The 57,671-nt window shown below is 70.7% G+C and carries 48 protein-coding genes (1 of these 48 running past the window's edge); 27 read left to right on the top strand and 21 right to left on the bottom strand.

All coding sequences use genetic code 11. The features are described 5' to 3' along the window. Window positions 1-36 precede the first annotated feature (36 nt). The 9 genes from R2S09_RS21810 to R2S09_RS21850 all read left to right on the top strand — a co-directional run bounded on the left by R2S09_RS21810 (window position 37) and on the right by R2S09_RS21850 (window position 7,869). Window positions 37-681 carry an HAD family phosphatase gene (locus R2S09_RS21810; protein WP_306190093.1) on the top strand — a complete coding sequence of 215 codons (645 nt, stop codon included), beginning with the start codon at window positions 37-39 and terminating at the stop codon, window positions 679-681. A gap of 93 nt (window positions 682-774) precedes the next feature. Continuing rightward, window positions 775-1,512: a VC0807 family protein gene (locus R2S09_RS21815; protein WP_316742736.1), complete on the top strand. Its 738-nt coding sequence runs from the start codon at window positions 775-777 to the stop codon at window positions 1,510-1,512. A gap of 74 nt (window positions 1,513-1,586) precedes the next feature. Continuing rightward, a complete protein-coding gene (locus R2S09_RS21820) occupies window positions 1,587-2,798 on the top strand; it encodes an MFS transporter (RefSeq protein WP_306190091.1) in 1,212 nt (403 codons plus the stop codon). Next, entirely contained in the window at window positions 2,749-3,921 is a 1,173-nt protein-coding gene (locus tag R2S09_RS21825; protein ID WP_306190090.1) for an acetoin utilization protein AcuC, read from the top strand. The genes R2S09_RS21820 and R2S09_RS21825 overlap by 50 nt, the downstream gene beginning before the upstream one ends. A 98-nt stretch (window positions 3,922-4,019) precedes the next feature. Then, a complete protein-coding gene (locus tag R2S09_RS21830) occupies window positions 4,020-4,835 on the top strand; it encodes a phosphatase (protein ID WP_306190089.1) in 816 nt (271 codons plus the stop codon). A 129-nt stretch (window positions 4,836-4,964) separates the two neighbouring features. Continuing rightward, entirely contained in the window at window positions 4,965-5,177 is a 213-nt protein-coding gene (locus R2S09_RS21835; protein ID WP_004984898.1) for a helix-turn-helix domain-containing protein, read from the top strand. Between the two features lie 179 nt (window positions 5,178-5,356). Then, window positions 5,357-5,455, top strand: coding sequence for a 30S ribosomal protein bS22 (locus R2S09_RS21840; RefSeq protein ID WP_003948845.1), 99 nt, complete (start codon window positions 5,357-5,359; stop codon window positions 5,453-5,455). A gap of 219 nt (window positions 5,456-5,674) precedes the next feature. Continuing rightward, window positions 5,675-6,736 carry an NAD-dependent epimerase/dehydratase family protein gene (locus R2S09_RS21845; protein WP_306190099.1) on the top strand — a complete coding sequence of 354 codons (1,062 nt, stop codon included), beginning with the start codon at window positions 5,675-5,677 and terminating at the stop codon, window positions 6,734-6,736. Window positions 6,737-6,750: 14 nt separating this feature from the next. Beyond that, window positions 6,751-7,869 carry a lysophospholipid acyltransferase family protein gene (locus R2S09_RS21850; protein ID WP_316742739.1) on the top strand — a complete coding sequence of 373 codons (1,119 nt, stop codon included), beginning with the start codon at window positions 6,751-6,753 and terminating at the stop codon, window positions 7,867-7,869. Window positions 7,870-7,965: 96 nt separating this feature from the next. Here R2S09_RS21850 and R2S09_RS21855 read toward each other — a convergent pair whose 3' ends face one another. The 3 genes from R2S09_RS21855 to R2S09_RS21865 form a co-directional block, all read right to left on the bottom strand. Further along, the gene (locus R2S09_RS21855; protein WP_316742741.1) at window positions 7,966-9,213 is read right to left on the bottom strand and encodes a DUF5667 domain-containing protein; all 1,248 of its coding nucleotides are present in this window, start codon (window positions 9,211-9,213) and stop codon (window positions 7,966-7,968) included. A 233-nt stretch (window positions 9,214-9,446) separates the two neighbouring features. Then, window positions 9,447-10,220 carry an ECF subfamily RNA polymerase sigma factor, BldN family gene (locus R2S09_RS21860; protein WP_030174146.1) on the bottom strand — a complete coding sequence of 258 codons (774 nt, stop codon included), beginning with the start codon at window positions 10,218-10,220 and terminating at the stop codon, window positions 9,447-9,449. Between the two features lie 399 nt (window positions 10,221-10,619). Beyond that, a complete protein-coding gene (locus R2S09_RS21865) occupies window positions 10,620-11,543 on the bottom strand; it encodes an HAD-IB family hydrolase (RefSeq protein WP_316742743.1) in 924 nt (307 codons plus the stop codon). A 163-nt stretch (window positions 11,544-11,706) separates the two neighbouring features. On the opposite strand from R2S09_RS21865, the gene R2S09_RS21870 reads away from it, so the two are divergent. The 5 genes from R2S09_RS21870 to R2S09_RS21890 all read left to right on the top strand — a co-directional run bounded on the left by R2S09_RS21870 (window position 11,707) and on the right by R2S09_RS21890 (window position 17,516). Then, a complete protein-coding gene (locus R2S09_RS21870) occupies window positions 11,707-12,000 on the top strand; it encodes a glutaredoxin family protein (protein ID WP_316742745.1) in 294 nt (97 codons plus the stop codon). A 308-nt stretch (window positions 12,001-12,308) separates the two neighbouring features. Beyond that, on the top strand, window positions 12,309-13,076 hold the full coding sequence (locus R2S09_RS21875) for a redox-sensing transcriptional repressor Rex (protein ID WP_306190081.1): 768 nt from the start codon (window positions 12,309-12,311) through the stop codon (window positions 13,074-13,076). Further along, complete coding sequence (locus R2S09_RS21880; protein WP_306190080.1) at window positions 13,073-14,854, top strand: glutamyl-tRNA reductase; 1,782 nt, start codon at window positions 13,073-13,075, stop codon at window positions 14,852-14,854. The genes R2S09_RS21875 and R2S09_RS21880 overlap by 4 nt, the downstream gene beginning before the upstream one ends. Continuing rightward, window positions 14,851-15,810, top strand: a complete 960-nt coding sequence (gene hemC, locus R2S09_RS21885; protein ID WP_316742748.1) for a hydroxymethylbilane synthase — start codon at window positions 14,851-14,853, stop codon at window positions 15,808-15,810. The genes R2S09_RS21880 and hemC overlap by 4 nt, the downstream gene beginning before the upstream one ends. Further along, window positions 15,807-17,516 (top strand): uroporphyrinogen-III synthase, encoded by a 1,710-nt coding sequence (locus R2S09_RS21890; RefSeq protein WP_316742750.1) that lies wholly within the window; start codon window positions 15,807-15,809, stop codon window positions 17,514-17,516. The genes hemC and R2S09_RS21890 overlap by 4 nt, the downstream gene beginning before the upstream one ends. 49 nt (window positions 17,517-17,565) lie before the next feature. Here R2S09_RS21890 and R2S09_RS21895 read toward each other — a convergent pair whose 3' ends face one another. Beyond that, window positions 17,566-17,748 (bottom strand): DUF397 domain-containing protein, encoded by a 183-nt coding sequence (locus R2S09_RS21895; protein ID WP_306190077.1) that lies wholly within the window; start codon window positions 17,746-17,748, stop codon window positions 17,566-17,568. Then, window positions 17,745-18,575, bottom strand: a complete 831-nt coding sequence (locus R2S09_RS21900; protein WP_316742751.1) for a helix-turn-helix transcriptional regulator — start codon at window positions 18,573-18,575, stop codon at window positions 17,745-17,747. Before R2S09_RS21900 ends, R2S09_RS21895 begins: the two co-directional genes overlap by 4 nt. A 118-nt stretch (window positions 18,576-18,693) precedes the next feature. Between R2S09_RS21900 and R2S09_RS21905 the strand changes: the two genes are divergently transcribed. Next, window positions 18,694-19,158, top strand: a complete 465-nt coding sequence (locus tag R2S09_RS21905; RefSeq protein WP_399144395.1) for an ATP-binding protein — start codon at window positions 18,694-18,696, stop codon at window positions 19,156-19,158. A gap of 260 nt (window positions 19,159-19,418) precedes the next feature. After that, a complete protein-coding gene (locus tag R2S09_RS21910) occupies window positions 19,419-20,411 on the top strand; it encodes a helix-turn-helix domain-containing protein (RefSeq protein ID WP_316742753.1) in 993 nt (330 codons plus the stop codon). Window position 20,412: 1 nt separating this feature from the next. Here R2S09_RS21910 and R2S09_RS21915 read toward each other — a convergent pair whose 3' ends face one another. After that, complete coding sequence (locus R2S09_RS21915; RefSeq protein WP_306190073.1) at window positions 20,413-21,075, bottom strand: trans-aconitate 2-methyltransferase; 663 nt, start codon at window positions 21,073-21,075, stop codon at window positions 20,413-20,415. A 132-nt stretch (window positions 21,076-21,207) separates the two neighbouring features. Beyond that, entirely contained in the window at window positions 21,208-21,666 is a 459-nt protein-coding gene (locus R2S09_RS21920; protein ID WP_316742754.1) for a hypothetical protein, read from the bottom strand. A 198-nt stretch (window positions 21,667-21,864) separates the two neighbouring features. Between R2S09_RS21920 and R2S09_RS21925 the strand changes: the two genes are divergently transcribed. Beyond that, window positions 21,865-22,740 (top strand): helix-turn-helix transcriptional regulator, encoded by an 876-nt coding sequence (locus R2S09_RS21925; RefSeq protein ID WP_316742755.1) that lies wholly within the window; start codon window positions 21,865-21,867, stop codon window positions 22,738-22,740. Between the two features lie 480 nt (window positions 22,741-23,220). Here R2S09_RS21925 and R2S09_RS21930 read toward each other — a convergent pair whose 3' ends face one another. Further along, window positions 23,221-23,610 carry a VOC family protein gene (locus tag R2S09_RS21930; RefSeq protein ID WP_306190071.1) on the bottom strand — a complete coding sequence of 130 codons (390 nt, stop codon included), beginning with the start codon at window positions 23,608-23,610 and terminating at the stop codon, window positions 23,221-23,223. Between the two features lie 73 nt (window positions 23,611-23,683). Here R2S09_RS21930 and R2S09_RS21935 point away from each other — a divergent pair, with 73 nt between their 5' ends. Together R2S09_RS21935 and hemB are read left to right on the top strand one after the other, a co-directional pair. Continuing rightward, complete coding sequence (locus tag R2S09_RS21935) at window positions 23,684-24,700, top strand: YafY family protein (RefSeq protein WP_306190070.1); 1,017 nt, start codon at window positions 23,684-23,686, stop codon at window positions 24,698-24,700. Window positions 24,701-24,705: 5 nt separating this feature from the next. Beyond that, a complete protein-coding gene (hemB, locus tag R2S09_RS21940; protein ID WP_306190069.1) occupies window positions 24,706-25,698 on the top strand; it encodes a porphobilinogen synthase in 993 nt (330 codons plus the stop codon). Here the strand turns inward: hemB and R2S09_RS21945 are convergent. Both R2S09_RS21945 and R2S09_RS21950 read right to left on the bottom strand, forming a co-directional pair. Beyond that, window positions 25,662-25,889 (bottom strand): hypothetical protein, encoded by a 228-nt coding sequence (locus R2S09_RS21945; RefSeq protein ID WP_316742758.1) that lies wholly within the window; start codon window positions 25,887-25,889, stop codon window positions 25,662-25,664. The genes hemB and R2S09_RS21945 overlap by 37 nt on opposite strands. Before the next feature lie 235 nt (window positions 25,890-26,124). Then, window positions 26,125-29,262 (bottom strand): DNRLRE domain-containing protein, encoded by a 3,138-nt coding sequence (locus R2S09_RS21950; RefSeq protein WP_316742759.1) that lies wholly within the window; start codon window positions 29,260-29,262, stop codon window positions 26,125-26,127. 607 nt (window positions 29,263-29,869) lie between these two features. On the opposite strand from R2S09_RS21950, the gene R2S09_RS21955 reads away from it, so the two are divergent. Further along, the gene (locus R2S09_RS21955) at window positions 29,870-37,636 is read left to right on the top strand and encodes a polymorphic toxin-type HINT domain-containing protein (protein ID WP_316742860.1); all 7,767 of its coding nucleotides are present in this window, start codon (window positions 29,870-29,872) and stop codon (window positions 37,634-37,636) included. Window positions 37,637-37,686: 50 nt separating this feature from the next. Here R2S09_RS21955 and R2S09_RS21960 read toward each other — a convergent pair whose 3' ends face one another. Continuing rightward, window positions 37,687-37,992 carry a hypothetical protein gene (locus tag R2S09_RS21960; RefSeq protein WP_316742760.1) on the bottom strand — a complete coding sequence of 102 codons (306 nt, stop codon included), beginning with the start codon at window positions 37,990-37,992 and terminating at the stop codon, window positions 37,687-37,689. Window positions 37,993-38,294: 302 nt separating this feature from the next. Between R2S09_RS21960 and R2S09_RS21965 the strand changes: the two genes are divergently transcribed. Further along, entirely contained in the window at window positions 38,295-39,197 is a 903-nt protein-coding gene (locus R2S09_RS21965) for an SAM-dependent methyltransferase (RefSeq protein ID WP_306190065.1), read from the top strand. A 54-nt stretch (window positions 39,198-39,251) separates the two neighbouring features. On the opposite strand, the gene argS is transcribed toward R2S09_RS21965, so the two are convergent. Then, entirely contained in the window at window positions 39,252-41,027 is a 1,776-nt protein-coding gene (gene argS / locus R2S09_RS21970; protein ID WP_306190064.1) for an arginine--tRNA ligase, read from the bottom strand. 231 nt (window positions 41,028-41,258) lie between these two features. Here argS and lysS point away from each other — a divergent pair, with 231 nt between their 5' ends. After that, a complete protein-coding gene (lysS, locus tag R2S09_RS21975) occupies window positions 41,259-43,016 on the top strand; it encodes a lysine--tRNA ligase (protein WP_306190063.1) in 1,758 nt (585 codons plus the stop codon). Window positions 43,017-43,076: 60 nt separating this feature from the next. On the opposite strand, the gene R2S09_RS21980 is transcribed toward lysS, so the two are convergent. The 3 genes from R2S09_RS21980 to R2S09_RS21990 form a co-directional block, all read right to left on the bottom strand. Continuing rightward, window positions 43,077-44,324, bottom strand: a complete 1,248-nt coding sequence (locus R2S09_RS21980) for a DUF2637 domain-containing protein (protein ID WP_306190062.1) — start codon at window positions 44,322-44,324, stop codon at window positions 43,077-43,079. A gap of 135 nt (window positions 44,325-44,459) precedes the next feature. Continuing rightward, a complete protein-coding gene (locus tag R2S09_RS21985) occupies window positions 44,460-45,353 on the bottom strand; it encodes a DUF3558 domain-containing protein (protein WP_316742763.1) in 894 nt (297 codons plus the stop codon). Between the two features lie 118 nt (window positions 45,354-45,471). After that, window positions 45,472-46,347 (bottom strand): DUF3558 domain-containing protein, encoded by an 876-nt coding sequence (locus R2S09_RS21990; RefSeq protein ID WP_306190060.1) that lies wholly within the window; start codon window positions 46,345-46,347, stop codon window positions 45,472-45,474. A gap of 234 nt (window positions 46,348-46,581) precedes the next feature. Between R2S09_RS21990 and R2S09_RS21995 the strand changes: the two genes are divergently transcribed. Both R2S09_RS21995 and R2S09_RS22000 read left to right on the top strand, forming a co-directional pair. After that, window positions 46,582-47,775 (top strand): RtcB family protein, encoded by a 1,194-nt coding sequence (locus R2S09_RS21995; RefSeq protein WP_316742765.1) that lies wholly within the window; start codon window positions 46,582-46,584, stop codon window positions 47,773-47,775. A gap of 67 nt (window positions 47,776-47,842) precedes the next feature. Then, window positions 47,843-48,367, top strand: a complete 525-nt coding sequence (locus tag R2S09_RS22000; RefSeq protein ID WP_316742766.1) for a hypothetical protein — start codon at window positions 47,843-47,845, stop codon at window positions 48,365-48,367. Window positions 48,368-48,963: 596 nt separating this feature from the next. Here the strand turns inward: R2S09_RS22000 and R2S09_RS22010 are convergent. From R2S09_RS22010 to R2S09_RS22030, 5 genes are all read right to left on the bottom strand, one after another. Continuing rightward, window positions 48,964-50,229 (bottom strand): tyrosine-protein phosphatase, encoded by a 1,266-nt coding sequence (locus tag R2S09_RS22010; RefSeq protein WP_316742767.1) that lies wholly within the window; start codon window positions 50,227-50,229, stop codon window positions 48,964-48,966. A 42-nt stretch (window positions 50,230-50,271) separates the two neighbouring features. Continuing rightward, entirely contained in the window at window positions 50,272-50,433 is a 162-nt protein-coding gene (locus R2S09_RS22015; protein ID WP_306190056.1) for a hypothetical protein, read from the bottom strand. A gap of 7 nt (window positions 50,434-50,440) precedes the next feature. Next, window positions 50,441-51,217: an SDR family NAD(P)-dependent oxidoreductase gene (locus R2S09_RS22020; RefSeq protein ID WP_306190055.1), complete on the bottom strand. Its 777-nt coding sequence runs from the start codon at window positions 51,215-51,217 to the stop codon at window positions 50,441-50,443. Between the two features lie 141 nt (window positions 51,218-51,358). Further along, complete coding sequence (locus R2S09_RS22025; protein WP_316742769.1) at window positions 51,359-51,700, bottom strand: YnfA family protein; 342 nt, start codon at window positions 51,698-51,700, stop codon at window positions 51,359-51,361. Between the two features lie 49 nt (window positions 51,701-51,749). Next, a complete protein-coding gene (locus R2S09_RS22030; protein ID WP_306190053.1) occupies window positions 51,750-52,697 on the bottom strand; it encodes a LysR family transcriptional regulator in 948 nt (315 codons plus the stop codon). A gap of 195 nt (window positions 52,698-52,892) precedes the next feature. Between R2S09_RS22030 and R2S09_RS22035 the strand changes: the two genes are divergently transcribed. From R2S09_RS22035 to R2S09_RS22045, 3 genes are all read left to right on the top strand, one after another. Next, entirely contained in the window at window positions 52,893-54,161 is a 1,269-nt protein-coding gene (locus R2S09_RS22035; RefSeq protein ID WP_316742771.1) for an MFS transporter, read from the top strand. 465 nt (window positions 54,162-54,626) lie between these two features. Then, window positions 54,627-55,349 (top strand): response regulator transcription factor, encoded by a 723-nt coding sequence (locus R2S09_RS22040; RefSeq protein WP_030174213.1) that lies wholly within the window; start codon window positions 54,627-54,629, stop codon window positions 55,347-55,349. Further along, a complete protein-coding gene (locus R2S09_RS22045) occupies window positions 55,350-56,885 on the top strand; it encodes a HAMP domain-containing sensor histidine kinase (RefSeq protein ID WP_316742773.1) in 1,536 nt (511 codons plus the stop codon). 39 nt (window positions 56,886-56,924) lie between these two features. Here the strand turns inward: R2S09_RS22045 and R2S09_RS22050 are convergent, their stop codons facing one another. Continuing rightward, on the bottom strand, window positions 56,925-57,671 hold the end of the coding sequence (locus R2S09_RS22050) for a phosphatidylglycerol lysyltransferase domain-containing protein (RefSeq protein WP_316742775.1). 1,170 nt of this gene lie beyond the right edge of the window; only the last 747 of its 1,917 coding nucleotides appear in the window; the start codon falls outside the window, past its right edge; it ends in the stop codon at window positions 56,925-56,927.

A 57,671-nucleotide genomic window follows, 5' to 3' on the forward strand; every position in this document is an offset into this window, starting at 1 on the left:
GATGGCGTGGGCCTTTCTGCGTTTATGCTCGACTGCATGCGCTATGACCTCGTCATCTTCGACAACGACGGCGTCCTCGTCGACAGCGAGCCGATTTCCAACCGGCTGCTCGCCGCCTACCTGACCGAGCTGGGGCACCCCACCTCCTACGAGGACTCCATCCGCGACTACATGGGGTCGGCCATGCACCGGGTGCACGACCTCGTCCTGGAGCGGACGGGCAGGCGGCTGCCGGACGACTTCGACGACGTCTTTCACGCCCGCGTCTTCGCCGCGTTCGAGCGGGAGTTGAAGCCGGTCGCCGGTGTCACCGGGGTGCTGGAAAAGCTGGCGGCGGACGGGGTGCCGTACTGCGTGGCGTCGTCGGGCAGTCATGAGCGGATCCGGGTGGGGCACCGGACGACCGGACTCGACCGGTGGTTCGAGGAGGAGCGCATCTTCAGCTCGCAGGACGTGGGACGCGGCAAGCCGGCGCCCGACCTCTTCCTGTACGCGGCCGGACGGATGGGCGTAGAGCCCGAGCGGTGTCTGGTCGTCGAGGACTCCCCGCTCGGCGTGGAGGCGGCCGTGGTGGCCGGGATGGACGTGTTCGGGTTCACCGGGATGACGCCCGCGACCAGGCTCGCCGCGGCCACACAACTCTTCTCCGCCATGGGCGAGTTGGCTGACCTGCTGATATGACCGGGGCCATCGGCTCGGGGCTGACATTTGTCATGCGGACCTCCGGACGATCGTTTCTACTGGAGGACCCCTCTCAGCCGCGAAGCTGAGGACATGACGACGAACACGAAGCGCGCGAAGCTCGGCCCTCTGCTGGTGGACGTGGCGGTGCCGGTCGGTGGGTACTACCTGCTCAAGGACGCGTTCGGGATGAGCACGCTCGCGGCCCTGGGGTGGAGCAGTGTGGTGCCCGCCCTGCGGACCGGGTGGAGCGCGGTCAGGGAGCGCAGGGTCAACGCGGTCGCCGCGCTCATTCTCTTCGTCAACGTGGTCGGGTTGCTGCTCAGCCTCGTAGCCGGCGACCCGCGGCTGATGCTCGCCAAGGACAGCGGGGTGAGCAGCGCGATCGGCATCGGGATCCTGGTGTCGGTGGCACTGGGCAGGCCGATGATGACCGAGGGCATGAAGCCCTGGCTGCTGAAGGGGGACGCGGAGCGCGAGGCCGCGTGGGCGCGGCTGGTGGGCGGCTCGGCGGAGTTCCGGCGCGCCGAGAAGGTGTTCTCGCTGGTGTGGGGCGTGGTGCTGCTCGGTGAGTGCGTGGTGCGCGTCGTGGGGGCCTACACGCTGCCCGTGGACACCATGGTGTGGCTCGGGAACGTGATCATGATGGCCGCGATGGTGATCGGGTTCCTCGTGAGCGGGGCGCTCGCCGCCGGGCCGATGGCGCGGATGCTCCTCGCGGAGACCGGTCGCACCGCGTCCACCGCCACCGCATCCACCGCCACCGACCGCGCGACTGTGACCCCGCCCTCCGCTTCCGCCCTCACGGTGGCCGGTGCCGCCGCCGAGTGACCCGGCGAAGCTGAGCAGAATTCATCTTTGACCGGATCTACCCACCGGTAGCCCGGGGCCCTACGCTCGCCGCCATGACAGAAGTGCTGCGGCGCGGTAGGGCCTCGTTGGCGTTCGGCTTCTTCGCCCAGGGCGTCACCTTCGCCCTTCTCGTGACGCGCATTCCCGCCATCCAGGACCGTTACGGCGTCTCCGACGCCCTGCTGCCGGTCTTCCTGGCGGCCGTGCCGATCCTCGCCGGAGTCGGCAGCGTGACCACCGAGCAGCTGGTGAGGCGGGTGCGGCCCAGCCGGTTGCTGCGCTGGTCCCAGCCGGTGGTCCTGCTGGCCCTGCTCGGGGTGGGGGCGGGGGACCGCCTCGCCGGGATGGCCGCCGCCCTCGCGGCGTTCGGGCTGGCCGTGGGCGTGCTGGACGCCTCCATGAACATGCTCGGGGTGAGCCTCCAGCGGTCGTACGGGCGCAGCATCATGCTCAGCTTCCATGCCGTGTACAGCCTGGGCGGGATCCTGGGGGCCTCGCTGGCCTGGGTCGGGGCGCACTGGCATCTGGCGCTGTGGGTGTCGTATCTGCCGGTGGTGGCGGTGCTGCTGCCGGCGACGCTCGTGGGGAGCCGCTGGTACGTGGACGGGGATCCGGCGCCCCCGGAGGAGCCGGGCACCAAGGGCGGGGGTGTCGTCTTCAGGCTGCTGCTGCCGCTGTGCCTGGTGATGACCTTCGCGTACATCGGGGACTCGACCGTCTCCAACTGGAGCGCGAAGTATCTGAAGGACGTGCTGGGCAGCTCGGAGCAGCTGGCGACGGTGCCGTACAACGTGTACATGGTGACCACGCTGCTGGGGCGGGCCATCGGGGACTTCGGGGTGCGGCGGTTCGGGGCCGTGACGGTCGTACGGCTCGGGACGCTGGTGGCGGCCGGCGGGTTCGCGGTGGTGGCCTCGGCGCCCGGGGCGTGGGCCGGGATGCTCGGGTTCACGCTGCTGGGCCTGGGGCTGTGCGTGCTGGTGCCGCAGACGTTCGCGGCGGCGGGACGGTTGTTCCCGGGGGCTTCGGATGCGGCCGTCGCGCGGCTCAACATCTTCAATTACGTCGGCTTTCTGATCGGTTCGCCGTTGGTGGGGGCGCTGGGCGACGCGTGGAGCTATCGCGGGGCGATGCTGGTGCCGATGGTGTTGGTGCTGGTGACGTTGGTGTACGCCAGGTCGTTCGAGGCTCAACCGGACCGATACGGTGGCGGGCATGAGCGGCCGCGCACAGCTGATGTGGGACGAGGCAGTAACGGGGTATGACTTCGGGCGGGACCATCCGATGGATCCGGTCCGCCTGGCCCTGACCCGGACACTGGTCGGCGCCCTCGGGCTCGACCGGGAGACGCAGGTGGTGGCGGCCAAGCCGGCCGGGGAGTCGACGCTGCGGCTGGTCCACCGGGAGGACTACATCGAGGCGGTGAAGGCCGCGTCGGTGGATCCGGCGTCGGCGGACGGGTCGTACGGGCTGGGGACGCTGGACGATCCGGCCTTCGCCGGGATGCACGAGGTGTCCGCGCTGATCGCCGGGCAGTCGGTGGGGGCGGCGGAGGCGGTCTGGCACGGGGACGCGTCGCACGCGGTGAACTTCGCGGGCGGGCTGCACCACGCGATGCCGGGCTCGGCCTCGGGGTTCTGCGTCTACAACGACGCGGCGCTGGCGATCGCGCGGCTGCTCGAACTGGGGGCCGAGAGGGTCGCGTACGTCGATGTCGACGTGCACCACGGGGACGGCGTGCAGGCGGCGTTCTGGGAGGACCCCCGGGTGCTGACGGTCTCGCTGCACGAGCATCCCCGGACGCTGTTCCCGCAGACGGGCTGGCCGGAGGAGACGGGCGCCGAGCGGGCGGAGGGGTCGGCCGTGAACGTCGCGCTGCCGGCGGGGACGGGGGACCGGGGCTGGCTGCGGGCGTTCCACGCCGTGGTGCCGGAGCTGCTCGCCGACTTCCGGCCGCAGGTGCTGGTGACGCAGCACGGCGCCGACACGCACTTCGAGGACCCGCTGGCGCACCTGGCGGTGTCGCTGGACGCGCAGCGGGCGGTGCAGCTGGCCTGCCACGACCTGGCGCACGAGTACGCGGACGGGCGGTGGGTCGCGCTGGGCGGGGGCGGGTACGCGGTGGTGGAGGTCGTACCGCGCTCGTGGGCGCATCTGGTGGGGATCGCGGCGGGGCGGCCGGTGGAGCCGGAGACGGTGATCCCGGAGAGCTGGCGGCAGGAAGCGTACGCGCGGACCCGGCAGTTGGGGCCGATGCGGATGACGGACGGGCGGTGGCCGGTGTCCTGGGCGGACTGGGAGGCGGGGTACGACCCGGCGGACCGGCTGGACCAGGCGATCCTGGCGACTCGGCGTGCGGTGTTCCCGTTGCGCGGGTTGCTGGCGTAGGCGGTCGAGTCCCTGCCGTCATCTCTGTGTTAGGCCGACCGTGGGGTGTTCCGTGGTTCCCGGTACGCCCCCGCTCTCCCTCCGCCACCATCGCACTCGTGTTGAACACCGCCGCACTGCGTGCCCATCTGGTGGGTGCCGGACTGGCCGGGGTCGTGGCCACCACCCGGGAGGCCAGCCTGCGCAGCTATCGGCTGTTCGCGGCCCGGGACCCCCGGACGCTGATCGGAATCGATCCCGAACGGGCGTGGGGGCACCGGGATCTGATCGAGCTGATGGCGCGAAGGTGCGGGGTCTCGGCCGATCCGCGGCACACCGTCGGCCGTGACGTGATCGACCCGGAGCTGACGCTCGTCGCCCTGGGGGCCTTCGCGGACCGGCTCGGGGCGGTCGCCCGACGCGGCGCGTGCGTGCTCCTGGGCACCGGGCACCCGCATCGGCTGCTCGGCTTCTACGCCGCGCTGGCGGACGCGTTGTCGGCGGCGGGATGTACCGTCCTCACCCCGGCGCAGGGTCGCTGTGTCGACATAACGACCCGGTTCGGTCTACGCACGTTCCGCCTCGCCTACGTACGAGGCGTCGGGCTGGTGCGGCCGGCCGGGAGCGAACGCCCCGGTTGTGAGCCCGGCGCACACTCGCACTCGCCGCTCCCGGTTCGGCTGGCGCTGGAGGCGGCCGCGGACGCCGGCGGCCCGCTGCCCGAGCTGGTGATCGGGGACCACGGCTGGGTCTGCGGAGCAGGTCAGCTGGGGTTCGAGGCCATGGGGCTGGCCGATACGGACGACCCCGCGTTGTTCGTGGGGCAGGCGGAGGGGCGCGTGTCCGTCGTCGTTCCGCTTGATGACGGGGTGCGGGCCGCCTACTACCGCCCGCTCGCCCGCTACGTGCTCGATCGAGCGTGTCTGTCGCAGTAGGCCGCCGATGGGTGCACCTCTTCCCCACTTGCATCACCCGCCCCTAGTCTGGGGAGTGAGCACGCAGCGACGAAGAGTCACCGGAAGGGGAAGCCGGTGGCCGTCGAGTGCGGAAGGTGCAGGTGTGTCATGGCTGCAGCTGGCGAGAGGCCTCTGAACGAGGTTCAGTTCCTTACCGTGGCGGAGGTCGCCTCGGTGATGCGAGTGTCGAAGATGACCGTGTACCGGCTGGTGCACAGCGGTCATCTGCCCGCGATCCGGGTCGGGCGGTCCTTCCGCGTCCCGGAGCAGGCGGTTCACGAGTACCTCCGTGAGAGCTATGTGGGGGTGGAAACCGCCTGACGGCGAGCGACCAGAAGATTGCCCGGAGGGATCCGTATCGGCAGTACAGGGCACCTCCGGGTCCCTCCGGACACCTCGATTAACAAGAGCGGCGCTCCTGCGGGTAGGCTGACCCCTCGTAGGTCGTGTGGGCCCATGGCGCCCAAACACCGAGTGATGAGAAGTGAGCGAGGGTAGTCGTGGGCTCTGTTATCAAGAAGCGGCGCAAGCGGATGGCCAAGAAGAAGCACCGCAAGCTGCTGAAGCGCACGCGCGTCCAGCGTCGCAACAAGAAGTAGTGACGTCCGTCGCGCCGTGATCCAGTGAATGATCCAGTGCGCGGCATCGCGAGAGCGTGACCGCGGCCCCCCACCTCACCGGGTGGGGGGCCGCACGCGTTCCTCACCTGGTGGGGGCATTTTCGTCACTTCGTGCAGCCGGCGGTCATCACAGCGCAACACCGACCCGATAGGTTGGCGTACACGGGGAACGCGGTGTGCGACAGGAAGGCGCTGATCGTGGGACAGGTCGTGCTGGTGACCGGAGTGGCCCGCCGGCTCGCGGGCCGGTTCGTGCGGCGGATCCAGCGAGATGCGCAGGTGGACCGGGTCGTCGCCGTGGACGCGGTCCCGCCGGAGCACCATCTGGGCGGCGCCGACTTCGTCCAGGCGGACATCCGTCAGCCCACCATCGCGCGGGTTCTCGCCGAGACCGGCGCCGACACGGTCGTCCACATGGACGTCACCGGCACCGCGCTGGGCGGCGGCAGCCGGGCGACGGTCAAGGAGACCAACGTCATCGGCACCATGCAGCTGCTCGGCGCCTGCCAGAAGTCGCCGAGCGTCAAGCGGCTGGTGGTGAAGTCCAGCACCAACGTCTACGGCTCCGCCTCCCGTGACCCGGCGGTGTTCACCGAGACGACTCCGGCCAAGTCCCTGCCCAGCGGTGGCTTCGCCAAGGACGCGGTCGAGGTCGAGGGATACGTCCGCGGCTTCGCGCGGCGGCGGCCGGACGTGGCCGTGTGCGTGTTCAGGTTCGCCAACATCCTCGGGCCGACCGTGGACACCCCGCTGGCCTCCTACTTCGCGCTGCCGGTGCTGCCGACGGTGTTCGGCTACGACCCGCGGCTGCAGTTCGTGCACGAGGACGACGTGATCGAGGTGCTGCGGATCGCCTCGCACGAGGCGCGCCGGGGCACGCTGAACAGCGGCACCTTCAACATCGCCGGTGACGGTGTGCTGCTGCTCTCGCAGTGCTCGCGGCGGCTGGGCCGTCCCACGGTGCCGCTGCTGCTGCCCGCCGTCACGTGGGCGGGCTCGTTGGTGCGTACGCTGGGTATGACGGACTTCTCACCGGAACAGATCCGGCTGCTCACCCACGGCCGGGTCGTGGCCACCGATCAGATGCGCGAGACGCTGGGCTTCACACCCAAGTACACGACCGCGGAGACGTTCGCGGACTTCGTCCGCAGCCGCGGCCCCGGACTGCTGCCGCCGGAGGCCCTTGCGGGGGCCGTCGACCGGATCGCCGCGCTGTCCCTCCGGGGCAGCGGCCACCCCCCGACGCAGAGCGCCAACTGAGGAGCGCAGCAACGATGGCGGACGCCAAGGTCATTCCGTTCGACGACGACCGGTCCCGCGGGGGCGGCGGAGCACGGCCGTCGCGGCGCCGGAGCGCGGGGAGCCGGCGCTCTGGCGCCGAGCCCGCGGTCGTCCGGGAGGTGCAGCCGCTGCCGGCCAGGGCGGCCGCACCGGAGGGCGGTCCCCGGTCCGGCGAGGGTCCGCAGGACCGGCCGGCGCTTCAGACGGGGCCGTCGCGCTCGTCGCTGCCGTCGCCGCCGGCGCGCGAGCCCGGGGAGGGCGAGGGCGTACGCGGCGGCCTGGAGCGGCGTGTCGCGAGCGGCCTGTCGTTCCTGCGCCGGCGCCTGACCGGGGAGTACGACGTCGACGACTTCGGTTACGACGCCGAGCTCACCGACCAGGTGCTGATGTCCCTGCTGCGGCCGGTGTACGAGAAGTACTTCCGGGTCGATGTGAAGGGCATCGAGAACATCCCGAAGGAGGGCGGCGCGCTGATCGTCGCCAACCACTCCGGGACGCTGCCGCTGGACGGGCTGATGATGCAGGTCGCCGTTCACGACCACCATCCGGCCGGGCGGCATCTGCGGCTGCTCGCCGCCGACCTGGTCTTCGTGCTGCCGGTGGTCAACGAGCTCGCCCGCAAGCTGGGCCACACGCTCGCCTGCACGGAGGACGCCGAACGGCTGCTGGGGCAGGGCGAGCTGGTCGGGGTGATGCCGGAGGGGTTCAAGGGCATCGGGAAACCTTTCAGCGAGCGCTACAAGCTCCAGCGGTTCGGCCGTGGCGGTTTCGTCTCCACGGCGCTGCGGCAGGGCGCGCCGATCATTCCCTGCTCGGTCGTCGGGGCGGAGGAGATCTACCCGATGATCGGCAACGCCAAGACCCTGGCCCGTCTGCTCGGCTTCCCGTACTTCCCGCTGACGCCGACGTTCCCGTGGCTGGGCCCGCTGGGGGCGATCCCGCTGCCGACGAAGTGGACGATCCAGTTCGGCGAGCCGATCCGGACAGACGGGTATCCGCCGGAGGCGGCGGAGGATCCGATGCTGATGTTCAACCTGACCGACCAGGTCCGTGAGCAGATCCAGCACACGCTGTACAAGCTGCTGGTGCAGCGCAGGTCGGTGTTCTTCTGAGTTCCGCGGTGCCACGACGACGGGGCGCCCTCGTGCTGAGGGCGCCCCGTCGTCGTGGACCGGTCTTCACCTGTGGCGTACGCCTTCGCCGTACGCCTACTTCGCGTCCTCGCTGTCGATGCCGAGGCCGGGGAGGAGGCCCGGGAGCAGAGGCGGGATGGTCACGTCCGGACCGCCGGCGGGCGGCTTGCTCTCGGAGGGTGAGGCGCTGCCGCTGGCCTTCGGCGGGTCGAGCAGGCCGCCGGTGGTGCCGCCGAGCAGGCCCTCGCTGCTCTCGCCGCCGGAACCGGCCGAGGTGCTGGGGCTGCCGCTGTGGGACTGGTGGCCGCCCGAGGGGGTGCCGGTGCCGGGCCCGGCGGACCGGTGGGAGCCGGGCGGCTCGGAGGAGGCCCGAGCACCGCTTCCGTGCTGCGCGCCGTCGCCGTCGCCGTCTCCGGAGGCGGGGGGCTGGGGGAGCAGTGACTGGAGCGGGGCGACCTCTTGGTCTATGGCGTCGAACACCGACGACACCTGGTCACTGACGTCGCCGAGCTGCACCGGCAGCTTCTCGCGCAGGGCGCCCCAGGTCTCGCGGTGGGCCTTGGAGAACGTGGAGAGGGCCTGGATGGGGCCGAGGTGGTCGGGGTCGCGCTCGTACGCCTCGTGCAGCAGGCGGTGGCCTTCGGACGCGTCGTGCTGCATCCCGCTCAGGGTGCGGCGGATCTCGCCGAGGGACTCGTGGTCGAGGTGGCCGCCGCGGCCGCGGTCGAGGAGCCGGCGGGCCTCGTTCAAGCGGGTCGAGGCCAGGTCGAGGTAGGCCTGGCCCTGCTCGTCGGCGCCGTCGGTCAGGTAGTTGAGCTTGAAGTCCTCGATGCCGCGCTTCAGGCCGTACAGCGAGTCACCGGGGAGGGCGTCGGAGCTGGCGGCGGCCACACCGCCGAAGGCTCCGGCGGCCACACCCACGCTGAGTCCGCCGGCCGCCAGGCCCTTGGTCAGCCGCGTGCGCGGCCGCAGTTTCCCCAGGCCGCTCGCCCGATGGGCGCCTTTGCCCCGATGAGATCTCTGGCCGGGCACTGACAGGTCACTCGCCTCGCCCGCCGCGGTGCCCTCCTGCATCATGGCCTCCATCGCGGCCACCAGTTGGGCCCGCTGGACGACCTTGACCTCGGGGTCCAGCTCCGGCCGGGACAGCGCGCCCAGACCGTCGGCGAGAGCCAACAGGCGGCCCTGCTCGGTCTGTTCCGCGGCTGCCGGGGCGGGAGCCGGTCCTTCGGACTGCTCGGCCGCCGTGCCCCGGTCGGACAGCTCCTCCAGGGCCTGGGCGAAGGCGTTCGCCCGCCGGTGCGCCGATACGTTCGCGATCACTGGCGGCACCTCCTCTCGTCATGACGGTCGACTCCCCCGGGGTCCTGGGGGTTGCCCGCCCACGTCCACACCACCCGAACGAGTGATCAGCGTGGGCCAAGGCGTGACCACAGGGAGCCTGTATCACGCACAACGAGCGGCTCGGCACTTCGGTTACGGACTCCGGAGCATCCGATCGGTAAGTCAACGTGCCGTGACGGAGCGTGAGTTGGGTGTCGCCGAGCGTGGGCCGGTCAGCGGGCGTCGTCCGGCAGGAGCCGGGCGAGGGTGCGCACGGCCCGGTACTGAAGGGTCTTGATGGCGCCCTCGTTCTTGCCCATCACGCGGGCGGTCTCCGCGACGGAGAGGCCCTGGAGGAAACGGAGCGTGACGCATTCCTGCTGCTGGGGGTTGAGTCGTCGTACGGCGTCGAGGAGGGCGGCGTTGGACAGGGACTCCAGGACGGAGTCCTCGGGGGAGCGCTCGACCTCGTTGGCGTCGAGCATCTCGCCGGTGGTGACCTCCAGGCGGAAGCGGCTGGACTTGAAGTGGTCGGCGACGAGGTTGCGGGCGATGGTGACCAGCCAGGCGCCGAAGTCACGGCCCTGCCAGGTGAAGGTGCCGATGCGGCGCAGGGCGCGCAGGAACGTCTCGCTGGTGAGGTCCTCGGCGGTGGCCTTGCCGCCCACGCGGTAGTAGATGTACCGGTACACGGTGTCGCTGTACTGGTCGTAGAGGCGGCCGAAGGCCTCGGCCTCGCCGGCCTGGGCGCGCTCGACGAGGTCCATCATCCGGGCGCTGTCGCTGTCCGCGGCCGGGCGGCGGGCGGTCGCCCCGGCGGACGGGCGCCCGCGTCTGCCCACGGCGGCGGCGCCGCCCTCGGCCAGCGCGTAGCACGGGCCTACGGGGGCGGCGGTGGCGAATGCGGGGCCGGCGTACGCGGTGGGGACGAGGCCGCGCAGCAGGTCGAGGACCGTTGCGCGGAGCGTAGCCAGGCCCGAGGCGTCAACCCCGACGTGTGGGTACACGGGACTCCCAGAGGCAGAGCTTCCATCACGTGCAGTGCGGAACCGTTCACCCGTCGTGGCGACGGAGGGGTACCGGTTTGCGTCTGAGGAGAATAACGCTTCGTGCAGGCACTGCTACACCGAGTTGCTCAAATCATCGATTACGTCGCTTCCGTAACCGATTGACGCCCTATCAAGTGCCGCAGAATGACCGTTTGTTGACCGGTCTGGTCCGGGTTCGGTGTCGGTCGGGGGCGTGTTGTGGCGGTGTACCGCCAAGGGGAATGGCCAGAGCGGTGCACGGGTATGTTCGGTCGTTTGATCGGAATCCGGGTGCGTCGCACATGCGTGAGCATTGCGGGGCCCTCCGGGGGCTTCGGGTTCCGTCTCGGGTGGCTCTGGTTACTCTCTGTGCAACCGCTACCGGCGGCGACGGTGGAGGGCGATGGCGGCCGCGGTGCCGCCGGCCACTGCGCCGACGCCCGCGGCGGCGGGGATGCCGACCTTGGCGGCCTTGCGGCCGGTGCGGTAGTCGCGCAGGCGCCAGTCCATCTCGCGGGCGTGGCGGCGGAGTTTGGCGTCGGGGTTGATGGCGTAGGGGTGGCCGACCAGCGACAGCATGGGAATGTCGTTGTGGGAGTCGCTGTAGGCGGCGCAGCGGGACAGGTCCAGGCCCTCCGCCGTCGCCAGGGCGCGCACCGCCTCGGCCTTGGCCGGGCCGTGCAGCGGTTCGCCGACCAGGCGTCCGGTGTAGACGCCGTCGACCGACTCGGCCACCGTGCCCAGTGCGCCGGTCAGGCCGAGGCGGCGGGCGATGACCTGGGCGATCTCCACCGGCGCGGCGGTGACCAGCCAGACCTTCTGGCCGGCGTCCAGGTGGGCCTGGGCCAGCGCCCGGGTGCCCGGCCAGATCCGCTCGGCCATGTACTCGTCGTAGATCTCCTCGCCGATGGACTTCAGCTCGGCGACCCGGTGCCCCTTCACGATGGACAGCGCCGAGTCGCGGGCGTCCTGCATGTGCTCGGGGTCCTCGACGCCGGCCAGCCGGAACCACGCCTGCTGCCAGGCGAACCGGGCGAGGTCGCGGGTCTCGAAGAACTTCCGCTTGTACAGGCCCCGGCCGAAGTGGAACAGCGCCGCGCCCTGCATGACGGTGTTGTCCAGGTCGAAGAAGGCCGCGGCGCGTTCGTCCCCGTGCACCGGGAACTCCGCCTCCTGCGGGGGCGCTACGACCTCCGCCTCCTGCGAGGACTTGCGCGCGGCCTCCGCCGAGGCCTCGCCTGCCAACACGCTCCGCGCGGTGGCGGAGCGCCTACGGGGGGTGAGCCATGCGAGAGCGGCCATGGCGTGAGCATAGCCAGTCTGTTCGGTGGTTCCGGAGCCATGAGGTTCGCGGGCTGTGAACTCTGCGCGTCCGTGTCGTTAAAGGGATCGTGGGACCGGGCCCGCGGGAACTGGTGAAAGCGGTCGTGGGAAGCGGTGGGGACGTGCCGGGGGAGGGGCGACAATGGCCGACATGAGTCCCCTCTTCCGCCGTAAGCCCCCCGCCCCCGGGGACCGGCTCGTCACGCTCGTCCGCAAGCCCGGCTGTCATCTGTGCGACGACGCGCAGGCCGTCGTCGAGAAGGTCTGCGCCGATCTCGGCGTGCCGTGGGAGCAGAAGGACATCAGCGAGGACGCGCGGCTGTACGACCAGTACTGGGAGCAGATCCCCGTCGTGCTGATCGACGGGGATCAGCACACCTTCTGGCGTGTGAACGAGGAGAGGTTGCGCAAGGCGCTGACCGGCGGGTCCGTGTGACGGCCCGGTCCGGGAACTGACCGACGAGTACAAACTGGCCGGAAGTCGCTTAGGATCGACGGCGACCTGGTCTCGGGGGTGGGGATCGTAGAGGAGCGTGTGCGGTTTTGCCCCCGACAAAGAAGGAACGCGGGTGTGAGTGCGCCGGTTCCCCGCGCGTGCGCCGGGGGCGCGTGACCCCGGTCACGTTGGCCGGGCAAATCGGACACAATCTTTGTGCACGCGTTCACAAAGACATAGCCTGCTGTCGACGGGGCGGTCTGGGGACGTATGACCGCCCACAGCCCCGCTCTACCCGCAGGAGCACCGTGGCAACTGGCCGAACTCACCGACCGGCGACCCGTAGCCGAGGGATTCCCGAGGCCACCGTCGCCAGGCTTCCGCTGTACCTCCGAGCCCTGACCGCGCTGTCGGAGCGCTCGGTACCCACGGTCTCCTCCGAGGAGCTCGCGGCCGCGGCGGGTGTCAACTCCGCGAAGCTGCGCAAGGACTTCTCCTACCTCGGTTCCTACGGGACCAGGGGCGTCGGCTACGACGTCGAGTATCTCGTGTACCAGATCTCCCGTGAACTGGGGCTCACCCAGGACTGGCCGGTTGTGATCGTCGGTATCGGTAACCTCGGCGCCGCGCTCGCCAACTACGGCGGCTTCGCCTCCCGTGGCTTCCGGGTCGCCGCCCTCATCGACGCCGACCCCGCGATGGCCGGAAAGCCCGTCGCCGGCATCCCGGTCCAGCACACCGACGACCTGGAGAAGATCATCCAGGACAACGGTGTGTCGATCGGCGTGATCGCGACCCCCGCGGGCGCCGCCCAGCAGGTCTGCGACCGGCTCGTCGCCGCCGGGGTGACCTCCATCCTGAACTTCGCGCCGACCGTGCTGAACGTCCCGGACGGCGTGGACGTGCGCAAGGTCGACCTCTCCATCGAGCTGCAGATCCTCGCCTTCCACGAGCAGCGCAAGGCCGGCGAGGAGTCCGCCGCCGACACCCCACTGCCCGGCGCCGCTGCCGCCGCCCGCAAGGCGTCCGCCGACCAGGGGCCCGACGGGGACGTCCCCGCCGTGATGCCGGCATGAGTCTTCTCGTCGTCGGACTGAGTCACCGCAGCGCCCCGGTCAGCGTGCTGGAGCGGGCTTCGCTGAACACGGACGCCCAGGTCAAGCTGTTGCAGGACACCGTCGCCGCGGAGCCCGCCACCGAGGCCGCGCTCCTGGCCACCTGCAACCGCATCGAGCTGTACGCCGACGTGGACAAGTTCCACGCCGGTGTGGCCGAGCTGTCCACCCTGCTCGCCCAGCACGGCGGCGTCGGCCTGGAGGAGCTCACCCCCTACCTCTACGTCCACTACGAGGACCGGGCCGTCCACCACCTGTTCTCGGTGGCCTGCGGGCTGGACTCCATGGTCGTCGGCGAGGGCCAGATCCTCGGCCAGATAAAGGACTCCCTGGGCCGTGCGCAGGAGCTGCACACCGCCGGGCGGCTGCTGAACGACCTGTTCCAGCAGGCCCTCAGGGTGGGCAAGCGCGCCCACTCCGAGACCGGGATCGACCGTGCCGGACAGTCCCTGGTCACCTTCGGCCTGGAGCAGCTGTCCGCGGGCACGGCCGTCACCGACTGGGCCCGCGGCAAGAAGGCCCTGGTCATCGGCGCCGGCTCGATGTCGTCGCTGGCCGCCGCCACGCTGGCGCGCGCCGGGGTCGCCGAGATCGTGATCGCCAACCGCACCCAGGAGCGCGCCGAGCGCCTGGCGCTCCTGCTCGAAGAGCAATACGGACAAGGTCTCACCGAGGGCGACGACACGGACGTGCTGGCCCGCGCGGTACCGATGAACGCGGTGCCGGCCGAGCTGACACGTGCCGACGTCGCCGTCTCCTGCACCGGCGCGACCGGACTGGTCCTGACCGCGGAGTCGATCGCCGCCGCGGTCGAGGGCCGCACGGGCGCACCCGCCGCGGAACTCGACGGCGAGAGCCTGGACGGCGAGAGCCCGGCCGAGGACGCCGGGGAGCGCCGTACGGCCGTGAAGACGGACGTACGCGAGACCCCGCTGCCGCCCGCCACCCTCGGCGCCGAGGAGGGCTGCCCGCTCGACCTGGCCTCCGTGGAGCCCGGTTTCTCCCTGCTGGGCGAGTCCGCCGTCGCCGGCATCGACGCGGCCACCCTGGAGCAGCACGGCACCTGGGTGGACAACGGCACCGTGGACCGCCGGGAGCACGCCGACCGGGCCGTCGAGGCCGACGCCGAGCTGATCACCGCGCTCGCCGCGACCGTCGCCACCGTCGGCCGCGTCCCCGAGCTGCGCAGGCCCGAACCGGTCGCCGTGGCGCCGCGCCCCGAGCCGGTGCTGTTCCTGCTGGACCTGGCCATGCCGCGGGACGTCGACGCGGCCGTGCACCGGCTGGCCGGGGTGCGCCTGGTGGACATCGAGTCCCTCGCGGAGGCCTCCGCGGACGCGCCCATGGCGGCCGACGTCGACCAGGTCCGCCGTATCGTCGCCGGCGAGGTCGCGGACTTCGCGGCGGCCCAGCGGGCGGCGCACATCACGCCCACCGTCGTCGCCCTGCGCACCATGGCCGCCGACGTCGTGGCCAGCGAGATCGCCCGCCTGGAAGGGCGGCTGCCCGGCCTGGACGGCAAGCACCGGGCGGAGATCGCCCAGACCGTGCGGCGCGTCGTCGACAAGCTGCTGCACGCGCCGACCGTCCGGGTCAAGCAGCTCGCGGCCGAGCCCGGCGGCGCCGGGTACGCGGACGCGCTGCGCACCCTGTTCGACCTCGACCCGGAGACGGTGGCCTCCGTCTCCCGGGCCGACGAAGACTCCGAGAAGAACGGCAAGAACCGAGGGCCGGCATGAGTACCAAGGCACTGAAGCTGGGGACCAGGCGAAGCAAGCTCGCCATGGCCCAGTCCGGGCAGGTGGCGGACGCCGTGAGCCAGGTGACCGGACGGCCCGTCGAGCTCGTCGAGATCACCACCTACGGCGACGTCTCCCGCGAGCACCTGGCGCAGATCGGCGGCACGGGCGTGTTCGTCGCGGCGCTGCGCGAGGCGCTGCTGCGGGGCGAGGTGGACTTCGCGGTTCATTCGCTCAAGGACCTGCCCACCACGCAGCCCGACGACCTCGTCCTGGCCGCGATACCCGAGCGCGAGGACCCGCGTGACGTGGTCGTCGCCCGGGACGCGCTGAAGTTCACCGACCTGCCCCGCGGGGCGCGGATAGGCACCGGCGCGCCGCGCCGCATGGCCCAGCTGAACGCGTACGCCCGCGCCCACGGCCTGGACATCGAGACGGTCCCGATCCGGGGCAACGTCGACACGCGTATCGGATACGTCCGCGGCGGCGAGCTGGAGGCGGTCGTGCTGGCCGCGGCCGGACTGAACCGGATCGGCCGCAGCGACGAAGTGACCGACTTCCTGTCGGTCGACACGGTTCTGCCCGCCCCCGGCCAGGGGGCCCTGGCGATCGAGTGCACCGCGGGCAACGCGGAACTCCTCGCCGCGCTCGCCCAGCTCGACGACCCGTTCACGCGGGCCGCCGTGACGGCCGAGCGGTCACTGCTCGCCGCCCTGGAGGCCGGTTGCAGCGCCCCTGTGGGCGCCTTGGCCGACCTGCTGGCCGACGGGCAGATTGTCAAGGAAATGCGCCTGCGCGGCGTCGTCGGTACGACCGACGGCTCCACGCTGGTGCAGCTGTCCACCACCGGTCCCGTGCCCCAGACGCACGACGATGCGATGGCGTTCGGTCGCGAACTCGCCACCGAGATGCTCGCCCAGGGCGCGGCCGGTCTGATGGGGGAGCGAGCACATTGAGCCCCACCACCCTTCCTGCCGCCGGTCCGGAGCACGGGCACGTCACCTTCCTCGGTGCCGGACCCGGAGATCCGGGACTGCTGACATTGCGCGCCGTCGAGGCGCTGGCGAACGCGGACGTCCTCGTCGCCGAGCACGAGGTGCTCGACGTCGTACGCACGCACGCCCGCCAGGGCGTCGCCGTCGTGCACACGGACGCGGATCCCTCGTCGGACCCCGTTCCGGGCACGGGCACACCCCAGCTCACGGTTGTTGACAGCACGTCAACAACCGTCGGAGCCCCCGCGGTGCGGGATGCCGCACATCTTGTCATGGAGGCTGCGCGGGGCGGCAGGCGGGTCGTCCGTGCGGTGTCCGGGGACCCGGGACTTGATACGGACGCCGCCGCCGAAATGCTCGCCTGCGCCGCGGCCGGGGTGCCCTTCGAGGTCGTCCCCGGCATCGCGACCGCCGTCGGCGTGCCCGCGTACGCCGGTGTGCCGCTGCGCGACGCCGAGGGCACCGACGTACGGTTCGTCGACGCCCGCACCGCCTCCGACCGCTGCTGGACGGAGGTCGGCGCCTCGGACGGCACGGTCGTGGTGTCCACGACGCTGGACTCGGTGGCCGCGGCGGCCGGCGAGCTGGTGTCGGCCGGCCGCAAGCCGGACACCCCGATGACGGTGACCGTCGCCGGTACGACCACCCGTCAGCGCACCTGGAGCGCCACCCTCGGCACGGTCGCGCAGACCCTGAAGCAGGCCAAGGTCCTGCCGTCCCCGGACGGCGGCCGGCCGGTGATAGCGGTGGTCGGTGAGCGCGGCGCCGCCGCGCAGCGCGACCAGCTCTCCTGGTTCGAGTCCAAGCCGCTGTTCGGCTGGAAGGTGCTCGTGCCGCGCACCAAGGAGCAGGCCGCGTCGCTCTCCGACCAGCTGCGCTCCTACGGCGCCGTGCCGCACGAGGTGCCCACGATCGCCGTGGAGCCGCCGCGCACGCCCCAGCAGATGGAGCGCGCGGTCAAGGGCCTGGTCACCGGCCGCTACGAGTGGATCGCGTTCACGTCGGTCAACGCGGTCAAGGCGGTCCGCGAGAAGTTCGAGGAGTACGGCCTGGACGCCCGCGCCTTCGCGGGCATCAAGGTCGCGGCGGTGGGCGACCAGACGGCCAAGGCCCTGATCGCCTTCGGCGTGAAGCCCGACCTGGTGCCGAGCGGCGAGCAGTCGGCGGCCGGCCTCCTGGAGGACTGGCCGCCCTACGACCCGGTGTTCGACCCGATCGACAGGGTCTTCCTCCCGCGCGCCGACATCGCCACCGAGACGCTGGTGGCGGGCCTGATCGAGCTGGGCTGGGAGGTCGACGACGTCACGGCCTACCGGACCGTGCGCGCCTCGCCGCCCCCGGCGGAGACCCGCGAGGCGATCAAGGGCGGCGGCTTCGACGCGGTCCTGTTCACCTCGTCCTCCACGGTCCGCAACCTGGTCGGCATCGCGGGCAAGCCGCACAACGTGACGGTGATCGCCTGCATCGGCCCGGCGACGGCGAAGACGGCGGAGGAGCACGGCCTGCGGGTCGACGTCATGGCCCCGGAGCCGTCGGTGCACAAGCTGGCCGAGGCCCTGGCGGAGTTCGGCGCGAAGCGCCGGGCCGCGGCCCTGGAGGCCGGCGACCCGGTGACCCGCCCGAGCGAACGCCGCCCGGGGGCGCGGAGGCGTCGCTCGACGACCTGAGGCGAGTCGAGGCGGTTGGAGCACCCTTGCGGGGCGCTCCAACCGCCTTTCAGCGCTCGGTGGCGGCGTACGGCAGGAAGGTCGCCCAGGCGGTGGGGGTGAGGGCGAGGCGGGGGCCGGTGGGGTTCTTGGAGTCGCGGACGAGGACGTGCGTCTCGTCGGGGGTGGCCACCTCTACGCAGTCGGGGCCGTCAGGCGTGCTGTAGCTGCTCTTTATCCACTCCAGCTTCATGTCTCTCCAAGCACTTTCTCGATGAAGGCCAGTGACTCCCGAGGGGTGAGAGCCTGTGCGCGGATGATCCCATAGCGGATGTCCAGCACCTGAACCTCTTTCGGCTCGGTGATCATGCGGCTGACGAGTTGGACCTCGTTGTGTCCGACAGTGCTGCCATCCCGTAGCCGCAGCAGCCTGAACGAACCTGCCAGACCGGCGTTGTCCTCCCGGTCCAAGGGCAGGACCTGCAAGTCGATGTTCCTGAACCGCCCGGCGTCCAGCAGGTGTTCGAGCTGCCTCCGCATGACCATCCTGCCACCGACAGGGCGCCGCAGCGTCGACTCGCATTGGACGAAGCTGAAGACCCGCAATGGTGCTTCAGTGAGGATCTTTTGGCGTGCCAGGCGGGCGGCCACCTGCTGTTCCAATTCCTCTTCCGTGAACGGCGGCCGCCGGGTGGCCATCGACGCGCGCACGTACTCCTCCGTCTGCAACAGCCCATGGATCACGGAGTTGTTGTACGCACACAGCTCGACCGCATCCGCCTCCAGCCTCTTCAGGTCCCGCACCCTCTTCGGATACCGGACCTCCGCCAGATCCCCCTTCATCGCCGCGATCCGGCCGCCTGCGCCCAACACCTCATCCGCGTTGTCCAGGTACTCCGGCCGGGGAATCCGCCGCCCTCGCTCCACCGAGGAGACCAGCTCCTCCCCGTAACCGATCGCCGCCCCGAACTCGGCCTGGGTGAGACCGGCGGCCTCCCGCCACAGCTTCAGTTGCCGGGAGACCGTCCGCATCACGGCCCCGGCCTCGTCGTCCTCCAGCCCCGCGTCCCAGTCGCTCAAGTCCGCCGCCCTCCCGTCGCCAGTCACCCCGTACGGCCCGGACGTATCCGGACACCACGCGGACAGCCCTCCTCCGCACGGGCTGCCGTTCTTCACAGGCTAAGCACGCGCGGACACGCTGAGTGACGTGAACGAGCAAATCTCCACCCTCCAGATCCCGGCGCGTCAGTTCTGCGTCCCCCTCTCCGCGACCCGGCGCGGTGCCCGCCTCGGCCGGCTGCTCGCGACCGAGCAACTGCGCTCCTGGGAGCTGCCGTTGGATCCCGCTCGGCTGATCGTCGCCGAACTGACGGCGGACGCCGCGCTGCACGGCAGGGTTCCCGGCCGGAGCTACCGGCTCGCTCTCGAGGTGACGGTCGAGGGCGTTCTGCGGATCGAGGTCACCGACACGCGCGGTGACGTACTACCGTCCCGGCAGGCCACCACCGAACCGGCCGAGTCCGGCTACGGTCTGCTGCTGGTCGAGGAGTTGGCGGATCGCTGGGGCGTACGAACCGGCCCGGCACCGTGCAAGACGGTGTGGGCCGAACTCGACCCGGCCGGGCGGCCGTCGGACTTCGCACCGGAGCCGGGAAGCGTGTGATCCGGTGGGGCGGGACCCGGAGCTTCGGGCGGTAAAAGACCAAAGAACCCAGGGAAATAACCAACCAACCCAACCAAACCTCGCAGAGGTCACTCGGCCGGGTGAAACAGGCCGGTGTGGCTGGCGCATATGCGGTTCGGACGTGCAGTCTCGCCCCGAGGCACGTCACCGCCTCCACAAGCCCACACATGCATCGGCCCCCGCCGGGACGGCAATCCCAGTGCGAGGGCCTGACCATCGAGGAAGAAGAGGCCTTCCCCATGGCTGAGATGAAGCCTAACGCCGCCCTGCGCCCGATTCAGGGTCTTCGGCGATCCGCCACCCACTTCGGTGTCACCCACGTACGCACGTACCAGTCCGGTCAGTACGTCGTCGTCGGCAACCACCTCGCCCAGCACCGCGAGCTGTCGCTGACCGCCATCGGACTCGCGACCCATATCCTGTCGGTGCCCGAGGGCACCCCGGTCGACATCCGCAGCCTCGCCGAGCGCTTCCCCGAGGGCCGGGAGCGGATCGCGTCCGCGCTGCGCGAGCTGGAGGCACACGGCTACCTGGAGCGGGTCCGCGAGCACACGGAGGCGGGTCGCCTGGTGACGAGGACGTACGTCCACCACACTCCCGCCCCGGCCTCAGCCGCCGCTTCTCCCGCGCCCCTTCGCGTGGCCGGGCGCCCGGCGCCGACCCGCGCCCGCGACCGTCAGCCCGTGGCAGACGCGGATGCCCAGGCAGCGCCCGAGGAGGACGATCAAACCCCTCGGCGGCAGTCGCCCGAACCCGAACCCGAACCTGTGCCCGCAACGGCGTCGACAACGCCGAAGAGGCGCGGCCCTGGTGAGCAGGAGTACGACAGAGCCGCGGCCCTCCTCGCGGGCCTGCGCGGCACCGACAACCGCCTCATCCTCTCCCGCCGCGACGTGGACCGGCTCGCGCCGGCCGTCACCGCCTGGTTCGACAGCGGGGCGACAGCGGCCGTCATCCACCACGCCCTGACCGGCGGGCTTCCCGCCGAGCTGAGGAACCCGGCGAAGCTCATCGCCTACCGTCTCGCTGAGCTGCTGCCCGTACCGCTGCCCGCCCGTCCCACGCCTTCACCGGTGGTCGCGACGCAGGGCGGGACGACGGCCCCCCGGCCCGATCCGTTCCAGACCTGCGACGGCTGCGAGCGCGCCTTCCGCGCCCCACGCCCCGGCGGCCGTTGCCGCGACTGCCGAACCGCTTCCAGGGACACGAACGAGGTGGCGCGCGCGGCCTGAATCAAGGGACCCGGGCGCGGACGACGATGGTCCCCGGCCCCTGTTCACCAGGGGCGGGAAGGCATTCCGCCCGTACATCCGTGAAGCCGTGCCGGTGTGCGAGTTCGGCCCATGCCTCAGGTGGATGGCACCAGCGGTCGACCGTCGTCTCCCTGCCTGCGGGGCCCTTGCCGTACATGGGTTGTCGGCCGCGTAGATGGTGAGGGGTCTCGCCGTGGGAGAACGCGAACACGCCGCCTGGGCTCAGCCGCTTGGCGACGAGTGGGAACAGCTCGTCGGGCTCGGTGAACCACACGGCTCCCCAGATCGAGAACACCGCGTCGTACGCGTCCTCGGTATCGCGTAGGTAGGAGCAGGCCTCTCCCTCCACGAAGGTAAGGCCGGGAACGTCCTTCCACCACCTGCGAGCACGCTCGACCTGAACGGGGGAGAGGTCCAGTGCGGTGACGCGCACTCCCCGGCGGGCCAGCCAGGATGCTTCCCGGCCCTCAGCCGCGCCCAACTCCAGAGCTGTGCGCGGCCGTCCCAGTAGCTCGACTCCGGGACCGTGGCCCTCGTACTGCGTCCACTCGAAGGCGAGTACCTCAGGAGCCGGTGTCGGGCCAGCGCGGTCCGGTTTGTAACGATCCCAGAAGGCGACCGGGGTGTGTGGCGTGTTGGGCATGTGTTTCCTCGAGAGGACGGGGATCGGTGCCGGTGTGGCACCGTAGCCGTGACATCCCCTGCGACACGCCATGGAGACACGAACGGGCCCGGGTACCCACAGCGGGGACCCGGACCCGTACGGCGTGACCGATCAGTGGCAGTTCTCACCCGGCCTGCACGGACCGCACTTGGCGAAGTCGCGCTCCCACAGCTTCCAGTCCACGGGGAAGCCGTTCTCGGCGATGATGTGAGCCGTACGCTCCACCGAGCCGTCGTACTTGAACTCGATCTCCGGGATGTGCTCCAGGAACCGGCCGTCGAAGTGTTGGACGCAGAACTCACGGTAGTTCTTCGTGTCCAGGATGAAGACGTGGACGGCGATGTCGACCACTCGGCCGCAGCACATTTCCAGCCCCTGTCCCCACTTCTCCATCGCCGTGATCAAGTACGACACGGCCGCGCCGAACAGTCGCTCGGCCATGACCTCGTCGAACGGGTGGTCGCGCATCAGAAGCTGGATCTCCCGATCCCAGACCTCCGGCTTGACGTAGTCCCTGGGGTCCCGCCTCGCGGGAACCGTCTCCGGGATGCTCTCAAGGGCTGTTGCCACAGTGGGTCTCCTCCCGTGCGCCGTGTGCCCGCTCACTGCCGGCGGGCCGCACCACCACGGCACCACGCCACCAGCCGGCGCCATCGTCAACGGGCAGACCCCGCAGACGGTGTGCAGGAAATGCACGTCCTGTAGGCGTGCCGGTCTGCAACCCCTACCGTGGACAGACGGTCCTGCTCCTGCCGTGGGGGAGGCGTGATGCAGCGCACCACTGATCCGCTGTGGAACTCGTCCAGGGTCCGCTCGCTCGTGGCGCGGTGTGATCCGGGAGGTCTGATCAGGCTGGGCAGGATGTGTCGCGGCTGGCGTCAGGCCGACCTCGGCCGCCGACTTGGTTGCTCGGCGTCCACCGTCTCGCGGCTGGAGAGGCCCGGCCGCGTCAGCGATCTCCGGCTGTTACAGCGAGCCGCGTACGAGGTCGGCGTGCCGTCGGATGTCCTGGGAGCGGCACTCGGTCTCGTGGGCCTGCAAGCCACTAAAGTTGCGCCGAATGGTCCACATCACACCGAGGAGGACCCGATGCGACGCCGCACTCTGCTCGCAGCGGCAGGGCTGGCCGTCCCCGCGTCTGTTCTGCTCGGCGTGGAATCGGCCCTGGCGGAGATGCCTGCGCCTTCCGGCTCGCCCATGCCCATCGACGTGCGTCTGGCCCGTGCACGTGCGCTCTTCGACACCGGTGAGTACTCCGGTCTTCTGAAAGCGCTGCCGGACCTTCTTTCCACGGCGCATGACCGCATCCGGGACCGCGCTGAGATTGACTATGCGCGTCTGTCCGCCTGTTACTCGCTGGCGGCGCAGGTTCTGGTGAAGATCGGGCGTTACGACCAGGCACGACTCACCGCGGACCGCGCGAGTCTCTACGCGGACTTGTCCGGTTCCCCGCTGGCCTCGGCCGCGGCGGCTCGTGAGCTGAGCATCGTCCTGCGTCACCAGGACCAAGCGGGCACGGCACAGCGGCTCGTCCTCAACGCCGCGTCCAGAGTCGAAGCCACCGGGCTGAAGACCGAGGCCCAGGCGGCGGCATACGCGCAGGCTGCTGTGTACGACGTCGTACACAGCAGCCTGCGCGAATGATCGCGATCAGGCGCAGTCGATGATCCGCGAAGCGGCGCGGGCCTCACGTGACCTGCCGGCTGCCGCGCCGTCCGGTCGCCTCTTCGGGATCACCCCCGCATCCGTGTCCCTTTACCAAGTAGGGGTTCATTAGGCGCTCGGAGACGCCGGAGCCGCGATCAAGGCTGGCCTGCGGCTCCACCAGGACCAGTTCTCGACTGCGGAGCGCAGGGCCCGCCTCCACACGGACATGGCTCGCGCCTGGTGGCAGTGGGGGATGGCCGAACAGACGGCACAGTCGCTGTTGAATGCCTTCCGAGTGGCTCCCACAGAGGTCCGGGACCGGCCGAGCATGCGGGCGATCGTCACGGAGCTCCATCGCTCGCACCCGCGCGTCAGCGGAGTTCGTGAGCTTGCTCGTGCGGTCGTCGCCGAATAGGCGGTGCGCCCGGCCGGGCCGAAGTGTGCTCGGACGCTGGTGGATGCGCACCGCCAGGCCGGTCAGACCTGCGTGGTGATGCAGAACGGGTGGCCGGCGGGGTCCAGGAGGACTCGCCAGCGGTCGGGGGACGGCTGGTGGTCGGGCTTGGCGGCGCCCAGGGAGAGCAGGCGGGACTCGGCGGCCTCCAGGTCGTCGACGCCCAGTTCGAGGTGGGCCTGGATCGGCTGGGCGGGGTCCGGCCAGGTGGGGCGGCGGTAGTCGGTGAGGCGGTTGAAGCCCAGGCCGGGCGTTCCCTCCTGGGCGAGGAAGACGAAGTCGTCGGTAGAGAAGGCGACGGGCAGGCCCAGGGCCTCGCCGTAGAAGCGGGCCAGTTCCGCGGGGTCGGGGCAGTCGAAGGTGACCGCCGCGTAGCGGAACGTGGGGGCGGAGTCGGTGTTCTCAGCGCTCATGCTTGAGGACGGTAGAAGGTGACCCGGACAGTTCCGGTCCTGGTTCTGCCCGGTCCGTGGAAAACTTCGGAAGGTGATCAGTGCCTCCGCCCGTCTGCTTCGGCTGGTCTCCGTCCTCGCCGCCCGGCCGTCGTGGACCTGTGCCGAGCTGGCCGAGCGGATCGGGGTCACCGAGCGCACGGTGCGGCGCGACATCGCCAGGCTCCGCGAGATCGGCTACGTCGTCGAGTCCGAGCCCGGTCCGTGGGGCGGTTACCGGCTGCGGGCCGGCTCCCGGGTGCCGCCGCTGATCCTGGACGACGAGGAGGCCCTCGCCGTGGCGGTAGGGCTGCGCGAGGCGGCGCTGAGCGGTGCTCTCGGCGGTGACCAGGCCGCGCTGTCGGCGCTGCTGAAGCTGCGGCAGGTGCTGCCGCGGCGGATCGCGGACCGGCTGGGCGAGATGGACGCCGCCTTCGTGCACACCCCGAGAGCCAGCGAGCCGCAGATCACGCCGAACATGCTGCTGGAACTGGCCGCCGCGTGCCGCCGGGGCGAGCGTGCCCGCCTGTCGTACCGGGACGTGAAGGGACGGGCCACCGTCCGGGACGTCGACCCCTACCGTCTCGTCCACACCGGACGCCGCTGGTACTTCGTCGCCCGGGACGTGGCACGGGGCCAATGGCGTACGTTCCGGGCCGACCGCGTCGCGCGGCTCCAGCCGACCGGGCAGCCGGTGGACCTGGCCGACCCGCCCGACCCGGCGCAGCTCGTCTCCCGCTCCACGGCGAACGGCCCCTACCCGCTGAGCGCGACGATCCGGCTCCCCCTGCCCATGGACGAGGCACTGCGAGTGATCCCGGCGACGGTCGGCACGCACCGGCCGGACGGCCCCGACGCCACGGTCGTCGACGTCGGCGGACCCGACGCGGACGGGCTCGCCCGGTACCTCGTCGGCCTGGCCGTACCCCTGCGGGTCCTGGCCCCCGACGCCGTACGCCACGCCCTGGTGCGCCGTACCCGGGACCTGCTGGAGGTCAACGCGGACGACGGGGCGTGTGCGGGCGACCGACTCGGCGTCGGCAAAGGCACGGGACCGGCGGGCGTAGCGTAGAGGGCATGACGAAGTACGGATCCTTTCCCGGTACGCGTCCTCGTCGGCTGCGCACCACTCCCGTGATGCGCCGCATGGTCGCCGAGACACGGCTGCACCCGGCGGACCTGATCCTGCCCGCGTTCGTGCGGGAGGGCGTGAGCGAGCCCGTGCCGATCGAGGCGATGCCCGGGGTCGTGCAGCACACTCGGGACAGCCTGAGGAAGGCGGCCGCTCAGGCGGTGGCGGCCGGGGTCTCCGGGATCATGCTGTTCGGCGTGCCGGAGGAGTCCAAGAAGGACGCCCTCGGGACGGCCGGGACCGATCCGGACGGGATTCTCCAGGTCGCGCTGCGCGACGTACGGGCCGAGGTCGGGGACGAGCTGCTCGTCATGTCCGACCTGTGCCTGGACGAGTTCACCGACCACGGGCACTGCGGCGTGCTGGACGCCGAGGGCCGCGTCGACAACGACGCCACGCTGGAGCGGTACGCCGAGATGGCCCAGGTGCAGGCCGATGCCGGCGCCCATGTCGTCGGGCCCAGCGGGATGATGGACGGGCAGATCGGTGTCGTCCGTGACGCGCTGGACCAGATCGGGCGGGAGGACGTCGCCATCCTCGCCTACACGGTCAAGTACTCCTCCGCCTTCTACGGGCCCTTCCGGGAGGCCGTCGGTTCCTCGCTGAAGGGCGACCGCAAGACCTACCAGCAGGACCCGGCGAACCTGCGCGAGTCGCTGCGCGAGCTGGCCCTCGACCTGGAGGAGGGGGCCGACATGGTGATGGTGAAGCCGGCCGGGCCCTACCTCGACATCCTCGCCCGGGTCGCCGACGCCGTGGACGTGCCCGTCGCCGCCTACCAGATCTCCGGCGAGTACTCGATGATCGAGGCCGCCGCCGAGAAGGGCTGGCTCGACCGGGACCGGGCGATCCTGGAGACCCTGACCGGCATCAAGCGGGCCGGCGCCCGGAACATCCTCACCTACTGGGCGACCGAGGTCGCGCAGAAGCTGCGCTGAGCCGGGGCGGCGGCCGCGGCGGGGCACGGCCGCCGCAGCGTGTGCGAGGGGCCCTCGTCGCGCAGGCCCTCGCCGTCGTGACAGGCCGTCAGACTGCCGGCCGCGAGGACGGCGAGAGCCGCGGCCGCGGCCAGCCGGCGGGTACGGACGGTGCGTGCGGGCATCGTTGGGGTCAGAGGTCGTACGAACATGCGGTCAGCCTCGCCTGTGGCCCGCCCGGCGCGCCACAGGCGGCCGCGGATGTGGGACGGCGGGACGGCCGAACCAGCTTTGAGCTGCGGGGACATCCTCCCACTCGAACGCGTTCCGGGACGCCCGCAGCGCCGGACGCGGCAGTCACCGGCGACCGACTCGGACCCGCGCCGACGGCCGGGCCCCGGCCGCCCCTGGGAAAGGGGTGGCCGGGGCCCGGTGGTGTGCGCGGGGTCAGCCGAAGGCCTTGATCGCGTTCCAGTCCACCGACAGGACGACCCGCACGGGTGCGTTGGTGTTCGTCCGGGACGGGTGGTAGATCCGCGTCTGGCCGTCGGAGGAGAAGCGGGCCCAGATGTCGGGGATGCCGTCGTCGTTGACGTCCGGGATGCCGATCGCCGTCGGGACGTTGGTGTCGGTCCAGCTGGTGCCGTAGGGCTCGTCCTTCCCGGTGAGGGAGTCGGCGGCCAGCTTGAGCGACTCCAGGTCGGCGCTGCCGGAGACGGAGCCGGGCTTGCCCTGGCGGAGGTACATGTTGCCGTTGTCCAGGTTGCGCCACAGCACGTCGGGGACGTTGTCCCCGCTGATGTCGGTGACGTTGACGATCTCCCGGCGGGCCCAGGCGTCGGCGTTCATCTGCGTCGCCGTCTGGAAGGAGGCACCGGTGTAGCCGGACAGCGTCCACCACTCGGCGCCGGCCCGCAGCATCAGGTCGGGCAGCTTGTCGCCGGTGATGTCGCCGGTGGCCCTGATCTGGGTCCAGGTCGAGGGCGCGGGGGCGTCGGAGGGCAGGCGGACCTCGAGGCGCCGGTCCACGTCGAAGCTGCCGTAGCCGTCGCCCGGGTAGAGGTAGAAGTGACCGTCCGGGGTGACCGTGAACAGATCCGTGGAGCCGTCGCCGGGGTAGGTGTCCTGCCAGTGGGTGATCAGTGCGGCCTTGCCGGTGGCCGGGTCGTACCAGTGGCCCTGCGGGTCGGTCTTCTTGCTGTCGTCGTAGGAGGCGACCAGGCAGCCGTACAGGTCACCGTCCGGACCGCCCACGCAGTTGCGCAGGTTGCCGTTGGTGTCGACGATCAGCAGGTCGGGCATCTCGTCGCCGCCGGTGTCGAAGGGGGCGTCGGCCTTGTCCCGCGGCGGTACGTAGAAGTTGTAGTCGGTGCGCACGCTGGCGTTGCCGACCGTGTCGTACGCGTACACCTGGAGCCAGTTGGGCCCGGCGTGCGCCGGGGGCAGGTCGGGCACGGTGGCGGTGCCGTTGGTGGCCGTCACGTACACGGGGTTGTTGCCCTCGATGGACCAGCGGAACTTGACCGCGCCCTCGGAGGTGAAGGTGACCGAACCGGTCTGCCCGAACTTCTTCGCCGACCAGGTCTGGCCGTCGGGCGTGGCCTCGGGGAAGTCGGTGCTTTCCACGGTGGGCTGCGGCGGGGCGCTGGCGTCGACGGTGAGCCGGCACGGGTCGGTGCCGGGCGGGAAGTACGTCGAGACCAGGCCGCCGGAGTCCTCCGCGCGGACGTCCCACGAGTAGGTGGTCTTGTCCTCGAGCGGGAACGTGGTGGGGATGGTCAGCGTGGCGGTACCGCTGGAGTTCGGGGAGACCAGGGTGCCGGACGGGACCGTGCCGCCGGTCTTCCAGAAGCGGAAGCGCAGCTTGCTGAGGTTGCCGTCGGGGTCCTTGGCGGTGGCCGACAGCACGATGTTGGTCTTGCCGACGGTCGGGCCCGAGCCTCCGACGGAGCAGGTGCCGCCGGGTGTGGACTTGCCGCCCGTGGGCTCGGACGGCGCCCGGTTGTAGACGACCTCCAGGGTGGCGCTGGTCGCCTTGAACTTGCGCCAGGTCTGGGTGTCGGTCTCGCTGGTGGCGCGCATGCCGAGGGTGATGTTCGACCAGCCGTTGTCCGCGCCCTTCTGGGCGGCGGCCTTGACGTCGAAGGACTCGTACTCGTCCGGGCAGGAGGTGGAGGACCAGCCGTGGGCGAAGGACTTCTTCTGCAGCAGGGTGGACCAGCTGGGCTGCTTGTTCCAGGTGGTGCCCGAGGAGATGGCCCCGGTCAGATAGAACTGGAACTCGCGGGTCGTGCAGGACCAGGAGTGGTTGTTGAGCACCTTGAAGGTCGCGGAGGAGACGGTCGCGCCCTTCAGGCTGGTGCTGTAGTTCATCCGCCAGAAGGAGCGGGCGGTGCCGCCGGTGTCGCTCTCGTGGCCGACCCGGGCGTCGGAGGTGCCGGAGGAGAAGTTGGTGCCGTTCCAGAAGCTCGTGTTCGGGTACGGCTTGTAGGCGACCGTCCAGGCCAGCCAGCCGCTGTTGAGCGTGGGGTCGACGAACACCGGGTACTGGACGTCGGCGTCGGTGAACAGGCCGGTACGGGCGGCGTGCAGGTCCAGCCGGGCCCTGCCGGTTCCCTCACCCTCCAGCTCGACGGGCATCGGGGCCTGGTGCGCGCCCGGCTCGATGCCGGTCAGCCCGGACAGCTTCAGCACGTCGGCCGGCGTGGCGACCGAGATACGCGGCGTGCCCTGGCCGGCGTCGAGCTCCGGGTCACGACCGGCCGAGTCCCAGGCGAAGGGCGTCGGGATGGAGCCGATCTCCTTGCCGGAGCGGTCCCGCACCAGGATGCGGCCGCTGTCCTCGTCGTGGTGGAAGACGGCCGTCTTCGAGCGCAGCCCGTACGTCACGGTGGCCAGCGCCTTGCTCTGCGCGGCTCGCTTGTTCTTGACGACGAGCAGCTGGGCGAAGCCGCCCTCCTCGCGGGCGACCAGCAGCAGGTCGACGCCGGGCAGCACCTCGGAGTACAGCGCGCGCGGGCCGTCGAGCACGGGCTCGGGCAGGGTGCCGGGCCAGGTGTAGGCGACGGTGTGGCCGTTGATGTCGACCTCGGCGAGCACCGCCTCCCGGGCGCTGGGCCCGTCGGCGAGCGGCCCGCGGGCGAAGGAACGGTCGGCGTGAGCTGCCTCGGTGCCGCTGGAGAAGCGGATGGGCTGGGCGGCGTTGACCGGCTGGACGCCCAGATTGCGCGGGGCGTTCTTCACCCGCCGCAGCCGGTTGTCGATCGGAGCCCACTTCCCCGTCGCGGTCTTCGCCTGTGTCGGCGTGGCCGTGATGCGGGTGTGCAGCTTGCCGTCCGGCCTGGCCCACGTCCGGGACGTGGGGGTGGTCGCGGTCTCGACCAGCACCTCCTTGTGGGTGCGCTTCGCCTCGGCCTGGGCGGTGGCCTCGTCGCGTGGGTCGGTGGCGACCGGACGGGCGTCCGTGGCCCTGCGGGCCTCAGGTGGTGGTGAGACGCCGTCGGATCGCCACCAGGGCAACAGAGTTGCGGTCAGGGCGGCCAGGACGAGGCCGAGAGTGGCAGCCAGCCTGGTGCGCGTGCGCACGAAGGGGCTGAGAAAACGAGGCGGCGCGGACACGGCGGCGGTCTACTCCCGTGTGAACCAGGCGGACAAGGACAGCACGAACAGCCCCGGTCGGCAGGCCGCGGGGCATGATCGCGCACACGATCACACGTTCGGCACATCCGGTCCACACATGAAGAATTTATGAAGTTGTGACGACTGGTTGGTGAATCCTTGACTCCGCTTTGAATGTGCGTCATGTGCGGCTTTTGCCGCACCAAGTGCGTCCGTTGGGGCCGCTATCGGCGATCTTGTCGGCTTGCCACCCGAGAGTGACGTTCAGTCAACTCTTGTTCCGTGCTGGAGATCACATCAACTCCGGGAACCTTTGGAGGGTGATCTTGAATCGTGTGGCGGTCATGACAGAGGGTGCGGACTCCATCTGTCGTTTTTCTTGCATGCCTTGGTGGGGTCGACGCATATGCGTGCTCAAAGTCCACCGTCGTGGCTGAGGCGGGCACGCCCAGCGACGACGGAGTCACAACGACGGCGCCGCCGGCAAAGCCGCGCGGCGACCGTCCTTTTGTTGTCCACGGCCTTGTTGGTGAGCAGTCTCGGCACGGAGGCCTGGGCGATACCCGGCCCCGGCATGAGCCGCGAGGAGGTCAAGCTCCCCGACCTGCCGAAGAGTACGGCTCTGGAGGCGGACCAGGAAGCCGAGAAGAACCTCACCACCGCGCCCGAGGTCCCCGTCGACCCGTACGCGCCGACCGCCGTCACGCCCTGGACCGAGGACAGCGGCACCGCGACCCTGACCTCCGACACCCAGCCGGGCGACACGGTCCCGGTCAGCAACGGCCTGCCCGTCGCGGTCGGCGTACCCGCCGGCACCGACCCGGCCGCGATCGACGGTGACTGGAAGGTCGACCTCGCCTCGCCGGCCACGTCCCAGGACGCGGGCGTCTCCGGCATGATCATGCAGGTCACGCCGCCGGCCGACGCCGACCCGGCCGCGCAGGTCTCCATCGCGGTCGACACCACCGGTTTCGCCGACCTCTACGGTCCGCAGGCCGCCGACCGTTTCGGCCTCGTCCTGCTGCCCGACTGTGTGCTGAACGCTCCCGACAGCGGTGACTGCGCCGCCGACAGCGGTGTGACGACCATGTCCGGCAAGGCGGACGAGCACGCCGAGCGGCTGCGCAGCACGGTCGAGGTGGTCCCCGCCAAGAAGGCGCCCACCAGGTCCAAGGCCGCCAAGAAGGCCAAGGCCCGCAAGATCCTCAGCGGTTCGGTCCCGGTCGGCAAGCTGATCGGCGGTGACACGACCGGTTCGAAGGCGTCCGGCGCCTCGGTGCGCACCGCCTCCTTCCGCGGCGGCGACGGCGTCCTGCCGGTCGTCGACGCCTCCGGCCCGCAGGTCATCGGCGCCATGGACACCGGCGCCTCGGCCAGCGGCGACTACACCGCCACCCCGCTGCTGTCCTCCGGTTCCTGGTCGGCCGGCTCCTCGTCCGGCGCGTTCACCTACTCGTACGACGTGCAGGTGCCCGAGACGGCCGGCGGCCTGATGCCGAAGGTGGCGCTGAGCTACTCCTCGCAGTCGGTCGACGGGCGCACCTCGGCGACCAACAACCAGGCTTCCTGGATCGGCGACGGCTGGGACTACAACCCGGGCTCGATCACCCGGACCTACGCCAACTGCCGTGAGGACTCCAAGAAGGCCGGTTCCAACAACGCCACGCACCGCACCGCGGACCTGTGCTGGGGCTCGAACAACGCGACCCTCTCGCTGGGCGGAACGACCACCGAGCTGGTCTGGGACAAGGACCAGGGCAAGTGGTTCACCGCCAATGGCGACGGCGCCAAGATCGAGCGGCTCTTCGACTCCGGCGACGACAACGGCGCGCACAACGGCGAGTACTGGGTCGTCACCACCCGTGACGGCACCCGCTACTACTTCGGCCTGAACAAGCTGCCGGGCTGGACGTCGGGCCAGCCGGTCACCGACTCGGTGCTGACCGTGCCGGTGTACGGCAACCACCCGGGCGAGGACTGCTACAAGAGCGGTGACTGGCCGGGCTCCTGGTGCACCCAGGGCTGGCGGTGGAACCTCGACTACGTCGAGGACATCCACGGCAACGCCATGTCCCTGTGGTGGAAGAAGGAGAAGAACTACTACGCCCGCAACTTCAACTTCAAGGCACCGGTCGTCTACGACCGCGGCGGCTGGCTCGACCACATCCACTACGGCCAGCGCAAGGACACCGTCTTCTCCGCGGAGGCCCCGGCCCGCGTCAGCTTCACCGTCGTCGAACGGTGCATCGACGAAGCCGGCCTGACCTGCTCGGACACCAACTTCGAGGACAAGGACCCGGGCAAGTACCGCATCTGGTACGACACCCCGGCCGACCTGAACTGCAAGCAGGTCACCTCGACGTACACGAGGAAGTGCTGGAACGCAGGCCCCTCCTTCTGGAGCCGTAAGCGCCTGGTGCAGATCCAGACCTCGGCGCAGCGCCGAACCGACACCACCGCCCGCCAGGTGGTGGACCGCTACGCGCTCACGCAGAACTTCCCGGTACTGAAGACCGGCCCGAACACCGCCCTGTGGCTGGAGTCCGTCCAGCGCACCGGTTACGCCCGCAACGGCAGCACGGACAAGAGCGTCACCATGAACGCGGTGCGCTTCGAGTCCAACGCCGAGGACATGCCCAACCGGGTCATGCGCGGCACGACCGACCCGCGCCCCGGTTTCTCCCGGCTGCGCGTCGCCCGTGTCATCAACGAGTACGGCGGTGAGACCGTCGTCACCTACAAGCAGCCCGAGGGTGACTGCGCGACCGGCACCAACCTGCCGGGCAAGACCGACACGGCGGCGCTGAAGGCCAACACGCGGCTGTGCTACCCGTCGTTCTGGAACCCCGACCCCGAGGTCGAGGACATCGACTGGTTCCACAAGTACGTGGTCGACTCCATCGAGGAGCTCCCCAACGTCGACGGCGAGTTCGCCACCAAGACGGCCTACTCGTACAAGAACGCCGGCTGGAAGCTGGCCGAGGCGGAGTTCACGAAGAAGTCGACGCGCACCTACTCGCAGTTCGCCGGGTTCGAGCAGACCACGGTGATCACCGGAGCCGACGACGCGTCGATCGGCTCCAAGCGGTCCAAGGCCGTCACCCGCTTCTTCCGCGGCATGGGCGACACGGTCTCGGTGAAGGACATCACCGGCACCGAGATCGCCAAGGACCTGGAGCCGTTCGCCGGCCGCATCGCCGAGGAGCTCGACTACGACAGCGCGGACGACGCCGACACCGACTGGGTCTCGCGCTCCGTCACGGTCCCGGAGGCCACCGAGCTGGCCCACCGGGACCGCGACGACGGCCTGAGCCCGCTGATCGCCTGGCGGGTCACCGAGCCCGACGAGATCGCGTACACCAAGTCCTCCGGCACCAACACCGACGACACCCGCACCGAGCGCGTCGTCAAGACCCACACGACGTACGAGTCGACGTACGGTCTGCCGGTCCTCGTGGAGTCCCTCGGCGACACCGGCAAGAACGGCGACGAGTCCTGCACGAAGTCGGAGTACATCCACAACACCGCCAAGAACCTCATCGGTCTGAGCAGGCAGGTCCTGGTCTCCCCGACCACCTGCGCCGCGGCGGACTTCACGGACCTGTCGACGCTCAGCGGCGGCAGCCGCACCGCCTACGACGGTCAGGCCTACGGAGTCGCGCTCGCCGACACCACCAAGGGCGAGGCGTCCGAGAGCTGGTCGATCAACGGTGCCGGCACCGGCTGGCAGTCCAACGGCACGACCGAGTTCGACGCCATCGGCCGCGTGGTCAAGCAGACCGACCCGAACGGCAAGTCGAGCACGATCACCTACACGCCGTCGACGGGCCAGGTGTTCACGGTCGTCGAGACGAACGCTCTCGGGCACTCCGAGACGCGTGAGATCGAGCCGGGCCGCGGCACGACCCTGAAGTCGACCGACGCCAACAACCACGTCACCCAGGCCGAGTTCGACCCGCTGGGCCGGCTCGAGAAGGCCTGGGCCGCGGACCGCACCCCGTCGGACACGGCCGTGCCGGACTTCCGGGCCGTGTACACGGTGCCGGAGTACAAGGAGGGCGAGGACCGCAAGCCCTCGTACGTCACCACCTACACGCGCGGCTACAACGACCGCGTCGAAAGCTCCGTCACCCTCTACGACGGCCTCGGCCGGGAGCGGCAGACGCAGGAGGAGGCGGACGGCGGCGGCTGGCTGATCACCGACACGCTGTACAACAGCTCCGGCGAGGTCTGGCAGACCAACAACGCCTACCTGACGTACGAGGCCAAGCCGGGCGAGCTGTTCACCCCGCAGGCCGACACGCAGATCCCCAACATCACGCGCTACACCTACGACGGTTCCGGCCGCGTGCTGACGGAGACGCCGGTCCTCAAGGTCGCGGATCCGCTGACCGGTGAGGCTTCCTCCCAGGAGGTCCCGGCGCGGGCCATCCACTACGAGTACGGCCTGGACTGGTCCAAGGTGGACAACCCGCAGGGCGTCTCGTCCTACCGGGTCTTCACCGACGCCCTCGGCCGCACCCAGCGGGTGGACACCTTCAACCCGGAGGCCCCCGGCGGCTTCACGTCGATGAAGTACGACTACGACACCCGCGGCCAGCTGGTGAAGGCGACCAACTCCGCCGACGCAGCGCACCCGTGGACGTGGACGTACGACAAGCGCGGCCGTATGGAGACCGCCACCGACCCGGACACGGGCACCACGCGGACGACGTACGACAACCTCGACCGGCCGCTGACCACGACCAACGCCCGTGGCGTCACGGTCTGGAACGGCTACGACGCCGTCTCCCGCCCGACCGAGCAGCGCCTGAACAGCTCCACCGGCACGCTGCTGTCCCAGTTCACCTACGACACGGCGCCCGGCGGCAGGGGCATGCCCGCCACCGCCACCCGCTACACCGACGGTGAGGCATACGTCCAGAAGGTCAACGGCTACACCAAGGACTACCAGCCGACGTCGACCACGCTGAACCTGCCGTTCACGGTGGCCGCCACCTGGGGCCTGGACCAGTCGTACACGTACTCCTACAAGTACAGCGACAACGGCATGCTGGAGGAGTCCACGCTGCCGAAGGTCGGCAGGTTCGACAGCGAGAAGCTGGTCGTCCGCTACAACAAGGACGGCAAGCCGCTCTCGATCTCCGGCAAGGACTGGTACGGCTCCGAGACGGTCTACGACCCCTACGGCCAGGTGCTGCGCTCCACGCTCGGCGCCCAGCCCTACCGGGTGTGGACGCAGTCGACGTACGACGAGTCCAGCGGTGAGCTGAAGGACCAGCAGGTCTACCGGGAGAAGGGCGCGGACAACGGCGGGGACACTTCCCTGGTTCCCGGCAACCTCGTCTCCAAGCGGTCGTACACCTACGACCCGTCCGGCAACGTCACCTCCATCAAGGAGTCGGCCACCGGCATCGACGAGCGCCAGTGCTTCGCCTATGACCCGCTGGGCCAGCTGAAGACGGCCTGGACCTCCAAGGACCAGAGCGCCTGCACGGCTCCGAAGAACAGCGACGGCACGCTGAACGTGGCCGCCGGGAAGGACAAGTCCGGCTACTGGCAGGAGTACGAGTACGACCTGCTCGGCAACCGCACCAAGCTGACCGAGAAGGACCTCACCGGCGACACCGCCAAGGACGCCACGACCACGTACGCCTACGGCAAGGCCGACGGCACCCAGCCGCACACGCTGACCAAGGTGTCGAAGACCTACACCACGCCGGCCGGCGCGCAGGTCAAGGCCGAGGCGGAGCGGCTGTACGAGCTCACCGGCGAGACCAAGTCCGTCACCTCGATCCAGAACGGGGACAAGCAGGACCTGACCTGGACCTACGACGGCAAGATCGACCGGATCAAGGGAGCGGGCGCCGACGGAAAGACCCCCTACCTGGGTCTGGCCGACAAGTGCCTGGACCTCTCCGGTGGTCTGGCCACGGCCGGGAGGGCGATCCAGCTCTACGGCTGCAACGGATCCGTCGCGCAGAACTGGCGCTTCAGCCCCACCCCGGGCGGGACCGACCCCGACCAGGGCACGCTGAACGTCTACGACAACTGGTGCGTCCAGCCCGCCGCCAACACGGCCGGTTCGGCGGCCCAGCTGCAGAAGTGCGACGGCTCGGCCGGCCAGGAGCTCAAGCGGAGCGCCTCCGGGCAGCTGACCCACGTCGCCTCGGGCCTGTGCCTGTCGGTCAAGGACGCCAACTCGGCGAACTCGACGCCGATCGTGCTGGCCACGTGCGACAGCACGAAGGCCGAGCAGCAGTGGGCGGCGCAGAACGACACCCGTTACGTCTACGGTCCCGACGGCTCGACCCTGCTGACCATCAAGGGCAAGCAGGCCACGCTGATGCTGGGCGAGGCCGAGGTCACCGTCCAGCAGGGTGGCGTCCTGGTCAACACGCAGCGCACCTACGCCGCTCCCGGTGGCTCGGTCATGCGCTACGCCTACGGCACCGCGGGCGACCGGCTGGTCGCCGTGTGCGGTGACCACCAGGGCAGCCCGTACGCCGAGGTCGCCCTCGACGGCGGGATGTCGGTGCGGATCCGCAAGCAGGACCCGTTCGGCAACCAGCGCGGCACGGACACGCTCGCGGCCAACCGGCAGTCGCACACCGGGTTCCTCGGCGCGACGGACGACAACTCCTCCGGTTTCGTCCCGCTGGGCGCGCGGCTGTACGACCCGGTGGTGGGCCGCTTCCTGTCCGCCGACCCGGTGCTGGACCTGAACGACGTCCTGCAGTCCAACGGGTACGCCTACGCGCACAACAACCCGGTGACGTTCTCCGACCCGTCGGGTCTGGCGATCTCGCTGACCGCCTCCGAGCGGGCCGCGGCCCTGGCGGGCGCGGGTCTGTCGGCGGCGCAGGTGGCGCAGGCGCAGGCGATGCAGGGCAAGTCCCTGACCTCGGTGATCCTGGCCGTGGCGTGGGAGACGCTGAAGGACTTCATCGGCATCAACGACGCCATCGCCTGTTTCGGCGGTGACATGTGGTCCTGCATCAGCATCGCGATGGACGCGATCCCCTGGTCCAAGCTCGGCAAGATCCCGGCCGTGATGAAGGCCGTCAAGCGCACGATCAAGGCGGTCGAGTCCTTCCGCGCGGCGAAGAAGGCGGCCGAGATCGTCCTGAAGGCGGCGAAGGCGGCCGAGGCGGCGGCGCTACGGGCGAAGAAACTCGCGATCGAGCGAGCGAAGAAGCTGGCGGCGCAACGCGCCAAGAAGAAGGCGGCGGAGGCAGCCAGACGAACAGCCGACAAGGCGGCGGCAGCCGCCCGGAAGACGGGCAACCCCCGACAGAAGGCAGCCCAGGCCAAGGCAGCCCCGAAGTCGTCCTCCCACAGCAGTGGCGGCAAGGGCGGCGGAGGCAGCGGCAAGCCCGGCGGCAAGTCCGGCGGCTCCTCCAAGAGCAACGGCGGCACCAGCGGCAGCGGAGGCTCCGGCAAGGCCGAGGGCGGTAGCGGTGGCTCCTGCCCGGTCAACAGCTTCGTGCCGGGCACCGAGGTCCTGATGGCCGACGGAACCACGAAGCCGATCGAGAAGGTCAAGACCGGCGACAAGGTTGTGGCGACCGACCCGAAGACGGGCGAGACCCGCATCGAGACGGTCACCGCCGAGATCAAGGGCGAAGGCCTGAAGCACCTGGTCAGGGTCACGATCGACCTGGACGCCAAGAAGGGCGGCAAGACGGCCCGGGTCACCGCGACCGACGGCCACCCCTTCTGGGTCCCCGAGCTGCGCGAGTGGATCGACGCCACGGATCTGAAGGCCGGCGAGTGGCTGCAGACCAGCGCGGGCACGTACGTCCAGATCACAGCGATCGACCGCTGGACGGTCCAGGACACCACCGTCCACAACATGACGGTCTCGGACCTCCACACGTACTACGTGGTCGCGGGCAATACGCCGGTCCTTGTCCATAACGCGAATCTGCCTGACATGTGCGGGCCCGTCACCAGCGACACTCACTTCGCAGACGTGACGGTCGCCGACTCGGATGGAAACATTGTCGATCAGTACTCGCTCCAGAGCGGCTCGACAACGCCGGAGGAAGCCGCGCTGGGTGAGGCGAGGGCCAGACAGGCTGTGCACACGGAGAACCGGGCAGCGCGAGCCGCAGGCGGTGTCCCTACCGTAGGCGACGAGGTCATCGAAGACGACCCGTTCTTCCTGGCCAGCCCGGTTCCGGAAGACGGAACCGTCACGATCCAGGGAACACGCCCTCCGTGTTCGAACTGCAAGGGGGCGATGAACCGGGCCGCAGAGGACACCCAGTCGACATTCATTTACATATGGCTGGGCAAGAACGGCAATATGCGAACGTGGACTTCGGCCTCGGGCTGACCTGCTGAATGTGTCTTGAGGTGCGGGATTCCCCGCACCTCAAGACACGGCTAGAACTCGACGAGGCGGTAGTCGGATCGCGTGGTTCCGTATGGATCACGGGAAACAAGGCACGTGTAATGAAGGCCGAGGAGCGAACCGGCCTCGACTCCCAGATTCGCGGCGAGGACCCGACTGGGCAGTGGATGCTTGTCATTCGGGTCGTGAACCGCAACCGAATCGGCCAGCACACCGCGAATTCTGATCACCTGGTATTCGACCCGAGTTCCGAGATTCTCTTCCTCGTGATAATGGCCCGCGTCGAGCGGCCGGCCGCAGAGGCCACAGGTATTCACATCACTGGCACCATTGGTCATGCTCCCATGTTACCCGTGGTGACGAATTGCCCGGCGGGTCGCTCCGTGCGACGCGGCCTTTCGAGAATGTGCGCTTCGAGGGCGGTGCGGTACCCAGGGCTGCCGCGCGGTTGACTGACCTTGTGTGGGCGCCGGCCGGCCGGCGGCCCCTGGCTCTGATTCGCCGAAGCCGCCCGACCGGCGAGGGGCCCCTCCCGCTCAGGCCGGCTCTCGTTCGGTCGGGTTCGCCGTCTCGGGCACCTTCAAGGAGCCCCGGGAGTTACGTTGTTGACGATCAGTCGTATCTCTCAGGGAGGGGCTCCATGCCCGGTGACGCCCTCAGCCAGGACCCCGCCGAGCTGAGAAGGAGGATCGACACCACCAAGGCCCACCCCGCCCGGGTCTACGACGTCTTCCTCGGCGGCAAGGACCACTACCCGGCCGACCGCGCCGCGGCCGCCGCCGGACTCGCCGCCAACCCCCGCGGCTACCTCGACGTACGGCACAACCGCGACTTCCTGCGCCGCGCCGTGACCACGCTGGCCACCCAGGACGGCATCCGCCAGTTCCTGGACATCGGCACCGGCCTGCCGACCTCCGACAACGTCCACCAGATCGCCCAGCGGATCAACGCCGACTCCCGGGTGGTCTACGTCGACAACGACCCCGTGGTCCTCGCCCACGCCCGCGCGCTGCTCACCAGCGGGCCCGAGGGCCGTACCGACTACATCGACGCCGACCTGAAAAACCCGGCGCACATCCTCGAACAGGCCGCCAAGACCCTCGACTTCGACCAGCCGATCGCACTGTGCCTGGTCGCGATCCTGCACTTCGTCGAGGACGCGGAGGCGTACGGCATCGTGCGCGAACTCGTCGCCGCCCTGCCCTTCGGCAGCCGGCTGGTCCTCAGCCACCTCACCGAGGACCTCAACCCGGAGAACATCCGCGCGGTGCAGCGCACGTACACCGAGCGCGGCTTCACCTTCGTGCTGCGCTCCAGGGCGGAGGTCGAGCGCTTCTTCACGGACAACGGCCTTCAGCCGGCCGACCCCGGAGTCGTCCCCGTCCACCACTGGCGCCCCGACCACGCGGCCCCCGTCCCCGAGCAGCCGGAAGCCTCCTACCTCGCCGCGCTCGAGGACATCGAGAAGGTCCGCTACGCCGACATCAACGACGTGACGGACGCCGACATCAACGTGTACGCGGCAGTGGGCGGCAAGGCATAGCGAGGAGGGGGAGGGCCGGAGAGGCCGCCACCGGCGGTGACGGCCTCGGGTGACTCAGAGTCGCTCCGGCGTCCTGATGCCCAGCAGGGCCATGCCCTGGTGGAGGGTGCGGGCCGTGATGTCGCACAGGAAGAGGCGGTTCTCCACCTGCTGCGGCGTCTCGGCCTTCAGGACCGGGCACTTGTCGTAGAAGGACGTGTACAGGGACGCCAGCTGGTAGAGATAGGCCGCCAGCTTGTGCGGGGCGTACTCCTCCGCCGCCTCCCGTACCGTCTCCGCGAAGGCGTCCACGTGCAGGCCCAGCGCCCGCTCCGCCGGAGCCAGTTCCAGCTCCGGGTGCGCGGCCGGGCGGAGCTCGCCCGCCTTGCGGAGGATGGACTGGATACGGGCGTACGCGTACTGGAGGTAGACCGACGTGTCGCCGTTGAGCGAGACCATCTGGTCCAGGTCGAACTTGTAGTCCCGGTTCGCCGACGTCGACAGGTCCGCGTACTTCACCGCGCCGACGCCCACCTGGGCGCCCCGCTCGGCGATCTCCTCCTCGGACAGGTCCTGGGCCTTCTCGCGGACCACGGCCGACGCGCGGTCGATCGCCTCGTCCAGCAGGTCGACCAGGCGGACCGTCTCGCCCGCACGCGTCTTGAACGGCTTGCCGTCCTTGCCGAGCACCGTGCCGAAGGCCAGCTGCTGGGCCTTGACGCCGTCACCGAGCCAGCCGGCCCTGCGCGCCGTCTCGAAGACCATCTTGAAGTGGAGCGCCTGACGGGCGTCGACCACGTACAGCAGCGTGTTCGCCTTCAGGCCGAAGACCCTGTCCCTGATCGCGGACAGGTCGGTGGCCGCGTAGCCGTAGCCGCCGTCGGACTTCTGGACGATCAGCGGGACCGGGTTGCCGTCCGGGCCCTTGATGTCCTCGAAGAAGACGCACAGGGCGCCCTCGGAGCGGACCGCGACGCCCGACTCCTCCAGCAGCCGGCAGGTCTCGGCGAGCATGTCGTTGTAGCCGGACTCGCCGACGATGTCCGGGTCCCGGATCTCCATGTCCAGCTTCTCGAAGACGGAGAAGAAGTAGATCTTCGACTCGTCGACGAACTTCTGCCAGATGGCCAGCGTGTGCGGGTCCCCGGCCTGGAGATCCACCACCCGGCGCCGGGCGCGCGTCTTGAACTCCTCGTCCGAGTCGAACTTCTTCCGCGCCGCCTTGTACAGCCGGTCCAGGTTCGACATCGCCTCCTCGCCCGAGGCGGCCGTGTCCTCGGTGGACGCCTTGTGGTCCAGCTCGTGCGGGTGCTCGTCCAGATACTGGATGAGCATGCCGAACTGGGTGCCCCAGTCGCCGATGTGGTGGCGCCGGACCACGTTCTCGCCCGTGAACTCGAGGAGCTGGACGACCGAGTCGCCGATCACCGCCGAGCGCAGATGGCCGACGTGCATCTCCTTCGCCACGTTCGGCTGGGCGTAGTCGATCACCGTCGTGCCCGGCTCGTCCGCGAGCGGCACGCCCAGCCGGCCGGCCGGGTCCGTGACACGCGCGGCCAGGTTCTCGATGATCGACGCATCGGTGACGGTGATGTTGAGGAAGCCGGGGCCCGAGACCTCGATCTCCTTGATCACGTCACCGGTGACCACCCGGGAGACGACCTGGGCCGCCAGCTCCCGCGGGTTCGCCTTAGCCTTCTTCGCCAGCGCCAGGATCCCGTTGGCCTGGAAGTCCGCCCGGTCGCTTCGTCGCAGCAGCGGGTCCGCGTCGGCACTGGCCGGCAGGGCGGCCGAGAGGGCGTTCGCGAGGCGCTGGTGGACGGAAGCGGTGAGGGACGTGACCGAGGCCATAGGAATGGGTGCCGTTCTCCTCGTGGATGGATGGTCCCGGCCAGTATCCCATGCGGGGTATAGCGAATTTTCCTCCTCGGCGGGCCAACCCCGGCACGCGCCCGGCCGTCCAACGCGGTGATGAGGCGTTTTCGCGGATGTCGAACCGCCTGGGACAATGAACGTGGTCAGCCGTACGACGGTACCGGCTGTTCACGGAGAACCTGCAGAGAACCTTCAGACAAAGAGGACGTGCCGATCGTGGCTCAGAGCACCGAGACCACCGACTGGGTCTCCCGTTTCGCGGATGAGGTCATCGAGGAGTCGGAGCGTCGGGCCCCGGGCAAACCGGTCGTCGTCGCGTCCGGGCTCTCTCCGTCCGGCCCCATCCACCTGGGGAACCTGCGCGAGGTCATGACCCCGCACCTCGTCGCCGACGAGATCCGCCGCCGGGGCCACGAGGTGCGGCACCTGATCTCCTGGGACGACTACGACCGCTACCGCAAGGTGCCCAAGGGCATCGAGGGCGTCGACGAGGAGGCCTGGGCCGAGCACATCGGCAAGCCGCTCACCTCCGTCCCGGCCCCCAGGGGCTCGGAGCACGCGAACTGGGCCGAGCACTTCAAGGCCGCCATGATCGCCTCGCTCGCCGAGCTGGGCGTGGAGTTCGACGGCATCAGCCAGACCGAGCAGTACACCTCCGGCGCCTACCGCGAGCAGATCCTGCACGCGATGCGGCACCGCGGCGACATCGACGCCGTCCTCGCCCAGTACCGCACCAAGCCCAAGCCGGCCGACCAGAAGAAGCAGCAGGCCAAGCAGAAGCCGGTCGACGAGGCCGAGCTGGAGGCCGCCGAGGGCTCGGGCGCCGCCGCCGAGGACGACGGCAGCTCCGGCACCTCCGGCTACTTCCCGTACAAGCCGTACTGCGGCAACTGCGAGAAGGACCTCACCACCGTCAGCTCCTACGACGACGACTCCACCGAGCTGACCTACGCCTGCACGGCGTGCGGCTTCTCCGAGACCGTCCGGCTCAGCGAGTTCAACCGCGGCAAGCTGGTATGGAAGGTCGACTGGCCCATGCGGTGGGCGTACGAGGGTGTGATCTTCGAGCCCTCCGGCGTCGACCACTCCTCGCCGGGCTCCTCCTTCCAGGTCGGCGGGCAGATCGTCGGGATCTTCGGCGGCAAGCAGCCGATCGGCCCGATGTACGCCTTCGTCGGCATCTCCGGCATGGCGAAGATGTCGTCGTCCCGGGGCGGCGTCCCCACCCCCGCCGACGCGCTGAAGATCATGGAGCCGCAGCTCCTGCGGTGGCTGTACGCCCGACGCAGGCCGAACCAGTCCTTCAAGATCGCCTTCGACCAGGAGATCCAGCGCCTCTACGACGAGTGGGACAAGCTGGCGGGCAAGGTCGCCGAGGGCTCCGCCCTCCCCGGCGACGTCGCCGCGTACACGCGGGCCGTGGGCACCGCCGCCGGTGAGCTGCCCAAGACCCCCCGCCCGCTGCCGTACCGCACGCTCGCGTCCGTCGCCGACATCACCGCCGGCCACCAGGACCAGGCGCTGCGCATCCTCAGCGAGCTCGACCCGGACAACCCGCTCGGCTCGCTGGACGAGGCCCGCCCGCGCTACGACAAGGCCGAGGCGTGGATCAACACCCACGTCCCCGCCGACCAGCGCACCATCGTCCGCGACGAGCCCGACGCCGAACTGCTGAAGTCCCTCGACGAGGCATCCCAGCAGTCCGTACGCCTGCTGCTCGACGGACTCGCCGACCACTGGTCCCTCGACGGACTGACCCACCTCGTGTACGGCGTGCCCAAGGTGCAGGCCGGGTTCTCCGCCGACGCCACCCCCAAGGAGCTGCCGCCGGAGATCAAGACCGCCCAGCGGTCGTTCTTCGCGCTGCTCTACCACCTGCTGGTGGGCCGTGACACGGGTCCGCGCCTGCCCACGCTGCTGCTCGCGGTGGGGCAGGAGCGGGTGCGCAAGCTGCTCGGCGAGTAACCGCCGAAGGAAAGGGGCCCTCCTCCAAGGGCCCCTTTCCCGTGCGACGGGCGTCCTGCCCTACGCGATGTGGTCGTCCTCCAGCTCCGCGGTGTGGCGGTTCTGGAAGCGCATGACCATCTTCTTGGCCTCGGCATCGGGGACGGGGATGCCGTACGTCGCCTCGACGTTGTCACTGAACTCGCGCGGAGTCGGATAGCCGCTGCCGCTGATCGACTGCTTGAACACCTGGTAGTACGACTCCTCGTCCGGCGGCGCGGGCTCCGGGGTGCCGCCGCCCTCGCCCAGCTCGCGCGTACGGTTCGGGCCCACCGGAATGGGGAAGCTGCCCGTGTCCTCCATGGAGGGCTGCTCGAACCGCTCCGGCTGCTGCTCCTCGTACCAGTCCTCGTACACGGGCTCCGGGTTGTACGTCGGATCGTAGCCGCCGTGGTAGTCGACCTGCTGGGGCGCTTGGAACCAGGGGCTCTGGTCGTCCGGCGGCAACTGCTCCTCGTACGCCGGCCCACCGGGGTCCTGCTCGGCGACCAGCTGCGGGCGCTGCCCGGCGGCGGTCGCCGCCCGCTGCTGCGGGACGGGACCCGCCACGGCGGGCCGGCCGCCCACCGTCGTCTCGGCCTCCGGCGCCCGCGCAATCAGCGCCGGCTCGATCCCCGCCGCCGCCAGACCGGCCGGGGCCGTCTCCGCCAGCGGCACACCGTAGCGGGCCAGCCGCAGCGGCATCAGCGACTCCACCGGAGCCTTGCGCCGCCAGGCCCGGCCGAAGCGGGAGCGCAGCCGCGCCTGGTAGACCAGACGCTCCTGCTCCAGCTTGATGACCTGGTCGTAGGAGCGCAGCTCCCACAGCTTCATCCGGCGCCACAGCAGGAACGTCGGCACCGGGGACAGCAGCCAGCGGGTGAGCCGGACGCCCTCCATGTGCTTGTCGGCGGTGATGTCGGCGATCCGGCCGATCGCGTGCCGGGCCGCCTCCACCGCGACCACGAACAGCACCGGGATCACCGCGTGCATGCCCACGCCCAGCGGGTCCGGCCAGGCGGCCGCGCCGTTGAACGCGATCGTCGCCGCCGTCAGCAGCCACGCCGTCTGGCGCAGCAGCGGGAAGGGGATACGGATCCAGGTCAGCAGCAGATCCAGGGCGAGCAGCACACAGATGCCCGCGTCGATGCCGACCGGGAACACATAGCTGAAGTTCCCGAAGCCCTTCTTGATCGCGAGCTCACGGACGGCCGCGTACGAACCCGCGAAGCCGATACCGGCGATGATCACGGCGCCCGTCACGACCACGCCGATGAGGACGCGGTGCATCCGAGTCAGCTTCAGTGGCCCGGCCACTCGTACTCCCCTCCCCTTGCGTGTTGTTGCGCGGAACAGAGTGGCACACTCGTGCGACGCGTGGGCGGGCGGATGAGAATGCCCGACTACGGGCCGACTTGGACCCGCTCAGCCCCTCGACGCGGCCTTCGTCGACGACGACTTCGACGACGACGCCGACGGGGACTTCGACGGGGACGCGGACTTGGAGGGAGACGCGGAGCCCGACGCCGGCGAGCCGGCGCCACCGTCCCCGTTCGCCTTCGCCACCGCGGCCACCGCCTCCTTGGCCGCCGACTTCGCGTCCTTGGCGAGATCGCCGGCGTCCGGGCTCTTGTCACCGGCCAGACCGGCACCGTTGTAGTCCAGGGTGACGACCACGTTCTCCACCCGCGCCACGACCGTCTGCTGCTTGAAGGAGCCCTCCTTCTTCTTCAGGTCGTAGCGCACCGCGGTCGCCTCGTCGCCCGTCCCGGACACCGGCTCCGACTTGGTGTTCTTCGCCCCCGCCACGGACTTCGCGTCCTGGACCTGCTTCGCGTAGTACTCCTTGGCCTGCTCGTCGCCCGAACCACGGCCGGCGTCCGACTCGAAACGCAGCAACGAGACGTTCAGCCAGCGGAACTGAGAACCTTTGACCCCCTTGTTCTCCAGGCTGTTCCAGGAACAGCTGGCACGCGAGGAGACATCGCTGGAGGTGCCCTCCTTGGCGGACTTCGTCCCCTTCGGGACCAGTTCGCCCAGCGTCTTGCCCGACAGCACCTTGCACGCCTCCGGCAGCTTCGCGTACCTCGCCGCCTGCACCGTCGGGGACGCGCTCGCGGACGCCGTGGCGCCGTCCGCCGGCGTCTTCTTTCCGCCGCTGTCGTCGCCGGAGCCGGAGTTCGAGGAGCAGGCAGCCGCCAGCAGCATCACGGGTACGGCCGCCGCGCGGACAACGACGCGGTTCAGTCGCCGGGCACGCCGGGGTCGCTGGGCACGATGGTCTCGCTGGGCTGCTCGCTGCATGGTTCCTTCACTCATGAGGCTCGTGGTTCCTGCGGTCGGATCGGGTCCGAGGGGCCACGGTACGCGGTGAGACAGCCGTGCGGTTCGCCTTCCCGGGCATTGCGGCCCGGCACCAAGTGCACGACGACAGGCGTCAGCCGCCCAGCGAATCCGCCAGTCGCGCCGCCAGTTTCCGGGCCTTGTCCTGCATTTCCTCACTGTCCGGGACCACGCCGACGGCGGCCGGCTGCTCCTCGTATTCGATGGTCACGATGACGTTCGACGTGCGGAACGCCACAGTCACCGTCCGCTGCTTGGCCGTCGAACCGGAGCTGCTGAGCTGGTCGTCGAGGAACCCCTCGTCGCCGAGGTCGTCGAGGGTGCGGGGCTGGAGATCGGCGGGGTCCGAGACGGGCGGCGAGGCCGAGGAGGCGCCGGAGGAGGGGGTGGCGCCGGAGGAGGACGGCGAGGGCGCCCCGGAGGACGACGAGGGCGCCCCGGGCGAGGACGGCGGACTGCCGGAGCCGGATCCGGCTCCGGAGGTGGTGTCCGCCCCGGAGGGGGTGGTGGCGGGTACGGGCAGGTGGGCGTCCGCCTGCTTCGTGGCGAAGACCGACTGCGCCTGGCTGTCGTCGCTCACGGAGTTGTCGTAGGAGACGACCCGCTCGAGGTCGATGTGCAGCCGGTCGGTGGCTTCCGTGGAGTCCACCTTCCAACGGCAGCCCACCTTGCGGTCCGTGTCGTAGGTGAGCGTGGCCTCGCCCTGGTAGGCACGGTCCCGCTGGTCCGGGTCCGTGATCTGCTTGATGCCGGGCAGCAGCGAGTCGAGGGTGGCGTGGCCGACCGCGCCGCAGGCCTCCGGCAGCGTGTGGTACTTGCCCGGCTGGGCCTCCACCGTCGCCGTGCCGGGACCGTCCTGGTTGGCGTTGTCCGTCTGGCCGCCGTCCGAGGAGCCGTCGGTGCAGCCGGTCAGCAGCAGGGCCGCCGCGAGGAGCGCGGCCGCGCCGGGTACGTACGCCTTCCGCAGCACGGGCAGGCTCCTCTCGACGGTGTCGGTGCGTGTCGGTCCGCAGGCGGTGTGCCGGTCGGGGCCGGTCCCCGCTGGTTATTCGCTTGCCGGGCGGGGGCGGCTCCTGGAGACAATGTGTATCGCACGCACTGCCGTGGACGCCGGTCCGTTGTCCTGTTTCGTAGACCTTGGCGCCGGTATTGCCCTTAGCAACTTCTGAGAATTCTGTACGTTTTACGGGGGAATGAGGACGATATGTCGTACGTGGAGATACCGGGCGCGAAGGTCCCCATCCGCATGTGGACGGACCCGGCGGCGGTCGAGGGCGTGGCGATGCAGCAGCTCCAGAACGTCGCGACCCTGCCCTGGATCAAGGGCCTGGCCGTCATGCCCGACGTCCACTACGGCAAGGGCGCGACGGTCGGCTCGGTCATCGCCATGCGGGGCGCGGTGTGCCCGGCGGCGGTGGGCGTCGACATCGGCTGCGGAATGTCGGCGGTGAAGACGTCCCTGACGGCGAACGACCTCCCGGGCGACCTGTCCCGCCTGCGCTCGAAGATCGAGCAGGCCATCCCGGTGGGACGGGGGATGCACACGGATCCCGTGGATCCGGGGCGGTTCCACGGGCTGGGCACGGCGGGGTGGGACGACTTCTGGGGACGGTTCGACGGGGTGGCGGAGGCGGTGAAATTCCGTCAGGAACGTGCCACACATCAGATGGGAACGCTCGGATCCGGAAATCACTTCGTCGAGGTGTGCACGGACACGACCGGTTCTGTCTGGTTGATGCTCCACTCCGGCTCCCGCAACATCGGCAAGGAACTGGCCGAGCACCACATCGGCGTGGCCCAGAAGCTCCCGCACAACCAGGGGCTCATCGACCGCGACCTCGCGGTCTTCGTGGCGGACACCCCGCAGATGGCGGCCTACCGCAACGACCTGTTCTGGGCGCAGGAGTACGCCAAGCACAACCGCACGATCATGATGGCGCTCCTGAAGGACGTGATCCGCAGGGAGTTCAAGAAGGCGAAGCCCACCTTCGAGCCGGAGATCTCCTGCCACCACAACTACGTGGCCGAGGAACGCTACGAGGGCATGGACCTGCTCGTGACCCGCAAGGGCGCGATCCGGGCCGGCTCCGGCGAGTACGGCATCATCCCGGGCTCGATGGGCACGGGTTCGTACATCGTGAAGGGCCTCGGCAACGAGAAGGCGTTCAACTCCGCGTCGCACGGCGCGGGTCGGCGCATGAGCCGCAACGCCGCCAAGCGCCGCTTCTCCACGAAGGACCTGGAGGAGCAGACGCGAGGCGTGGAGTGCCGCAAGGACTCCGGCGTCGTCGACGAGATCCCGGGCGCCTACAAGCCGATCGAGCAGGTCATCGACCAGCAGCGGGACCTCGTCGAGGTGGTGGCCAAGCTCAAGCAGGTGGTGTGCGTGAAGGGTTGAAACGACGACCCGACACGCCTGTCGGGCTGCGCGGCCGGCCTCGAGGATTGGGAGCAGGCGGGCGTGGGTGCTTCGCCGGTCAGAGTTCCTCATCTTCGACGGGTTCCGGCGCGCGGACGTATGCGAGGTCGAGGACGTAGCGTTCGGTGACTGGGTTGTTGTTCGAGGCTTCGAGGAGCGCCTGCTCCGAGGAGTGGTCCCTGAGCTGATCCAGTGTGGCGTCGTAGTAGTCAGCTGTCGCCTGGCGGTTGGTCCACCAGGCGTTGCCTTCGTAGACGCCCGGGCGGGGCAGTTGCGTTTCGCCTGCGGGGCCGAGGCCGAGCTGATTGATGACGAGGACGCCGGTTTCGGACTCGAGGATGATGCCGATCTGGCCTTCGGCGTCGGCGGGTGGTGCGGGAGGGGCGTCCCAGATGCGGATGGTGATTTCGACGTCGATGTCGGGCTGGAGGCTGCGCAGGGCCTGCGGCCGCCGGTCTCATTGTCATCGCCGTCGATCAGGCGGACCGAGAACCGGTCGTCCCCCTTGGTCGACCCCTCCTTCGTGGAAGCGAACGGGTACTCGTCGCACTGCAGGTCGGTGCCCGAGTAGTCGCCCCACACTTTCTCGCATTCCTTGATCGAGCGCACGCCAAGGCCAGAAATCTCGCACGTAAGCGCAACAAAGTTTCCCCCTTCAAACGGTCTTGATCAAAAATGATCAATGGGGAAACCTACCGCCGCACACGACGGAATCGGCGCTGGATACGGCAAGGTGACCGGATCCGTACGTCGCTCAGCGAAGGCGGTTCGCCTGGAACCCAGCGCAGCCCGTACGGGTCAGTGGTCATTTCACCGGCGCCCGGGTCCCCGCCATCCCGACGCGAACCCCGTCCCGGCAGCCGTCACGACGCATGAGGTCCCGCACCGCGTCCTCGAACCGGGCGTGGTGCAGGGCGTCCAGTTGGGCCAGTCCGTAGCGCAGGCCCTGCGACCGGACCGCTTCCCACCGCCCGCTCTGCTGCTTCTGGTGGGCCGATCAGCCGGTCGCCCGCGCGCTGCCGCCGTCTGCCCGACCTGCGGGTGCGCCGCCGCGTCCGTGGGCGGTCTGATGGCCGCCCGGCCTTTGCGCGCACGGCGGCTCATCGGCTGGCCTGCGTGAGGCCGCTGGCCGGCTCTCCCCTGATCGACGATGTTCACTGCTGTGCGTCAACTGAGCCGCTTCTCCAGCAGCGTCACCGCGTACGGGCTGCCCCCGCCGTCCGTCTTCGCCCGCTGTTCGCCGACCACCCTGTAGCCCGCCGACTCGTAGTAGGCGCGCAGGCGGGGATTGGAGGCGAGGCAGTCGAAGCGGGCGTAGGGGCGGCCCGTCGCGGTGATGCGGGACTCCGCCTCGGCCAGCATGTGGCGGCCGGTTCCCGGCGGTGCCGTGTGCGGGGTGGTCATCAGGCGGTGGATGTAGCCCGCGTCCGCGGGGCGGGGGCCCCAGGCGGCCGGGTCGTCCCACCACAGTTCCCAGGCGCCGGCCAGGTGGTCGCCCGCGTGTGCCAGCCAGACCTCGCCCTCGCGCATGCGGGTCAGGAAGTGGGTCTCGTCCTTCTCGCCCGGCTTCCACTGGTCGATGCCGCGGGCCAGTTGCCACAGGGCGGCGGTGTCGCGCAGGCGGACCAGGGCGCGCGCGTCGGAGGCCGTGGCCCTGCGGTAGGCCGGCGGGGGCCAGGCGGTCGGCGCCGGCTCCAGGAGGTGGGTTCGAAGGGCGGTCGCCAGGGCCTCGGCGTCCAGGTCCAGGGCGTTCGCCACGTACGACTCGACCGAGCCGTACCTCTGCTTCAGGGCGGTCAGGAACAGGCGCATCACCGACGCGGGGGCGCGTCCGTAGCCCGGCCAGGCCGGGGTGCGGCCGCCGTTGCGTGCCCGCCAGTCGGCCAGCAGGGCCGGGGTGGCCAGCTCCGTGAGGCTGAAGTCCTCGATGATCACGGGCTCGGGTACCCCGAGCAGCGCCAGGACCAGGGCGGCCATCTCCCCCGTCCGGTCCTTGCCGGAGGCGCAGTGGAAGACCAGGGGGGTGTCGGAGGCGGCCGCGTCCGCGATCAGTTCCAGTGCTCTGCGGATCTCCTTGGTGCCGTCCTCCGCCACTTCCATGTAGCGCTCCGCCAGGTACGGGCCCGGCTCCACCTCGGGCCCCAGCGACGGCTGGTCGTACGGCCGGTGCTCGATGCTGAGGTTGTGGTAGGTGAAGGACGGGTGCTCCGGGACGCGGCCCTGGCGCTCGACCTCCCAGTCATGGCGGAGGTCGATCACGGTGCCGATGCCGAGGGCGAGGAAACGGTCCCAGTCCGCGGTGCCCCGGTGCAGTTTGCCGAGGCCGTCCGCGCGGAAGAGGCGGCGCGGGCGGACGCGCCGGCCGTCCTCGGTGCCGTAGCCGCCCAGGTCGCGGACGTTGCGCAGGGCGTCGAAGGGTATGTGTCTGTCCACGGTCAGTGACCTTAGGCGGCCGCGGCGGCCTTCGTCCCCGGTTTACTTCGCGTGTCGTACGGCGTAGATCATGACGAACGCCACGATGTGGATGCCGAAGAGGAAGTAGCCGAGGTAGTACCAGACGTAGCGCTCGCGCTTCTTCTCCAGGGCAAGGCGCTCCTGCTCCTGGGTCCTGTCCCGGCCGGTGTCGTCCGTCGTCATCGTCGCCTCACTGCTCCCGGTGCACCTTGGTGTTCGACGCCTGGGCGCGCGGGCGCACGATCAGCAGGTCGATGTTGACGTGGCTGGGGCGGGTCACCGCCCAGGTGATCGTCTCCGCCACGTCGTCCGCCGTCAGCGGTTCGGCCACGCCCTGGTAGACCTTCGCCGCCTTTTCCGCGTCGCCGCCGAAGCGGGTCAGCGCGAACTCCTCCGTCCTGACCATGCCGGGCGCGACCTCGATGACGCGGACCGGCTGTCCGACGATCTCCAGGCGCAGTGTCTCGGCGAGGACGTGGGCGCCGTGCTTGGCGGCGACGTAGCCCGCGCCGCCCTCGTACGTGGCGTGGCCGGCCGTGGAGGACACCACGACGACCGTGCCGTCCCCGCTCGCGACCAGCTTCGGCAGCAGGGCCTGGGTGAGGTTGAGGGTGCCGATGACATTCGTCTCGTACATCGTGCGCCAGTCGGCGGGGTCGCCGGTGGCGACGGGGTCGGCGCCGAGAGCGCCGCCCGCGTTGTTGACCAGGACCCCGACGGTCTGGAAGGCCGTCGCGAACTCGTCGACGGCCGCGCGGTCGGTGACGTCCAGCTGGTAGGCCGCGGCCGCGTGGCCGGCCGCGTTGATCTCCTCGGCGAGCGCCTCGATGCGGTCCTTGCGGCGGGCGGTCAGGACGACGCGGTAGCCGGCGGCGGCGAGCTGCCGGGCCGTGGCGGCGCCGATGCCGCTGCTCGCGCCGGTGACGACGGCGATGCGGGAGGCGGCGGACGGTGCGGCGCTGGCCATGGGCTGCTCCTGTGCGGGGGTCGGCGGGGTCTGCCTGGTCTGCGTGGTCGGCTCCGCCCAGAGTACGGCTCCGCCCGGAGTGGGGTTTCGCCCGGAGTGCGGCTTCGCCCGGGGGTACGGCCTCGCAGGAGCCCCTGTGCGTCAGCCGCCGCTGCGCGGCGCCCACATGATCACGGCCATGCCGGCGAGGCAGGTCAGCGCCCCGGTCAGGTCCCAGCGGTCCGGGCGGTAGCCGTCCGCGATCACGCCCCACAGGATCGAGCCGGCCACGAAGATCCCGCCGTAGGCGGCGAGGATGCGGCCGAAGTGGACGTCGGGCTGGTAGGTGGCGACGAAGCCGTACGCACCGAGCGCGAGGACCCCGCCGACGGCCCACAGCCAGCCGCGCTGCTCGCGCACGCCCTGCCAGATCAGCCAGGCGCCGCCGATCTCGAAGAGCGCGGCCACGACGAAGAGGGCGGCGGAGCGGAGGATCAGCGGCATGGGAGCAGCTTCGCACGGGGCACCGGGTGGTCCGGTGGCCGCGGTGTGGCTACGGGGTCGTGCGGTGGGCCCACGCCGGTGTCCAGACCTCATCTCCTTGGAGTCGCCGCTCGTGGCCGGCCCGGGTGAGGTGCTCGCGGAGTGCGGTGAGCGCGGGGTGCGGGTTGTCGCGGCGGTGGAGGAGGCAGTGCGGGTAGACCGGGGTCGGGTGGTGCAGGGCGATACGGCGCAGGTCGTAGTCGGCGGGCCACAGGACCCGGGTGAGCTCGCCCACGAAGGTGGCGAGCGTCGTGGAGTCGGCGAGCACGTCGGGCAGCGGCTCGGTGCCGAAGTGCGGTCCGACCACGTCGATGGACAGGCCGAACGCGGTGGCGAGATCGGCGTAATAGGCGGACCACTCGGTGCCGGGAGGGAGCTCGGGCATCCAGATCCGGTGTCCGGCGAGCTCGGCGGGGGCGACCGCGAGGGCGTCGGCGAAGGGGTGGCCGGGTCCGGTGAGCAGCTGAAGGGGTTCGTCGTGGACCGGGGTGGCCCGGATGTCGTCGGGCAGTGGCCGGCCGGGCATGGCGACGGCGCGGAACGAGGCGTCGATCGTGCCGGAGCGGATGGCGGTGACGGCCGCGTCCACGTCGTGGAGGGTCACCACGTCGAGTTCGGTGCTCGGGTGCGCCCGCAGGAAGTCGCGCAGCAGGGCGGCGGGGGCGAGCTTGCGGCCGATGACGTCGACGCGGAGGGCGCGCCGGCCGGGCCGTACGGAGCCCGCCGCGCGCTCCTCCGCGCGCAGGAGCTCGCGGGCGTGGGGCAGGAAAGCCTGCCCGTCGACGGTGAGCCGGGCACCGCGCGCGGTCCGGGTGAACAGCCGTACGCCGAGGTCCTTCTCCAGTGCGGCGACGCGCTTGGAGACGGCCTGCTGGGTGATCGACAGGTCGGTGGCGGCGTCCTGGAACCGGCCCGCGTCCGCGACGGCGACGAAGGTGCGTACGGCGTTGAGGTCCACGTCGGTCGACCCTAGCCGCTGATCGCACAACCGGTGGTTGTGGCTCGGCGGGCCGGATGGTTGTTTGCCGCGCGGGCCGGCCGGCGGCTTGGATGGCGCGGGCCGGTCGGCACGAGGGTGTCCCGGCGGGCGGGCGCTGTGGTGTGCGGGTGCTCCGCGGTGCGCGTCGGCGCGGTGTGGTGAGGAGGCGGGGGCGTGGCGGCCGGGCGGCGGGTGCTGGGGCGGCGGTTCGGGTGGCTGTGGGCCGCGTACGCGGTCAGCACGTTCGGGACCTGGCTGGCGTTCGACGCCTTCGCGCTGATCGCGGTGGTGGTGCTGCACGCCGGGTCGGCCGAGGTGGCGCTGCTGTCGGCGGCGGGGCCGGCGGTGGGCGCGGTGGCGGCGGCGCCGCTCGGGCCGTGGATGGAGTTCCGGCGCAAGCGGCCGGTGATGATCGCGACGGACCTGGTCCGGTTCGCCGCGCTGACGAGCGTGCCGGTGGCGTTCGCGGTCGGCGGGCTCGGGGTCGGCTGGCTGCTCGCGGTGTCGGTGGTGGTGGCCGCGGCGGACATTGCGTTCGGGGCGGCGAGCGGGGCCTATCTGAAGAGTCTGGTGCCGGCGGCGGACCTGCTGGTGGCGAGCAGCCGTTTCGAGTCGACGACGTGGACGGCGTCGGTGCTGGGGCCGCCGGTCGGGGGTGCGCTGGTGGGGATGTTCGGTCCGGTGGTGACGGTGGCGGCCGACGCGGTCAGCTATCTGCTGTCGGCGGCCGGCATCCGGGCGATCGGCGGGAGCGAGTGCGAGCCGGAGCGGCGGGCCGCGCGCGGGGAGGCGCCGGCCGGCCGGATGCGGGCGGGTGATCTGCTCGACGGGTGGCGGTTCATCCTGGCGCACCCGACGCTGCGGCCGTTGTTCTGCAACACGGTCCTGGTCAACGCCCTGATCATGGTGTCCTCGCCGCTGCTCGCGGTGTTGATGCTGGGGCCGCTCGGGTTCGCGCCCTGGCAGTACGGGCTCGCCTTCGCCGGGCCGTGCCTGGGTGGTCTGGTCGGCTCACGGCTGGCGCGTCCGCTGGTCGCCCGGTTCGGGCAGCGGCGGGTCCTGCTCACCGCGGGGGCGCTGCGCGTGTGCTGGCCGGTGGGGCTCGTCTTCGTCCGGCCGGGTGTGTCCGGGCTCGTGCTGGTGATGGCGGTGGAGCTGGTGCTGATCACATGCTGTGGTGTGTTCGGTCCGGTGTACGCCGCCTACCGGCTGGAGCAGGCCCCGCCCGACCGGGTGGCCCGTACGCTGTCGGCCTGGTCGGTCACCGGCAAGGCGACCACCGCGACCCTGACCGCGCTGTGGGGTCTGCTGGCCTCGCTCACCGGCCCGCGCACCGCCATCGGCGCCGCGGGTCTGCTGCTGCTCGCGACGCCGGTGCTGCTGCCGTGGCGGGAGCGGCTGCCCGGTCCACGACCGGCGGCCGCGGAGGTTCTCCAGAGGTGAGCGGCGTCCGCGATGCCGCCGTGGCGGCCCGCGGTGAGGGAGGCCGGACGCGGCACGCCGGGCACGGAGGAGTCCCCCGCTCCCGCCCGCCTCTGCGCTTGGTGGTGCCGGACTCCCAGGACAACCGACGGGCCCGGGCGCGGGCAATGCGTCGGCCGGATAATTGGACTGAACCAATCCGGCCGACCGGGCCGACTGCGGCCCCGTTGTCGCTGGCAGGAAACGTCTGGACCAATCCGGAAAGAAATTACTTTTTCTTTGCGATGGGAGGGTGTGTCGCGGCCCCTGGAGGCGCCGGGCGCCGGCGGCGGGCCGAGTTCGTCCACGGTCCGGGGTGAGAGGACGGTAGGCGGCCGCCCCGGGTTGCCCCGGGTCGGTGAGAGCCGGGTAAAAAGGGTGATCGTAGGCCCGCTCGCCCGGCTTGCACCGCTGTGGCCTTGGCAAACTGGACGGGTGCCTCAAACTGTGCTGCTCGCCGAAGACGACCGTGCCATCCGCCACGCCCTCGAGCGGGCCCTGACCCTGGAGGGCTACGAGGTGACGGCGGTCGCCGACGGCGTCGAGGCGCTCGCACAGGCCCACAAGACCCCGCCGGACGTGCTCGTCCTGGACGTGATGATGCCGGGGATCGACGGGCTCCAGGTCTGCCGTGTGCTGCGCGCCGAGGGCGACCGCACCCCGATCCTCATGCTCACCGCCCTGGTGGAGACCGCCGACCGGATCGCCGGCCTGGACGCCGGCGCCGACGACTACGTCGTCAAACCGTTCGACGTGGAGGAGGTCTTCGCCAGGCTGCGCGCCCTGCTGCGCCGGACCAGCCCGGCCGGCACCCCCGCGGCCGGCGGCCCGGCCGAGGACGCACCGGCGAAGGGGGTGCAGCTGCCCGCGCGGCAGGTCGAGGCGGCCGGGATCCGCATGGACCTCCAGGCCCGCCGGGTGTGGCGCGGCACCCGCGAACTGGAGCTGACCCGCACCGAGTTCGAACTGCTCGAACTGCTGGTCCGCAACGCCGGGATCGTGCTCGACCACTCCACCATCTACGACCGCATCTGGGGCTACGACTTCGGCCCCGGCTCCAAGAACCTCGCCGTGTACGTCGGTTATCTGCGCCGCAAGCTCGACGAGCCGGGCGCGCCGCAGCTGATCCACACCGTGCGCGGGGTGGGTTACGTGCTGCGGGAGGACTGAGTGGGCCGCCTCGCGCGGCTGTCGGCCCGACCACGGCCCCGGCTGTCGTCGCTGCGGACCACGTTCGCGGTGACGTTCGCCGTGGTGACCGCCGCCGTCACCATTCTCGTCGGCATCCTGTCCTACAGCTCCGCCGCCCGTCTGGTGCGGGTGGACCAGCAGTCGGTGTTCACACAGGTCGTGCAGGACGTGCAGGACGAGGTGCGGCGCTACGACCGTGCGCCCGAGGACTTCTCCTCCTCCCGACCCGGCCACGAGGTGGTACGGCCCAGCCGCACCGACGTCCAGGTGCTCGGCGGCCGCGGCCAGATCGTGGACCACGGCAGCCCCCAGCTGCCCGTCACCGCGCGGGACCGGGCGACCGCGGCCGCGGCCGCGGCAGGCAAGACCGTCGAGTACCGGGACGTGGTCGTCGCCGACGACGTGTACCGCATCGCGACCGTGGCGCTCGGCGACGGCCGGGGCGCCGTGCAGGTCGCCCAGGAGTTCAGCGACACCGAGGACCTGCTGCGAGCGCTGCAGCAGCGGACGCTGATCCTGATGGGCGTCGTGGTCATCGCGGCCGGGCTGTGCGGCTGGTGGCTGGCCCGGCGCATCACCCGCCGCCTGGTGGTGCTGACCTCCGCCGCCGAGAACGTCGCCCGCACCCGGCGGCTGGGCGTCCAGGTCCCCGTCACCGGCTACGACGAGGTGGGCCGCCTCGGGCGTTCCTTCGACCGCATGCTGGGCCGGCTCGCCCAGTCCGAGGAGGACCAGCGCCGCCTGGTCCAGGACGCCGGGCACGAGCTCCGTACGCCGCTGACCTCGCTGCGCACGAACATCTCGCTGCTGCGCCGCATCGACGAACTGCCGCCCGAGACCCGCGAGGAACTGGTCGCCGACCTCACCCAGGAGGCCCGCGAACTCACCGACCTGGTCAACGAACTGGTCGACCTCGCGGCCGGCCAGTCCGACGCTGAGCCGCCGCAGCGCGTCGACCTGGCCGAGATCGCCGAGGACGTGGCCGGTCTCGCCCGCCGCCGCACCGGACGCGAGATCGTGGTCCGCGCGAGCGGCGACACGACGACCGACGGCCGCCCCGCCATGCTCCAGCGTGCGGTGTCCAACCTGGTCGAGAACGCCGCGAAGTTCGACCGGGGCGGCACGGCGCCCATCGAGATCGTCGTCTCCGGGCCCGCCCGGCCGGGCACGGTCCGCGTCGAGGTCCTCGACCGCGGGCCCGGCGTCGCCGCGGGTGACCTGATCCGCGTCTTCGACCGCTTCTACCGCGCCGCCGACGCCCGCTCGCTGCCCGGCTCGGGCCTCGGGCTCTCCATCGTGCGCGAGGTGGCCCTGGCCCATGGCGGCACACCGTTCGCCTTCCGGCGCGAGGGCGGCGGAGCCGTGATCGGGTTCACGGTGGGGGCGGAACGGGACCGTGATCGTGACCGCGACCGGAACTGGGACCGCGACCGGAACTGGGACCGCGACCGGGACTGGGAGCGTGAGCGTGAGCGGGACAGGGACCGGCGGCGCCACGACGGCGGCGGGAGCTGACGTACGGCGGTACGGCCGCCGTCGTGGCGACGGCGGCCGTCAGGAAGCCGAGCCGACCTTGGCGTCGGTGTCCTTGACGCCCTGGGTGTCCTTGTCACCGTGGTTGTCCGTGGTGCCCTTGGTGCCCTTGGTGCCGGTCGCCGGGCGGGAATCCCGGCGGCGGGTGAACGCCGGCAGCGCGGGCGGGGTGAGGAAGCCCTCCGCGCGGGCGCTGGCGATGCCGATGCGGGGCAGGTCGGCGCTCTTGGCGAACAGCAGGAAGCGCGGCTCCCAGACCGGCCGGTACTTGGCGTTGGCGCGGTACAGGGACTCGATCTGCCACCAGCGGGAGAAGAAGGTGAGCACCGAGCGCCACAGCCGCAGCACCGGCCCGGCACCGAGCCGCGCCCCGCGTTCGAAGACCGACCGGAACATCGCGAAGTTCAGGGAGACCCGCCGTACGCCGATCTCCCCGGCCCGCAGCAGCAGTTCGACGATCATGAACTCCATCAGGCCGTTCTCGCAGGCGCGGTCGCGGCGCATCAGATCCAGGGAGAGCCCCTGCCCGCCCCACGGCACGAAGCTGAGCAGCGCGCGCGGCTCGCCGTCGGCGTCCCGGCACTCCAGCATCACGCAGCGGCCGTCGGCTCGGTCGCCGAGCCGCCCGAGCGCCATCGAGAAGCCGCGTTCGGTGGCGCCGTCGCGCCAGCGGTCGGCGCGGTCGACGAGCAGGGCCATCTCGTCGTCGGGGATGTCCTCGTGGCGGCGGATGCGCACGGTGTAGCCGGCCCGGCGGACCCGGTTGTG

Source organism: Streptomyces sp. MK7 (assembly GCF_032658145.1).
Taxonomy (GTDB): domain Bacteria; phylum Actinomycetota; class Actinomycetes; order Streptomycetales; family Streptomycetaceae; genus Streptomyces; species Streptomyces spiralis.

Coding starts and splice junctions, on each gene's coding strand:
- R2S09_RS21965 (WP_306190065.1), top strand. CDS start 38,295: ATGCCCGGTGACGCCCTCAGCCAGGACCCCGCCGAGCTGAGAAGGAGG.
- R2S09_RS21925 (WP_316742755.1), top strand. CDS start 21,865: ATGCAGCGCACCACTGATCCGCTGTGGAACTCGTCCAGGGTCCGCTCG.
- R2S09_RS21995 (WP_316742765.1), top strand. CDS start 46,582: ATGTCGTACGTGGAGATACCGGGCGCGAAGGTCCCCATCCGCATGTGG.
- R2S09_RS21850 (WP_316742739.1), top strand. CDS start 6,751: ATGGCGGACGCCAAGGTCATTCCGTTCGACGACGACCGGTCCCGCGGG.
- R2S09_RS21880 (WP_306190080.1), top strand. CDS start 13,073: ATGAGTCTTCTCGTCGTCGGACTGAGTCACCGCAGCGCCCCGGTCAGC.
- R2S09_RS21810 (WP_306190093.1), top strand. CDS start 37: ATGCGCTATGACCTCGTCATCTTCGACAACGACGGCGTCCTCGTCGAC.
- R2S09_RS21945 (WP_316742758.1), bottom strand. CDS start 25,889: ATGTTCGTACGACCTCTGACCCCAACGATGCCCGCACGCACCGTCCGT.
- R2S09_RS21910 (WP_316742753.1), top strand. CDS start 19,419: ATGGCTGAGATGAAGCCTAACGCCGCCCTGCGCCCGATTCAGGGTCTT.
- R2S09_RS21960 (WP_316742760.1), bottom strand. CDS start 37,992: ATGACCAATGGTGCCAGTGATGTGAATACCTGTGGCCTCTGCGGCCGG.
- R2S09_RS21895 (WP_306190077.1), bottom strand. CDS start 17,748: ATGAAGCTGGAGTGGATAAAGAGCAGCTACAGCACGCCTGACGGCCCC.
- hemB (WP_306190069.1), top strand. CDS start 24,706: ATGACGAAGTACGGATCCTTTCCCGGTACGCGTCCTCGTCGGCTGCGC.
- R2S09_RS21825 (WP_306190090.1), top strand. CDS start 2,749: ATGAGCGGCCGCGCACAGCTGATGTGGGACGAGGCAGTAACGGGGTAT.
- R2S09_RS21835 (WP_004984898.1), top strand. CDS start 4,965: ATGGCTGCAGCTGGCGAGAGGCCTCTGAACGAGGTTCAGTTCCTTACC.
- R2S09_RS21955 (WP_316742860.1), top strand. CDS start 29,870: ATGAGCCGCGAGGAGGTCAAGCTCCCCGACCTGCCGAAGAGTACGGCT.
- hemC (WP_316742748.1), top strand. CDS start 14,851: ATGAGTACCAAGGCACTGAAGCTGGGGACCAGGCGAAGCAAGCTCGCC.
- R2S09_RS21870 (WP_316742745.1), top strand. CDS start 11,707: ATGGCCGACATGAGTCCCCTCTTCCGCCGTAAGCCCCCCGCCCCCGGG.
- R2S09_RS21915 (WP_306190073.1), bottom strand. CDS start 21,075: ATGCCCAACACGCCACACACCCCGGTCGCCTTCTGGGATCGTTACAAA.
- R2S09_RS22015 (WP_306190056.1), bottom strand. CDS start 50,433: ATGACGACGGACGACACCGGCCGGGACAGGACCCAGGAGCAGGAGCGC.
- R2S09_RS21930 (WP_306190071.1), bottom strand. CDS start 23,610: ATGAGCGCTGAGAACACCGACTCCGCCCCCACGTTCCGCTACGCGGCG.
- R2S09_RS22025 (WP_316742769.1), bottom strand. CDS start 51,700: ATGCCGCTGATCCTCCGCTCCGCCGCCCTCTTCGTCGTGGCCGCGCTC.
- R2S09_RS21815 (WP_316742736.1), top strand. CDS start 775: ATGACGACGAACACGAAGCGCGCGAAGCTCGGCCCTCTGCTGGTGGAC.
- R2S09_RS21985 (WP_316742763.1), bottom strand. CDS start 45,353: ATGAGTGAAGGAACCATGCAGCGAGCAGCCCAGCGAGACCATCGTGCC.
- R2S09_RS21865 (WP_316742743.1), bottom strand. CDS start 11,543: ATGGCCGCTCTCGCATGGCTCACCCCCCGTAGGCGCTCCGCCACCGCG.
- R2S09_RS21820 (WP_306190091.1), top strand. CDS start 1,587: ATGACAGAAGTGCTGCGGCGCGGTAGGGCCTCGTTGGCGTTCGGCTTC.
- argS (WP_306190064.1), bottom strand. CDS start 41,027: ATGGCCTCGGTCACGTCCCTCACCGCTTCCGTCCACCAGCGCCTCGCG.
- R2S09_RS22020 (WP_306190055.1), bottom strand. CDS start 51,217: ATGGCCAGCGCCGCACCGTCCGCCGCCTCCCGCATCGCCGTCGTCACC.
- R2S09_RS21980 (WP_306190062.1), bottom strand. CDS start 44,324: ATGCACCGCGTCCTCATCGGCGTGGTCGTGACGGGCGCCGTGATCATC.